The organism is Bacterioplanoides sp. SCSIO 12839, assembly GCF_024397975.1.
Classification (GTDB): Bacteria; Pseudomonadota; Gammaproteobacteria; order Pseudomonadales; family Oceanobacteraceae; genus Bacterioplanoides.
The window spans coordinates 1,639,899-1,697,569 of sequence record NZ_CP073745.1 but is presented as its reverse complement, the minus strand read 5'-3'; the positions used below and the strand labels follow the sequence as shown (position 1 = coordinate 1,697,569).

At 48.6% G+C, this 57,671-nt stretch carries 54 protein-coding genes, 7 tRNA genes, 1 other RNA gene and 1 pseudogene (2 of these 63 cut by a window edge); 13 read left to right on the top strand and 50 right to left on the bottom strand.

What is annotated here, in order from left to right; genetic code table 11:
- From KFF03_RS07930 to leuC, 5 genes are all read right to left on the bottom strand, one after another.
- Positions 1 to 1,684: the beginning of a FimV/HubP family polar landmark protein gene (locus KFF03_RS07930; protein ID WP_255860520.1), read on the bottom strand. The gene continues 1,772 nt to the left of window position 1, outside the view; the window shows 1,684 of its 3,456 coding nt (coding positions 1-1,684); it begins with the start codon at positions 1,682 to 1,684; the stop codon falls past the left edge of the window.
- A gap of 288 nt (positions 1,685 to 1,972) precedes the next feature.
- A complete protein-coding gene (gene asd, locus KFF03_RS07925; RefSeq protein WP_255860519.1) occupies positions 1,973 to 3,112 on the bottom strand; it encodes an aspartate-semialdehyde dehydrogenase in 1,140 nt (379 codons plus the stop codon).
- A 32-nt stretch (positions 3,113 to 3,144) separates the two neighbouring features.
- The gene (gene leuB / locus KFF03_RS07920) at positions 3,145 to 4,236 is read right to left on the bottom strand and encodes a 3-isopropylmalate dehydrogenase (RefSeq protein WP_255860518.1); all 1,092 of its coding nucleotides are present in this window, start codon (positions 4,234 to 4,236) and stop codon (positions 3,145 to 3,147) included.
- 301 nt (positions 4,237 to 4,537) lie between these two features.
- Positions 4,538 to 5,185, bottom strand: coding sequence for a 3-isopropylmalate dehydratase small subunit (gene leuD / locus KFF03_RS07915; protein WP_255860517.1), 648 nt, complete (start codon positions 5,183 to 5,185; stop codon positions 4,538 to 4,540).
- 12 nt (positions 5,186 to 5,197) lie between these two features.
- Positions 5,198 to 6,616: a 3-isopropylmalate dehydratase large subunit gene (leuC, locus tag KFF03_RS07910; RefSeq protein ID WP_255860516.1), complete on the bottom strand. Its 1,419-nt coding sequence runs from the start codon at positions 6,614 to 6,616 to the stop codon at positions 5,198 to 5,200.
- 154 nt (positions 6,617 to 6,770) lie between these two features.
- Here leuC and KFF03_RS07905 point away from each other — a divergent pair, with 154 nt between their 5' ends.
- From KFF03_RS07905 to KFF03_RS07895, 3 genes are all read left to right on the top strand, one after another.
- On the top strand, positions 6,771 to 7,640 hold the full coding sequence (locus tag KFF03_RS07905) for a LysR family transcriptional regulator (protein ID WP_255860515.1): 870 nt from the start codon (positions 6,771 to 6,773) through the stop codon (positions 7,638 to 7,640).
- 131 nt (positions 7,641 to 7,771) lie between these two features.
- Positions 7,772 to 8,707, top strand: coding sequence for a universal stress protein UspE (gene uspE / locus KFF03_RS07900; RefSeq protein WP_255860514.1), 936 nt, complete (start codon positions 7,772 to 7,774; stop codon positions 8,705 to 8,707).
- Positions 8,708 to 8,755: 48 nt separating this feature from the next.
- A complete protein-coding gene (locus tag KFF03_RS07895; RefSeq protein WP_255860513.1) occupies positions 8,756 to 9,217 on the top strand; it encodes a flavodoxin family protein in 462 nt (153 codons plus the stop codon).
- A gap of 151 nt (positions 9,218 to 9,368) precedes the next feature.
- Here KFF03_RS07895 and KFF03_RS07890 read toward each other — a convergent pair whose 3' ends face one another.
- The 6 genes and pseudogenes from KFF03_RS07890 to KFF03_RS07865 all read right to left on the bottom strand — a co-directional run bounded on the left by KFF03_RS07890 (position 9,369) and on the right by KFF03_RS07865 (position 15,091).
- On the bottom strand, positions 9,369 to 11,255 hold the full coding sequence (locus KFF03_RS07890) for a propionyl-CoA synthetase (protein WP_255860512.1): 1,887 nt from the start codon (positions 11,253 to 11,255) through the stop codon (positions 9,369 to 9,371).
- A gap of 156 nt (positions 11,256 to 11,411) precedes the next feature.
- On the bottom strand, positions 11,412 to 12,917 hold the full coding sequence (gltX, locus tag KFF03_RS07885) for a glutamate--tRNA ligase (protein ID WP_255860510.1): 1,506 nt from the start codon (positions 12,915 to 12,917) through the stop codon (positions 11,412 to 11,414).
- Between the two features lie 157 nt (positions 12,918 to 13,074).
- Positions 13,075 to 13,407, bottom strand: coding sequence for a CZB domain-containing protein (locus KFF03_RS07880; protein WP_255860864.1), 333 nt, complete (start codon positions 13,405 to 13,407; stop codon positions 13,075 to 13,077).
- 93 nt (positions 13,408 to 13,500) lie between these two features.
- Positions 13,501 to 13,923 (bottom strand): annotated as a pseudogene (locus KFF03_RS07875) (methyl-accepting chemotaxis protein); the annotation flags it as partial.
- Between the two features lie 433 nt (positions 13,924 to 14,356).
- Positions 14,357 to 14,444, bottom strand: a tRNA-Ser gene (locus tag KFF03_RS07870).
- 80 nt (positions 14,445 to 14,524) lie between these two features.
- A complete protein-coding gene (locus KFF03_RS07865; protein WP_255860509.1) occupies positions 14,525 to 15,091 on the bottom strand; it encodes a nitroreductase in 567 nt (188 codons plus the stop codon).
- Positions 15,092 to 15,273: 182 nt separating this feature from the next.
- Between KFF03_RS07865 and KFF03_RS07860 the strand changes: the two genes are divergently transcribed.
- Positions 15,274 to 16,671, top strand: coding sequence for an adenylate/guanylate cyclase domain-containing protein (locus tag KFF03_RS07860; protein ID WP_255860508.1), 1,398 nt, complete (start codon positions 15,274 to 15,276; stop codon positions 16,669 to 16,671).
- A gap of 80 nt (positions 16,672 to 16,751) precedes the next feature.
- Here the strand turns inward: KFF03_RS07860 and queF are convergent, their stop codons facing one another.
- From queF to KFF03_RS07845, 3 genes are read right to left on the bottom strand one after another with little or no spacing between them, the layout of a single operon-like run.
- A complete protein-coding gene (queF, locus tag KFF03_RS07855; RefSeq protein WP_255860507.1) occupies positions 16,752 to 17,573 on the bottom strand; it encodes an NADPH-dependent 7-cyano-7-deazaguanine reductase QueF in 822 nt (273 codons plus the stop codon).
- A 55-nt stretch (positions 17,574 to 17,628) separates the two neighbouring features.
- Positions 17,629 to 18,405, bottom strand: a complete 777-nt coding sequence (locus KFF03_RS07850) for an ABC transporter permease (protein WP_255860505.1) — start codon at positions 18,403 to 18,405, stop codon at positions 17,629 to 17,631.
- The gene (locus KFF03_RS07845; RefSeq protein ID WP_255860503.1) at positions 18,405 to 19,340 is read right to left on the bottom strand and encodes an ABC transporter ATP-binding protein; all 936 of its coding nucleotides are present in this window, start codon (positions 19,338 to 19,340) and stop codon (positions 18,405 to 18,407) included. The genes KFF03_RS07850 and KFF03_RS07845 overlap by 1 nt, the downstream gene beginning before the upstream one ends.
- A 14-nt stretch (positions 19,341 to 19,354) precedes the next feature.
- Here KFF03_RS07845 and KFF03_RS07840 point away from each other — a divergent pair, with 14 nt between their 5' ends.
- On the top strand, positions 19,355 to 19,795 hold the full coding sequence (locus KFF03_RS07840) for a PA2817 family protein (RefSeq protein WP_255860502.1): 441 nt from the start codon (positions 19,355 to 19,357) through the stop codon (positions 19,793 to 19,795).
- Positions 19,796 to 19,975: 180 nt separating this feature from the next.
- On the opposite strand, the gene KFF03_RS07835 is transcribed toward KFF03_RS07840, so the two are convergent.
- From KFF03_RS07835 to KFF03_RS07810, 6 genes are all read right to left on the bottom strand, one after another.
- Positions 19,976 to 20,051: transfer RNA gene (locus KFF03_RS07835), tRNA-Gly, on the bottom strand.
- Between the two features lie 27 nt (positions 20,052 to 20,078).
- Positions 20,079 to 20,154, bottom strand: a tRNA-Glu gene (locus KFF03_RS07830).
- A gap of 97 nt (positions 20,155 to 20,251) precedes the next feature.
- A tRNA-Gly gene (locus KFF03_RS07825) sits at positions 20,252 to 20,327 on the bottom strand.
- Positions 20,328 to 20,361: 34 nt separating this feature from the next.
- Positions 20,362 to 20,437 (bottom strand) — tRNA-Glu (locus KFF03_RS07820).
- Between the two features lie 62 nt (positions 20,438 to 20,499).
- Positions 20,500 to 20,575 (bottom strand) — tRNA-Gly (locus KFF03_RS07815).
- A 35-nt stretch (positions 20,576 to 20,610) separates the two neighbouring features.
- Positions 20,611 to 20,686: transfer RNA gene (locus KFF03_RS07810), tRNA-Glu, on the bottom strand.
- Between the two features lie 122 nt (positions 20,687 to 20,808).
- Here KFF03_RS07810 and KFF03_RS07805 point away from each other — a divergent pair.
- Positions 20,809 to 21,555: a hypothetical protein gene (locus tag KFF03_RS07805; protein ID WP_255860499.1), complete on the top strand. Its 747-nt coding sequence runs from the start codon at positions 20,809 to 20,811 to the stop codon at positions 21,553 to 21,555.
- Positions 21,556 to 21,586: 31 nt separating this feature from the next.
- Here KFF03_RS07805 and KFF03_RS07800 read toward each other — a convergent pair whose 3' ends face one another.
- The 3 genes from KFF03_RS07800 to msrB all read right to left on the bottom strand — a co-directional run bounded on the left by KFF03_RS07800 (position 21,587) and on the right by msrB (position 23,086).
- Positions 21,587 to 22,048, bottom strand: a complete 462-nt coding sequence (locus tag KFF03_RS07800; protein ID WP_255860498.1) for a MarR family winged helix-turn-helix transcriptional regulator — start codon at positions 22,046 to 22,048, stop codon at positions 21,587 to 21,589.
- 58 nt (positions 22,049 to 22,106) lie between these two features.
- The gene (locus tag KFF03_RS07795; RefSeq protein ID WP_304941528.1) at positions 22,107 to 22,586 is read right to left on the bottom strand and encodes a glutathione peroxidase; all 480 of its coding nucleotides are present in this window, start codon (positions 22,584 to 22,586) and stop codon (positions 22,107 to 22,109) included.
- Between the two features lie 101 nt (positions 22,587 to 22,687).
- Positions 22,688 to 23,086, bottom strand: a complete 399-nt coding sequence (gene msrB, locus KFF03_RS07790) for a peptide-methionine (R)-S-oxide reductase MsrB (protein ID WP_255860494.1) — start codon at positions 23,084 to 23,086, stop codon at positions 22,688 to 22,690.
- A gap of 155 nt (positions 23,087 to 23,241) precedes the next feature.
- On the opposite strand from msrB, the gene KFF03_RS07785 reads away from it, so the two are divergent.
- The 5 genes from KFF03_RS07785 (at position 23,242) to KFF03_RS07765 (ending at position 28,804) form a co-directional block, all read left to right on the top strand.
- Positions 23,242 to 24,459 carry a pyridoxal phosphate-dependent aminotransferase gene (locus KFF03_RS07785; protein ID WP_255860488.1) on the top strand — a complete coding sequence of 406 codons (1,218 nt, stop codon included), beginning with the start codon at positions 23,242 to 23,244 and terminating at the stop codon, positions 24,457 to 24,459.
- 14 nt (positions 24,460 to 24,473) lie between these two features.
- Positions 24,474 to 24,866 (top strand): hypothetical protein, encoded by a 393-nt coding sequence (locus KFF03_RS07780; protein WP_255860486.1) that lies wholly within the window; start codon positions 24,474 to 24,476, stop codon positions 24,864 to 24,866.
- A 136-nt stretch (positions 24,867 to 25,002) separates the two neighbouring features.
- On the top strand, positions 25,003 to 26,010 hold the full coding sequence (locus KFF03_RS07775) for a Fe(3+) ABC transporter substrate-binding protein (protein WP_255860485.1): 1,008 nt from the start codon (positions 25,003 to 25,005) through the stop codon (positions 26,008 to 26,010).
- Positions 26,011 to 26,120: 110 nt separating this feature from the next.
- A complete protein-coding gene (locus KFF03_RS07770; protein ID WP_255860483.1) occupies positions 26,121 to 27,776 on the top strand; it encodes an iron ABC transporter permease in 1,656 nt (551 codons plus the stop codon).
- Between the two features lie 2 nt (positions 27,777 to 27,778).
- The gene (locus KFF03_RS07765; RefSeq protein WP_255860481.1) at positions 27,779 to 28,804 is read left to right on the top strand and encodes an ABC transporter ATP-binding protein; all 1,026 of its coding nucleotides are present in this window, start codon (positions 27,779 to 27,781) and stop codon (positions 28,802 to 28,804) included.
- On the opposite strand, the gene KFF03_RS07760 is transcribed toward KFF03_RS07765, so the two are convergent.
- The 26 genes from KFF03_RS07760 to ybfE form a co-directional block, all read right to left on the bottom strand.
- Entirely contained in the window at positions 28,799 to 29,677 is an 879-nt protein-coding gene (locus tag KFF03_RS07760; RefSeq protein WP_255860479.1) for an AEC family transporter, read from the bottom strand. The two genes, KFF03_RS07765 and KFF03_RS07760, sit on opposite strands and share 6 nt — an antisense overlap.
- A 116-nt stretch (positions 29,678 to 29,793) precedes the next feature.
- Positions 29,794 to 30,750: an AgmX/PglI C-terminal domain-containing protein gene (locus tag KFF03_RS07755; protein WP_255860477.1), complete on the bottom strand. Its 957-nt coding sequence runs from the start codon at positions 30,748 to 30,750 to the stop codon at positions 29,794 to 29,796.
- 1 nt (position 30,751) lies between these two features.
- A complete protein-coding gene (locus KFF03_RS07750; protein WP_255860473.1) occupies positions 30,752 to 31,255 on the bottom strand; it encodes a biopolymer transporter ExbD in 504 nt (167 codons plus the stop codon).
- Positions 31,252 to 31,785 (bottom strand): biopolymer transporter ExbD, encoded by a 534-nt coding sequence (locus KFF03_RS07745; protein WP_255860471.1) that lies wholly within the window; start codon positions 31,783 to 31,785, stop codon positions 31,252 to 31,254. Before KFF03_RS07745 ends, KFF03_RS07750 begins: the two co-directional genes overlap by 4 nt.
- Positions 31,786 to 31,800: 15 nt before the next feature.
- Positions 31,801 to 32,454 (bottom strand): MotA/TolQ/ExbB proton channel family protein, encoded by a 654-nt coding sequence (locus KFF03_RS07740; protein WP_255860469.1) that lies wholly within the window; start codon positions 32,452 to 32,454, stop codon positions 31,801 to 31,803.
- A gap of 158 nt (positions 32,455 to 32,612) precedes the next feature.
- Positions 32,613 to 32,969, bottom strand: a complete 357-nt coding sequence (locus tag KFF03_RS07735) for a hypothetical protein (protein WP_255860467.1) — start codon at positions 32,967 to 32,969, stop codon at positions 32,613 to 32,615.
- Complete coding sequence (locus KFF03_RS07730; RefSeq protein ID WP_255860465.1) at positions 32,969 to 33,598, bottom strand: hypothetical protein; 630 nt, start codon at positions 33,596 to 33,598, stop codon at positions 32,969 to 32,971. The genes KFF03_RS07735 and KFF03_RS07730 overlap by 1 nt, the downstream gene beginning before the upstream one ends.
- A 58-nt stretch (positions 33,599 to 33,656) precedes the next feature.
- A complete protein-coding gene (locus tag KFF03_RS07725) occupies positions 33,657 to 36,575 on the bottom strand; it encodes a tetratricopeptide repeat protein (RefSeq protein ID WP_255860464.1) in 2,919 nt (972 codons plus the stop codon).
- The gene (locus KFF03_RS07720) at positions 36,568 to 38,526 is read right to left on the bottom strand and encodes a hypothetical protein (RefSeq protein WP_255860462.1); all 1,959 of its coding nucleotides are present in this window, start codon (positions 38,524 to 38,526) and stop codon (positions 36,568 to 36,570) included. The genes KFF03_RS07725 and KFF03_RS07720 overlap by 8 nt, the downstream gene beginning before the upstream one ends.
- Positions 38,527 to 38,553: 27 nt before the next feature.
- Positions 38,554 to 39,090: a hypothetical protein gene (locus tag KFF03_RS07715; protein WP_255860461.1), complete on the bottom strand. Its 537-nt coding sequence runs from the start codon at positions 39,088 to 39,090 to the stop codon at positions 38,554 to 38,556.
- A 70-nt stretch (positions 39,091 to 39,160) separates the two neighbouring features.
- A complete protein-coding gene (locus KFF03_RS07710) occupies positions 39,161 to 39,697 on the bottom strand; it encodes a hypothetical protein (RefSeq protein WP_255860460.1) in 537 nt (178 codons plus the stop codon).
- Positions 39,681 to 40,379: a hypothetical protein gene (locus KFF03_RS07705; RefSeq protein ID WP_255860459.1), complete on the bottom strand. Its 699-nt coding sequence runs from the start codon at positions 40,377 to 40,379 to the stop codon at positions 39,681 to 39,683. The genes KFF03_RS07710 and KFF03_RS07705 overlap by 17 nt, the downstream gene beginning before the upstream one ends.
- Positions 40,376 to 41,029, bottom strand: a complete 654-nt coding sequence (locus KFF03_RS07700) for an SH3 domain-containing protein (RefSeq protein WP_255860454.1) — start codon at positions 41,027 to 41,029, stop codon at positions 40,376 to 40,378. Before KFF03_RS07700 ends, KFF03_RS07705 begins: the two co-directional genes overlap by 4 nt.
- A 199-nt stretch (positions 41,030 to 41,228) precedes the next feature.
- Positions 41,229 to 42,410, bottom strand: a complete 1,182-nt coding sequence (locus KFF03_RS07695; RefSeq protein WP_255860452.1) for a VWA domain-containing protein — start codon at positions 42,408 to 42,410, stop codon at positions 41,229 to 41,231.
- 36 nt (positions 42,411 to 42,446) lie between these two features.
- Entirely contained in the window at positions 42,447 to 43,289 is an 843-nt protein-coding gene (locus tag KFF03_RS07690) for a MoxR family ATPase (protein WP_255860450.1), read from the bottom strand.
- 143 nt (positions 43,290 to 43,432) lie between these two features.
- Positions 43,433 to 45,703, bottom strand: coding sequence for a VWA domain-containing protein (locus KFF03_RS07685; RefSeq protein ID WP_255860448.1), 2,271 nt, complete (start codon positions 45,701 to 45,703; stop codon positions 43,433 to 43,435).
- Between the two features lie 51 nt (positions 45,704 to 45,754).
- The gene (locus KFF03_RS07680) at positions 45,755 to 46,423 is read right to left on the bottom strand and encodes a YEATS-associated helix-containing protein (RefSeq protein ID WP_255860447.1); all 669 of its coding nucleotides are present in this window, start codon (positions 46,421 to 46,423) and stop codon (positions 45,755 to 45,757) included.
- Positions 46,424 to 46,805: 382 nt separating this feature from the next.
- Positions 46,806 to 47,165 carry a hypothetical protein gene (locus tag KFF03_RS07675; RefSeq protein ID WP_255860444.1) on the bottom strand — a complete coding sequence of 120 codons (360 nt, stop codon included), beginning with the start codon at positions 47,163 to 47,165 and terminating at the stop codon, positions 46,806 to 46,808.
- A gap of 19 nt (positions 47,166 to 47,184) precedes the next feature.
- Positions 47,185 to 47,625 (bottom strand): YcgN family cysteine cluster protein, encoded by a 441-nt coding sequence (locus tag KFF03_RS07670; RefSeq protein WP_255860442.1) that lies wholly within the window; start codon positions 47,623 to 47,625, stop codon positions 47,185 to 47,187.
- Positions 47,615 to 47,911 (bottom strand): YcgL domain-containing protein, encoded by a 297-nt coding sequence (locus KFF03_RS07665; protein ID WP_255860441.1) that lies wholly within the window; start codon positions 47,909 to 47,911, stop codon positions 47,615 to 47,617. Before KFF03_RS07665 ends, KFF03_RS07670 begins: the two co-directional genes overlap by 11 nt.
- Positions 47,912 to 47,949: 38 nt before the next feature.
- Positions 47,950 to 49,107 carry a ribonuclease D gene (gene rnd / locus KFF03_RS07660; protein WP_255860440.1) on the bottom strand — a complete coding sequence of 386 codons (1,158 nt, stop codon included), beginning with the start codon at positions 49,105 to 49,107 and terminating at the stop codon, positions 47,950 to 47,952.
- The gene (locus tag KFF03_RS07655) at positions 49,098 to 49,703 is read right to left on the bottom strand and encodes a toprim domain-containing protein (protein ID WP_255860439.1); all 606 of its coding nucleotides are present in this window, start codon (positions 49,701 to 49,703) and stop codon (positions 49,098 to 49,100) included. Before KFF03_RS07655 ends, rnd begins: the two co-directional genes overlap by 10 nt.
- A gap of 11 nt (positions 49,704 to 49,714) precedes the next feature.
- Positions 49,715 to 50,041, bottom strand: coding sequence for a YbaB/EbfC family nucleoid-associated protein (locus tag KFF03_RS07650; protein ID WP_255860438.1), 327 nt, complete (start codon positions 50,039 to 50,041; stop codon positions 49,715 to 49,717).
- 27 nt (positions 50,042 to 50,068) lie between these two features.
- Positions 50,069 to 52,036, bottom strand: a complete 1,968-nt coding sequence (gene dnaX, locus KFF03_RS07645) for a DNA polymerase III subunit gamma/tau (protein WP_255860437.1) — start codon at positions 52,034 to 52,036, stop codon at positions 50,069 to 50,071.
- A 107-nt stretch (positions 52,037 to 52,143) separates the two neighbouring features.
- An RNA gene (ffs, locus tag KFF03_RS07640) (signal recognition particle sRNA small type) lies at positions 52,144 to 52,240 on the bottom strand.
- Positions 52,241 to 52,343: 103 nt separating this feature from the next.
- Positions 52,344 to 52,616, bottom strand: coding sequence for a LexA regulated protein (gene ybfE / locus KFF03_RS07635; protein WP_255860435.1), 273 nt, complete (start codon positions 52,614 to 52,616; stop codon positions 52,344 to 52,346).
- 166 nt (positions 52,617 to 52,782) lie between these two features.
- Between ybfE and KFF03_RS07630 the strand changes: the two genes are divergently transcribed.
- Together KFF03_RS07630 and KFF03_RS07625 are read left to right on the top strand one after the other, a co-directional pair.
- Positions 52,783 to 55,221: a Lon protease family protein gene (locus KFF03_RS07630; RefSeq protein ID WP_255860426.1), complete on the top strand. Its 2,439-nt coding sequence runs from the start codon at positions 52,783 to 52,785 to the stop codon at positions 55,219 to 55,221.
- A gap of 210 nt (positions 55,222 to 55,431) precedes the next feature.
- Complete coding sequence (locus KFF03_RS07625) at positions 55,432 to 55,824, top strand: hypothetical protein (protein WP_255860419.1); 393 nt, start codon at positions 55,432 to 55,434, stop codon at positions 55,822 to 55,824.
- 368 nt (positions 55,825 to 56,192) lie between these two features.
- Here KFF03_RS07625 and KFF03_RS07620 read toward each other — a convergent pair whose 3' ends face one another.
- Positions 56,193 to 57,671, bottom strand: partial view of a YgiQ family radical SAM protein gene (locus KFF03_RS07620; protein WP_255860409.1) — the 3' portion only. It continues 843 nt past the right edge of the window; the window shows 1,479 of its 2,322 coding nt (coding positions 844-2,322); the start codon falls outside the window, past its right edge; it ends in the stop codon at positions 56,193 to 56,195.

The window sequence follows — 57,671 nt, the reverse complement described above, 5'->3', positions numbered from 1 at the left end:
GCTCGGTAGCTGCCAGATCAGCATCGAAGTCCAGGTCATCGAGAGAACCGCCATCCACATCACCATCAGCAAAAGCAACAGGTGCATCATCGGCTGCCTGCTCTTCCTCTTTGGAAGCTTTGCGCTTCTGAACGACTTTAAATACACCCAGGATCAAAGCCAGCAAGAAAGCCAGACCACCCAATAAATACTCAGGTGTCTGTAAAATGGTATCAACCAGAGTTGGCTTAGGCTTATTTTGCTCAGCAATCATTGCTGCAATGCGTTGGCGACGAGCTTCCGCTTCTGCTTTTTCTTTTTCAGCATCGGCGGCAGCCTGTGCTTCATTCTCTGCCGCTGGTTCCTGATAATTAAAATCGACGTCATCACTTTCAGTCGAAGCAGAAAGTGTTTCGTCGGCACTTTCAGTAGCGTCTGTTGACACAACATCCGTCGATGCCAAATCAGTAGCATCGGCATTTTCAGCCGCAATGCCATCAGCAGCAATTTCAGTAACGCCCTCGCCACTAGTAACGCCTTCAGCCGCTACCTCTTCACTCTCTGCTGCTTCAGAGGCATTTTGAGCTTGCTCCAGAGCCTCATTGACTTGAACACTGGCAAGTTGATCATCTTTCAGAGTAATCAGACGCTGTAATGTAGCAATCTGCTCTTCAAGAGATTCCAATCGTTGGCGCAGCTCTTGATTTTCAAGGCGGCTTTTATCCAACGTTTCCAATGCAATCGCCAGATCATTTTCAACCGCTTGCTGGCGGCCACTACCCTGCCCACCATCAACGTCACCACTGGCACCAGCAGATTCAGCATTATCTTGAGTCGCAGATAACAGACGAATCTCACCACCTTCTTGAGAAGCAGGCTGAGTTGCAGCCGTAGCGTTACGACCTGTTGCATCAAGCTGAGCCCCACCACTGGTAAGCGCTTGATTCTGGCGCTCCACTTCGGCAATTGCCTGGCCAGTGCGAATTTGCTCAATGTCAGCAGCCGTTGGAATTCTTAATACCTGATGGGTTTTCAGGCGATTGATATTGCCGCCAATGAAGGCGTTGGGGTTTTGTTGCTGAATCGCCAGCATCATTTGCTGAGCGCTGACATTTCGACTTGGTCGGGTTTGTAATGCAATTTCCCACAAAGTGTCATTTTGCTGAACTTTGTATGTACCAGGAGCAGCTGGGGTATCCAACCAGTCATTACCTGAACGTGAACCCGCAGCTGCAGCATTCGAGTCCACCGAAACTTGTGCAGAAGAAGTAACAGCGGTAGCTGCAGGGGCCACAACTAACGGGTTAATGGTTTCCTCTTCAAAGACAGGAGGATCCAATAAAACGGTGTACTCTCGTAGCACACGACCGGATGGCCAGTTCAATTCAACAAGAAAGTTCAGGAAAGGCTCGGTAACAGCCTCACGTGAAGACAGAGTTATCTTGCCATCTTTCACGTCAAATTTAATTTTGGTCAGGAAGAAAACACGGTCAACACCGGCACGCTCAAAATCAGCGACTGATGCTAATGAAGGTTTTATTTCCCACTTGGACAAGTCCTTCACATCCACCAGCTCAATCTCTGCCTGCAATGGCTGATTCAGGGCTGATTTGAGTGTCATTTCACCAAGCCCTAATGCCATAAGATTGGAGGACAAACTCAGTCCACCAGCCAGCATTAAGGATTTCGCAATTAGGCGCTTCATTATTGCTTCCTTGTTGTTAAGGCGACGTCTCGCCTCATCGTGTGTATCGAATCTACTGCCGAAACCGTTTTATTGAGATATTCCAAACCCAGCTTAGTTATCGATTCCATTCATAAGCAGCCTAAGTATCAGTGATAAATATGCAATTCGCAATATTTTGACTACCCAGAAGGACATAAAAGCTTGATTTAAGAATGAGTTAGAGCAACTTCAGAAGAAACAAGATGAGAAATGTGACGCAATAAACAAAAAAGCGGGAGAATTCTCCCGCTCTTTTTATGGACAAAATCAGCCAGCGTTCAAAATAATGCGCAACATTCGTCTAAGTGGCTCTGCAGCACCCCACAACAACTGATCACCCACAGTGAACGCAGAAATATACTCTGGGCCCATGGTCAGTTTGCGGATACGGCCAACCGGAATAGTCAGCGTGCCGGTTATTTTGGCTGGAGTCAGCTCTTCCATGGTCACGTCGCGATCATTTGGAATTACTTTCACCCAATCATTGTGCTCAGCCAGAATCTTTTCGATTTCTTCAACCGGCAGATCCTCCTTCAGCTTCAGCGTAATCGCCTGACTGTGACAACGCATAGCCCCCACACGAACACATAAGCCATCAATCGGCGTTGCAGCATCAGTAGTGCCGAGGATCTTGTTGGCTTCGGCTTCGGCTTTCCATTCTTCACGGCTCTGACCCGACGGCAGCTGTGAATCAATGTATGGAATCAAGCTGCCCGCCAGCGGCACACCAAACTGATCTTTCGGGTAATCTTCACCACGAATAAAATCCGCCACCTGACGGTCAATATCCAGAATCGCAGTCGCCGGATCTTCAACTTTGTCTTTTACATTGGCGTGGATCGCACCCATTTGGCTGATCAGCTCACGCATGTGCTTAGCACCAGAGCCAGAAGCCGCCTGATAGGTCATCGGAGTTGCCCACTCAACCAGATCTTTCTCGAACAGACCACCCAGTGCCAACAGCATCAGAGACACGGTACAGTTGCCACCCACATAGGTTTTAACGCCGTCTTTGATACCGGCATCAATCACGTCACGGTTAACCGGGTCCAGAACAATGATGGCATCATCGTCCATACGCAGCGCAGACGCGGCGTCAATCCAATAACCATCCCAACCCGCTTCACGCAGCTTTGGATAAACTTCTTTGGTGTAGTCACCACCTTGGCAGGTGATAATCACGTCTTGTTGTTTCAGTGCATCAACATCGAACGCATCTTCCAGCACACCACAGTCCTTACCGGCATAAGATGGTGCTGGCAGACCTTTTTGCGAAGTCGTGAAGAAGGTTGGCTGAATCAGATCGAAATCTTTTTCTTCCTGCATACGCTGCATCAGCACAGAACCGACCATTCCGCGCCAGCCAACCAGACCTACTTTTTCTAAACCATTGTTTTGTTCAGACATTTTTAAACCTTAAATTCTAATGTGAAAACCGCTTATGCAGATAGGTTTTCCAGCGCAGCAACAACAGCCGCACCCATTTCTGCCGTGGACACTTTGCTCATACCGTCAGAATAAATATCGGCGGTACGCAGACCTTGATCCAGCACATCACTTACGGCTTTTTCGATCGCATCCGCAGCCGCACTTTCATTCAGAGAATAACGCAACATCATCGCAGCCGACAAAATGGTTGCTAATGGGTTAGCAATGCCTTGGCCTGCGATATCCGGAGCAGAACCATGGCACGGCTCGTACATACCCTTGTTGTTCTTATCCAGAGACGCCGAAGGCAGCATACCAATAGAACCTGTCAGCATGGCTGCTGCATCAGACAAGATATCACCGAACATGTTTCCGGTTACCATGACATCAAACTGTTTCGGTGCACGCACTAATTGCATCGCAGCGTTATCCACGTACATATGAGACAGCTCAACATCCGGGTAGTCTTTTGCTACGTCGTTCATGATTTCGCGCCACAGCACGGTTACTTCTAGAACGTTAGCCTTATCGACGGAGCACAGTTTTTTACCGCGCTTCTGAGCCGATTCAAAGGCTACTTTAGCAATACGGCGAATCTCAGACTCAGAGTAAACGTAGGTGTTGTAACCTTCACGCTCACCATTTTCCAGTTCACGAATACCGCGAGGCTTACCGAAATAAATACCACCGGTTAATTCACGAACAATCAGAATATCTAAGCCGGAAACCACTTCTGGTTTCAGCGAAGATGCATCAGCCAGTTGAGGGTACAGAATTGCCGGACGCAGATTACCGAACAACTCCAAGCCAGAACGCAGACCTAACAGACCTTTTTCCGGGCGCAGTTCGCGATCTTCCAGCTCATCCCACTTAGGGCCGCCTACTGCACCTAACAGAATCGCATCGGCTTTTTCGGCTTTCTGCATGGTCACTTCTGGCAGTGGCGTGCCAAACTCATCGTAAGCAGAGCCGCCAACCAGAGCGTTATCCAGCTCAATGTCCAGATTGAATTTTTGCTTCGCTGTTTCCAGCACTTTAACCGCTTCGGTTACGATTTCCGGACCAATGCCATCACCTGGCAAAATTAAAACATTCTGAGTCATTTTCTTTTCGCTTAATCTTTCTAAAAATTTTCAAACGCATTTTGCAATACGGTGTTTTTTCTTTCGCTGGAGCGAGGCAACATCCCTGTAAAAGCGCTCCAGTGGCAACGTCCTGTTGCCTACTACGAAAAAACACCCTATCGCAAAATGCTTCATTCAATTCCGAACAATACTAAGGCATCAAACGGACTGATGTTGTTTGCTGTAGGGGTCGATCACATGGATGTGATCGTTTAGCCTTCAGGGACGAACTTGTTGCGCCCCGAAAGCAAATTATTCAGTCAGTTTCATGCTGTTGAGATCACTTAACTTGATCAAACAACCACGGATTTGCGGCACGACGCTTCTCTTCATACGCCTTAATATCATCCGCATCCTGCAGCGTCAGACCAATATCATCCAAACCATTTAATAAGCAGTGCTTACGGAATGGATCAACATCAAACGCAATCTCACCACCATCCGGCGTGATAATTTTCTGCTGTTCTAAATCAACGGTTAATTCATAACCTTCATTGGCTTCAACCGCTTTAAATAAATCATCAACGATTTGTTCATCAAGGATGATCGGCAACAAACCATTTTTAAAGCTGTTATTAAAGAAGATGTCAGCATAGCTCGGCGCAATAATCGCGCGGAAACCAAAATCTTCTAATGCCCATGGTGCGTGTTCACGACTGGAGCCACAACCAAAGTTTTCACGGGCCAATAAAACCGAAGCACCCTGATAACGAGACTGGTTTAAAACAAAGTCCGGATTTAACGGACGACCCGAGTTATCGGCATCCGGCTGACCTTCATCCAGGTAACGTAATTCGTCAAACAGGTTCGGACCAAAACCACTACGCTTAATGGATTTCAGAAACTGCTTGGGAATGATCATATCGGTATCGATATTCGGGCGATCCATCGGAGCCACGACACCACTGTGTACAACAAAAGGTTTCATCGCATTTGCTCCTTAAAGATCACGCATATCAATAAAATGACCAGCAACCGCGGCGGCAGCTGCCATCGCCGGGCTCACTAAGTGAGTACGACCGCCGTAACCCTGACGACCTTCGAAGTTACGGTTGGACGTCGAGGCACAGTGCTCACCGTTGCCCAGTTTGTCGGCATTCATCGCCAAACACATAGAGCAACCCGGCTCGCGCCATTCAAAACCGGCTTCAACAAAGATCTTATCCAGACCTTCCGCTTCCGCCTGCTCTTTTACCAGGCCAGAACCCGGAACAACTAACGCCTGAATCACGCTATCAGCCACTTTACGGCCTTTCGCGATTTCCGCCGCCTGACGTAAATCTTCAATACGGCTGTTGGTGCAAGAACCAATAAAGACACGGTCCAGTTTGATATCAGTAATCTTCTGACCACCCGTCAAACCCATGTATTCGTGAGCGCGCTTGATCGCTGATTGTTGAACGTCGTCTTTACCATCTTCAATTCGCGGCACAGTACCATCAACGGTGGTTACCATTTCCGGAGAGGTACCCCAGGTTACCTGCGGCTTAATGTCTTCGGCTTTAATTTCAACGATCTGATCGAATTCCGCGTCGTCATCGGAAACCAGGTTTTTCCAGGCATCAACCGCCAGATCCCAATGTTCACCTTTTGGTGCATATGGGCGACCTTTCACGTATTCCGCGGTGATATCGTCGAATGCCACCATGCCTACACGGGCACCCGCTTCGATGGCCATGTTACACATGGTCATACGGCCTTCCATGCTCATGCTACGGATAGCGCTGCCGCCGAATTCCATCGCACAACCATTACCACCAGCGGTACCGATCACACCAATCACGTGTAATACCACGTCTTTACCGGTGATACCGGTTGCCAGCTCACCATCGACACGGATCAGCAGGTTTTTCATTTTGCGCTGGATCAGGCACTGAGTCGCCAGTACGTGTTCAACTTCAGAAGTACCAATACCGTGCGCTAATGCAGCAAACGCACCGTGAGTGGCCGTGTGGGAATCACCACAAACAACGGTCATACCCGGCAGAGTGGCACCCTGCTCCGGGCCAACGACGTGAACAATACCCTGACGCTTGTCCTGCATCTTAAATTCAACGATGCCGAAATCGTCACAGTTTTCATCCAGGGTTTTCACCTGAATTTTAGAAACCGGGTCCTGAATACCATCAATGCCTGACTCGCGCTCGGTCGTGGTGGTAGGCACGTTGTGATCCGGAGTTGCCAGGTTGGCGTCCAGACGCCATGGCTTACGACCCGCAATACGCAGACCTTCAAATGCCTGTGGTGACGTGACTTCATGCAATAACTGACGATCGATATAAATTAACGCCGTACCATCATCACGTTCTTTCACCAAATGCTGTTGCCACAGCTTGTCGTAAAGGGTTTGTCCAGCCATCAGGGACTCCTTCTCAGATATTTTCTCTCATCATCAGCGACTGATCATCGCTTTAGCTATTGCAACAATATACGTCAAATGCTAAACAACATAAATTCATATTTTTCCAACAATGCATTCCTATTAGGAATACATAAAATTTTCAGGCAAGCTTATGGATACTCAATCATTAAAAGCGTTTTTATCCGTTGCCGATCAGGGGTCTTTCTCGCTGGCAGCAGAACAGCTTTACCTGACCCAATCTGCGGTCAGCAAGCGTATTCAGCAGTTGGAAAGCCAGCTGGATACACCCCTGTTCGAGAGACATAACCGCACCATCAGCCTGACCGAAGCCGGACGTTCTTTATTACCTAAAGCACAGCAAATTCTCGACCTGGTGGCCGACACCGAATTACAGCTGAACAACCTGTCTGGAGAAGTCAGCGGCATGTTATCCATGGCCACCAGCCACCACATCGGCTTACACCGGCTGCCGCCAATCTTAAAAGAGTTTGTTCGCCGTTATCCGGCAGCACAGCTGAATCTGGAGTTTATGGGATCTGAGAGAGCGTACCAGGCAATTGCCTCGCGCCAGGTAGAACTGGCGCTCACCACATTGGAGCAGCAGCCTCCCGCTAGCATCCAGTCAACTCTTCTGTGGAAAGATGAAATGATCTGCGTCTGCGCCAGCGATCATGCACTCGCTCAACAGAATAAGCTTACATTAAAGCAACTTGCACAAACCCCGGCTATTTTGCCGGAACCTGACACCATCACCTTTCAGCTGGTAGAAGCAGCTTTTGCCAAGCAAGGGCTCAAGCTACAAGCGCCCATGCCCACCAACTATCTTGAAACCATCAAAATGATGGTATCGATTGGGCTCGGCTGGAGCATGTTACCGGCTTCGATGCTGCAGCATAATGATGGCCAATTAACCCAACTGCCCTGGTCTGGCCCAACCATCGAACGCCAGCTTGGCCTGATCCACCTGAAAGAACGTACTTTGAGCAATGCCGCCCAAGCCCTGATCAAATTACTGAGTTAGACCGTTGAAATTGACCCAAAACAAGGAGCACACTGGTATCTGGCGCTAGGCTTAATCAGAAGGTGAGCGACAACCCAAATACCTGCCTGTCAGGCGTAAACCTGTCAAAAAACTGTGAAAAGGAAACAGCCATGTTAGATATTAATCATATTCTTGTTGTGCTTGATAGCGAGCACCCGGAGCAACCGGCACTGGATCGGGCGTTATGGCTGGCCAAATCATTGCAGGCAGACCTCACTCTGATGACCAATACATTTGAGGCCTACTGCGAAGAAGGTTCACCTCTGACCGCCATCGACAGCGATACTCAACAACGTATTAAACAGGCATTGCTCGATAAAGCCGGAAACTGGATCAACAGCTTTATCGCAGAAGCCGAAGCCAATGGTATCGAGGTAGATACTGAGGTGCACTGGCAAAAACATTTACACGATGCCGTGATTGAGTCCATGCGCAACAAAAACTTTGATCTTGTGATTAAAGGCACTCAACCACACTCTCTGGTCGACCGGATTTTCACTCACACCGATTGGAATATGTTACGTCATTGCCCGGCGCCGGTATTATTAGTGAAAAATGCCACGCCCTGGAAACATAACCGGATTCTGGCAGCGATTGATGCCACGGCGCCGGATCAAAGCCACGATTTAATTAACGACAATATTTTATCGTTCGCCGAACATCTGGCTGATCATTTTGAAACCGACCTGCATCTGGGTAATGCCTACCCTCTGGTCAGTGTGGCCTTTGCAATGGTGCCAGAAGTCACGGCACCGGATGATATTCAGCATTATGTCACCGAACAACATGAAGACGCCTGCCAGCAATGGGCGAAAAAATTTAACGTAAATAATGATCACCTCCATATTGGTGAAGGCGACACCGATGATGTCATTGCTGATTTTGCCAAGCAGATTGAATCGGACCTTGTTGTTGTTGGCACTGTTGGCCGCGAAGGGTTAGCCGGTGTTTTAATTGGCAATACTGCAGAATCACTGGTTGATAAAGTTGCCTGCGATGTATTAGTGGTTAAACCACTGGATGGCGTTAAACCAGATGCGGATTAGTTCTGACAATATCTGATAACAGCTCCTGATAATGACACTTGGCAAACTATGAAAAAATTATTGGTAGTAGCCCATACACCCTCTGAAAATCTGCAGAAAATAACCAAAGCCATTCATGCAGGGGTTCAGTCAGCGGAATCGAGCCAGGTGTCACTCACGATTCAGTCACCTTTTGACACTCAACCTGAAGATGTTATCGAAGCAGGTGCAATTGTATTGCTGACGCCAGAAAATCTGGGCTATATCTCCGGCGCCCTGAAAGACTTTTTTGATCGCTGTTATTATCCATGCCTCGAAGAAACTCAGGGAACACCCTGCGCGGCGATTATTCGCGCTGGCCACGATGGCACCGGCAGCGTTCGGGCACTGCAGACCATAACCACCGGTTTACGCTGGCGTTGGGTTCAAGAGCCGTTAGTGTTGCGCGGAGCATGGCAAGAGAGTTTTTTACCACAAACAGAGGAGTTAAGCTGCGCGCTCAGCATGGCGTTAGACCAGGGAATTATTTAACAAGAAAAGCCGAACTGAGTTTGCACAACAATCAGTCCGGCTTTCTGGAGAGAGACATCGCAACCATCCATATTCATGAATTTATTACGACATCTTGTTGGAACCTGTGAATCACAGAAAGTTCATGAATCACAGGGAATCTACTCAATAATTAACGCAGACCTTTATCTGATAAGGTTCCTTCAATCTCAGTCAGACAAGCCGGATCGTCAATCGTAGAAGGCGCTACGTATTCTTCATTATTGGCAATATTGCGCAGCACTTTACGCAGAATTTTACCCGAGCGGGTTTTTGGTAAACGCTGTACCACTACTGCATTTTTAAAGCTGGCAACCGCACCAATATTATCACGAACACGCTGAACCAGTTCTTTCTTCAGCTGCTCCTCGTCAATATCAATACCGTCTTTTAGCAGAACCAACCCCAGAGGCTCCTCACCTTTAAGGTCACTGCTCTGACCAATGACAGCACACTCCGCCACCGCTTCGTGACCAGCCACAACCTCTTCCATTTCACCGGTAGACAAACGATGCCCAGCGACATTAATGATGTCGTCGGTACGACCCAGAACAAACAAATAACCGTCTTCATCCAGCATGCCACCATCACCGGAGACATAATATCCTGGGTAAGTATTCAGATAACCCGCTTCAAAGCGCTCATGGTTATGCCAGATTGTCGGTAAACAACCCGGAGGCAAAGGCAATTTAATGGCAATACTGCCTTGCTCACCCGCTTCAACCGGGTTACCTCGAGAGTCGAGAATCTGAACATTATAGCCTGGCGAAGGACGGGTAACCGAACCCGCTTTGGGTGCCGTAGGCTCCAGACCCATGTGGTTACCGGCAATCGCCCAACCGGTTTCCGTTTGCCACCAGTGATCCACAATCGGGCGCTGAATATGCTGATCAACCCAATCGTACGTTGGCGGATCAAGGCGCTCCCCTGCCATAAAGACGGTTTTTAAGGCCGACAAATCGTATTGTTTGGCCAATTCACACTCAGGGTCTTCTTTACGAATGGCACGGAAAGCCGTTGGCGCGGCAAAAATGCCTTTCACCTTATACTCTTCGCACACTCGCCAGAATGCTCCAGCATCCGGGGTACGCACCGGCTTGCCTTCATAAAAGACCGTCGTACAGCCACGAATCAGCGGGCCGTAAACAATGTAAGAGTGGCCAACAACCCAACCAACATCCGACGCTGCCCAGAAAACATCTCCCGGGTGCATGTCGTAAACAACCTCCATGGAATAATTCATCGCAACCGCATGACCACCGTTATCCCGAACCACCCCTTTTGGTTTACCCGTCGTACCTGAGGTGTATAACACGTACAGTGGATCGGTGGATCTCACGGAAACACAGTCTGCAGGCTTGGCATCGGCAACCGCCTGCTGCCAATCCAAATCACGACCTGCGGTTAACTCACACGTTTTTTCAGGACGCTGCAGAATAACGCAACGGGAAGGTTTTGATTCCGCCAGCTCAATGGCTTCATCAAGAATTGGCTTGTATTCAATAATGCGGTCGACCTCAATGCCACACGAGGCTGAAACCACCACCTTAGGCTCAGCATCATCGATACGTACCGCTAACTCATGGGGGGCAAATCCACCAAAAACAACCGAATGAATCGCACCAATACGCGCACAAGCCAACATCGCAATAGCGGCTTCCGGTATCATCGGCATATACACAATGACACGATCACCCTTCTCTACTCCTTGCGCAGCCAGCACTCCAGCAAAGTGTGCGACAGCTTCGGTCAATTCGCTGTATGTGTATTGTGCTTTGTTACCAGTGACTGGAGAATCATAAATCAGGGCCGTTTGATCACCCCGTCCATTCAAGACATGATGGTCCAGGGCCAGATAAGCGGTATTCAGCTCGCCATTGGCATACCAGCGATCCACGCCATTTTCATCTTTCGATAAGATATTACTTGGTTGCTTAAACCAATGAATTTTCTGAGCTTGCTCCTGCCAGAACACATCCGGTTGTTCAACGGAAGCTTGATATTGTTTTTGATAGCTCATGGGACACCCCTCAACAAAGAATAACCCAACAATAGGCGAGGAGATTAACAGCGACTATAAGACCAAGGCGGGGGCCACAACTAAAGTCGAAAGTCATATCAAACAGAAACAAAAAGGCCCGACAAGGTAGCCGGGCCTGAGGTGTCATGCAGAGTTTTATTCTGCCAGCTTAGCCTCAATGGCCGCAGCAATCTGGCGATACTCTTTTTCCATCTTCTTCATTTTTTTCTTGCCCACACCACCCAGCGTATTCAGCGCATGGCGTACACGAGCACGGCTCATATCCGGGCCCAACAGCACCATGCTGTCGAGCACAGAAATGGTCGCTGAGGTACCAGCAATGGCAATAAAGAACGGATATAAGAAGTCACGAACCTTCAATTCCAGCTGTTGCGCCAGAGTAAATAAGCGAGTTTCGATTTCTTCTTTTTCCCAATGACGAATCGCTTCTAACTGCCACAAACCATATTGAATGGTCGCCAGCATTTTATCTTCATCGTAGGCTTTGTGCTCAAACTGCTCAGCGGTCAGGGTTGTTAACCCGCCCAGGAAGTGACCGGCAAGCGGCACCACATCGGAGAACACTTCAACCCTCGGCTGAATATGCGGAACAATCGGCTTTACTTTGTCAGCCTGTAAGCCCCAGGCAGCAAACTTCTCAGCAAAGGCATCAACATCCAAGTCACGCAGCCACAAGCTGTTTAACCAGCGCAGTTTTTCGACGTCAAACACCGGGCCACCCAGTGATACCCGCTGAATATCAAAGTTACTGAACATATCGTCGCGGCTGAATTGTTCACGCTCATCCGGCATCGACCAACCCATACGACCCAGATAGTTCAGCAGCGCCTCTGGCATAAAGCCCATGCGCTCGTAGAACATAATCGAGGTTGGGTTTTTACGCTTACTCAGCTTGGATTTGTCCGGGTTGCGCAGCAATGGCATGTGACACAACTTCGGCATATCCCAGCCAAAGTATTGGTACAGCAGCTTGTGTTTTGGTGCAGAGCTGATCCATTCCTCACCACGAATCACATGGGTGATCTGCATCAGATGATCATCAACCACGTTGGCCAGGTGATAAGTCGGCATGCCATCTGATTTCAGCAGAATCTGAGCATCCACCTGAGACCAATCCAACTCGATCACACCACGCAGCATGTCTTCAACTTCACACACGCCTTCTTCCGGCACCATCATACGAATCACGTAAGGGGCACCATCGGCTTCACGCTTAGCCACTTCGTCGTCGGATAATTTCAGATCCGACGGCTTCAGCGCCATGCTGTTACCAGACTCCTGACGCTGAGCGCGCAATGTGTCTAACTCTTCGGTGGTGCGGTAACACTTAAACGCATGGCCTGACTCCAGCAGCTGATTCACGTGCTGTAGATAAATGTCTTTACGCTCGCTCTGACGATATGGGCCAAATTCACCACCACAGTCCGGGCCTTCATCCCAATCCAGACCCAGCCAGCTCATGCTGTCCATGATTGCCTGTTCCGACTCCGGCGTACTGCGTGTCTGGTCGGTATCTTCAATACGCAGAATAAACTGACCACCGTGCTGGCGGGCAAACGCCAGATTAAACAAAGCGATGTAGGCAGTACCTACGTGAGGATCACCAGTTGGAGAAGGAGCAACACGGGTGCGAACCGTCATAATAGAAATCTCAGTCAATCAAGGAAAACAGCGGCGGATTATAAAGAAATACGAATATCTGTGCATCACACAAGGATGATTAAAACAAAGGCGGGTTAAAAATACGGACAAAAAAAGAGCAGCACCCAGGCTGCTCTTAGTCTCAAAGAATGGCGCTCTACACGCGAATCTCAGCTTCCATGCCACTGAGGATTTCAATCACACTGGAACTGGCTGATTCCATACGCTGCAGATACTGAATGGCAGCCTGTTGTTTGCCCTGACGGAATGCCTCCAGTGCCTGGAAGCCGCTATCGTGCACGTCTTTATGAGGCACGGCCAATCTGGAATAAGAAGCCAGGTCCCGGTACTTTTCATACCCTTCTCCCTCAGCGTACCACTTCCCTAAACGGCATTGCGTATGATCGGCCAGCCCCCCTTCCACATCAAAATCCTGATTCCAGATGTGCCGATAAACCTGCGCCTTCCAAACGACATGATCCAACTTCACGGTTTCCAGAAAACTCTCTGCCGCAGTATAAGCAAAGCTATCGGACACTCGGCGCGAGACTCCGCCAACGGCCTCAATATTCGCCGTTACTTTCTGTACCTCATCCGCAAGGAAAGACCCCTGATCTCCCACTGAGGTAATGCCACTACTGACCCGGTCCACTTCGCCACCCACCGTTGCGATCAGTGCGCCAATCTCAGCGGTTGCTTCAGCAGTCCGTTGCGCCAGAGTCCGAACTTCATCAGCAACCACCGCAAAACCACGCCCTTGTTCACCAGCGCGCGCCGCCTCAATGGCTGCATTCAGAGCCAACAAATTGGTTTGTTCGGAAATCCCCTGAATCAACCCCACAAAACTCTCAATGCCATTGGCGACACTTTTCAAACCACTCACGGCTTCCGAGGCTTCCGACGATTTGTCCTGAATGCCTGCCAGCTGCTCTTTCAGGCTCAGTAATGTTGAGCTGATATCCCCAACATCTGAAATCGACGCCTCAATTTCGCGGTTTTCCTGCATCAGATTAGTAGCCGAACTGGCCAAGGTATTACGAATTTTGTCGATGGTTTCGTTAGACGAAAACCAGAGGTTTCTCAGGTTTTCCATATGAGTAAATTGATCAAGACTGTACTGACTGCGCAGATCCGCGACATCTTTGATTTTCTTATACAGCTCGTTTTCTTTTTCCAGAGCTTCAATACGACGCTCAAGAACAGCAACCTGAGCAGATGAATCGTTTGTTTTTTTATTCGAGAAAAACACGGTGCCTCCAGCTTGGCATATACGCTCGACTGGATATAACTATAGAAAAGAACTGTTATTTTGCGCACAAACAAGGGGCATCAATAATATCTTTGGCGCATTTTGTCTTACAAACAACAGAGCCTAAATAAAGACCGGGCCCAAAACGAAAAAGCCCCGAGATTTTTCAATCTCAGGGCTTTTGAATTAGTGGCGGTGAGGGAGGGATTCGAACCCTCGATACCTTTCGGTATACACACTTTCCAGGCGTGCTCCTTCGGCCACTCGGACACCTCACCACATCTGACCTGCGTCAGAGGTCGCGTACTATACTCAGGCTCTTCTGACGGGTCAATAGCTGAAAGCTAATTCTTTGTTTTTACTGGTTTTTTGCCTGCCAGCTGGTTAAAAAATCTTCTGTTTTTAATTCCGGCGGCTGTTTTAGACGGCAATTAACATGGCCCACATAAACAAAACCAACAATTTCTTCCTCTTCAGACAAACCCAGCCCTTCTTTAACCTGATGATTGTAAGCCAGGTCACCGGTTCGCCAAATCGCTCCCAGCTCCATTGCCCAAGCAGCATTCAGGATATTTTGCACCCCTGCCCCAGTCGAGAGCAGCAGTTCTTCGCGTGGTACCTTGGGATGTTCCTGAATGCGGCATACTGCCACCAACAGCAGAGGCGCCCTCATCGGCATGTTGCGGATTTTAGCCTGTCGCTCCGGCGTCAGTTCCTGATAATTATCTGTGGCCTGCAGAAAGAGCTCACCCAGCTGTTGGCGCTCATCACCACGCACGGCAATATAACGCGAAGGCCGAAGCCAGGCATGATCTGGCGCACGCAACGCCGCTTGTATCATTACTTCCAATTGTTCATTGGTAATATCAGGCCCGGTGAGCTGAGGTGCCGAGACTCTTTCGAGCAAAGCGGTCAAAAAATCCATAAAAAGTACCAGATCAATATAATTGCAACGTAATTATTGTATCCTTATGGGCCTTGTTATTCAGCCTGACTTATCGGGCATCGACTTGCTGCTTCGGACATTTCTGGGTATATAGATGTACAGTTTCGCCGCCAACACAACAACAGCGCCGACCAATAACAACAACAAATCAGGTTCTGATAATGTTTGAGACACAAGACACGGCCTCCTTCTCAGAGACCAGCCTGCCTGAACAAGATTATCTGGCCAGAATCCTCGGTTACAGCGTAGCCGTTATCACCGTGCTGATTGGCATTATCATTGATTATTATCCCAATGAAGCCCTGGTGGTCGTGATCATTGCATTGGCATACCCCCACGTCATTCATGCGACCAGTAAGTCATTCCGAAAAAGACACGCCTATACAACGCGGCAGTTCCTGATTCATGTAGATGCCATTCTTTGTGGCCTGATGCTTGCCTACCTCCATCTCCCAATCGAGCTGGTTGTCTTGTTTCTGATCATGATCAATACCAGCTTTATTATTGTCGGCAGTATCACAGCCTGGGCGTTTTGCGTCATCTCGCTGATTTCCGGTGGGGCTGCTGGCGTCATGATTTTTGGCTACCACAAAGCTGCTCCGGTTCCAGACCCGGTTTTTATCAGTGCAGCCCTAGGTGTAGGTATGCATCTGGGCATATCCGCATTTAACAGTAATCGCCAGTCACGAGACTTGATGCGCCTGAAACTGAAGTTTCAGGGCCAGGTTGAGCGTTTTCAAACACTATCCCAACAGGTCGCGCGCTATGTTGCACCACAAATATGGGAGTCCATTTTTTCAGGAAAACGCCAGGCCAAGCTTGAGACTCAGCGCAAAAAACTGGTGATTTTCTTTTCGGATATTGTTGGCTTCTCAGCCCTTTCAGAGCAAATGGAAGCGGAAGCCTTCACGGACTTACTGAACCAATACCTGACTGATATGTCGAGCATCGCCATGCGCTACGGCGGCACCATCGACAAGTTTATTGGTGACGGCATGATGATCTTTTTTGGCGACCCAACCAGTAAAGGTACCAAAGGCGACGCCATTGCCTGCGTCTCCATGGCCATTGAAATGCGTCGCCACATGCTCAAATTACGCAAGCAATGGGCTGAAATGGGCATGACAGCCCCACTGCAGATTCGCATGGGAATCAATACCGGCTACTGCACCGTGGGTAACTTCGGTACCGAGGAACGCATGGATTACACCATTATTGGTAAAGAAGTGAATCTGGCCAGTCGCTTTGAGTCTAAGGCGGAGCCTGGTGAGATCCTGGTTTCTCATGAAACCTGGGCTTTAATTAAAGACAAAATCATCTGCCGTGAACGTGGCGAAGCCCGTGTAAAAGGGTTTCGAGATCCACTGCCTATGTATCAGGTTGTTGATTACCGTCGGGATCTGGGCGCCAATCCGAGCTTTATGAACCACGACACAGAAGGGTTTTCGCTTCACATGGAAGCAGAAAAAATTCGCGAAGGCGAACGTGAAGCCATTGCTCAGGCACTGGAGAAAGCCGCGAACAAAGTACGTCGTAAAGTCACCAAAGCGTCGGCTTAGACAGCTCGTTATTTGCTGCCTTATTTATTACGCAAAAGCCCCGCTACAGCGGGGCTTTTTTGTATTTAGTCGGCATAAAATCACTGACGCGCTAAGCGGAAGTTTTCTGCCTGGGCCGATTCCACCGAGCTGCGGAACGGATTAATATCCAATCCACCACGGCGTACATATCGGGCATACACAGTTAATTCTTCCGGCTGACAGGCCAGCGTTAAATCACGGAAAGTTCGCTCAACACACTGCTCATGAAAGTCCTGATGTTGACGCAACGAAACGATGTACCCCAACAGCCCGGCCTCATCAATTCTTTGGCCACGATAACGAATGTATAACGTGCCCCAGTCCGGCTGCCCGGTTACCGGACAATTCGATTTCAACAGATGACTACAAATCCAACCATCAAACACTCCTTCGCCGGTTTTTAACAAGGACGCATCCAGCTCATAGGAGGTGACATCAATATCCGCATCATCAATACAGTGTGCTTCCGGAGGTTGAGGAAAAGCCGCATCAACCGGATGGAAAATCACCTGAACCTCAGCTCCCGCCGCAGCAGACAAATCACGCTGCATACGCAAGCGTACTTCTTCAGCAGAAGCCATTTTGGTTTGATTAAACGAGTTCAGATACAGTTTGAATGATTTAGACTCAATTAAAAATTCAGACGTTGCCGGAATACGGAATTCCGCGATACACACCTGCGGCTTACCTTTGGCATTCAGCCAGGAAATTTCATAACCATTCCAGATATCAACACCATAAAAAGGCACTTGATGTCGATCCAGACCTTGTTTTTTCCAGCTCTCTTCACGAGAAATCGGAAATAACAAAGACGGGTCATACACATCTTTGTATTCGGATGTTTGACCAAGTGGATTATGTTCGCTGTTTACAGAACCCATGCATTAACCTTTTCTGATAAATAACTGTTGTTTGTCTAAAAACCGGGTTTGCATTTTATTGCCGCATTCCGGTGCCACGTCGCATCAACCAGATACTGTACGCCGACAACACCACAATAAATGCAATCAACATGCTGTATGCCGTTAACAGATCTACGTCTGAAACCCCTAAAATACCGTAACGAAAGGTGTTCACCATATACAGTATTGGATTCAGCAAGGACACTCCCTGCCAAAACTCAGGCAATAAAGTAATGGAATAGAATACTCCGCCCAGGTAAGTCAGTGGCGTGATGACAAACGTCGGGATGATCGAAATGTCGTCAAATTTCGAAGCAAAAATTGCATTAATAAAGCCCCCCAACGAAAACAAAATCGCAGACAATAAAATAACACTGATCACCACAGCCAGATTATGAATCTGCAGTTGCGTGAAATACAACGACAACAAGGTCACGATCATGCCGACCAACACACCGCGCACCACGCCACCCATGACAAACCCCAACAAAATTGTGCCAGGATGCACAGGAGCCACCATCATTTCTTCGACACTGCGCTGAAATTTATTACTGAAAAAGGAAGACGCAACATTGCCATAAGCGTTGGTAATCACGCTCATCATAATCAGACCCGGCACAATAAACGCCATATAGTCCACACCGCCCATTTCACCAATGCGCGAGCCGATCAGGTTGCCAAAAATAATAAAATATAACGTCATAGTGATCGCTGGCGGCAATAAGGTTTGTTGCCAAATGCGCATAAAACGGCGAACTTCTTTGGTCAGAATGGTTTTAAATGCTACCCACTGAATCTGTAACACTGACATCAGTTTTGCCCTCCAGCCGCATTCTGATTCCGCACCAGATCGACAAATAATTCTTCTAAACGATTAGACTTGGTACGCATACTACGTACCTCAATGCCCTGCTCACTTAATTGCTGGAAAATACGATTCAGGCTCTGGCCCTTCTCAACGGTAATTTCTAAACAATCCGGTGATGCCCGGGACACATCAAAGCCATCAATCGCCACATCCGCCGAAAATGACTCCGCCAGATCCAATACAAAGGTCTCGGTATGCAGTTGCGCCAACAGCTCACGTACACTGGTTGCCTGAACAATTTCACCATGATTAATAATGGCGATATTGCGACAGAGCTGCTCGGCTTCTTCCAGATAGTGAGTCGTCAGAATGATGGTTGTCCCCTGCTCATTCAGGCGCTGCATAAACTCCCACATGGAGCGGCGTAACTCGATGTCCACCCCTGCGGTTGGTTCGTCCAGAATCAGAACTTTGGGCTTGTGCACCAGAGCACGAGCAATCATCAAGCGGCGCTTCATACCACCGGATAACATACGTGCTTGAGTATCACGCTTATCCCATAAATCGAGCTGCTGTAATAAATAGTCGGTATTTTCAGCCGCTTGTTTTTTAGTTAAACCAAAAAATCCCGCCTGCGTAATCACAATATCGCGGACTTTTTCGAACTGGTTAAAATTAAACTCCTGCGGCACCACACCCAGATACTGCTTAGCAGAAAAGGCTTCACGATTAACATCAAAGCCCATAATCTCAGCGCTACCTGAGCTTTTTTGCACCAGTCCCGATAAGATCCCCAACGTGGTAGACTTACCCGCACCATTAGGCCCGAGCAACGCAAAAAAATCGCCTTGCTCAACCTGTAAATCAATGCTTTTGAGGGCCTGAAAGCCATTGGCATACACTTTTGTAAGCCCTTTTACCTGTAACGCCGGAATCATCTAAGTACCTATTTATGAATCAACCTTTAACTGAACGACTGAGTTATCACATTGAACTGCTGAAAGGCGTTGAGAAGCGCCTTAAGCGTGCCGCTGCCAATACCGAAACCAACGGTAATGATAGCCAGATAATCCCGGAAGAGATTTTACAACAGATTCAAACCCTGATTGAGCAGCTGACGCAACGCACTGATTCAGCCTATCAGGATGGTCAGGACTGGCTGATCAATATCCTGACGCATCACCCTCAATTAACGCCTGCCATTAACCGTGACTTATTATGGTTCTTTGGCGGCGAATGCCTGCACTTTATGGCGGATGATGAAATCGAGCTGTTCCAGCAACTGGATGAACAAGAAGCCGAGCATGAGAGCAACAGCGCTACAAAAGAGCCGTTTGATCGTGTGGCCGTGAAAACTCTGCTGCAACAGAATGCTAAACAATTCGATGCCTGATACTAAAACCGCTGCCTGATACTAAAATCAGAGTAAAACAAAGGTCCGGGTTAACCACCCGGCTCCTTAAGCATCAACAACGCGCATAAATAACAGGCATAAAAAAAGCCGCATCAAGTGCAGCTTTTCTTTATTTTAATTCAAACGTTTTAGTTTGAACCATGCTTTTCCAATAAATATTGGAGCGGGAAACGAGATTCGAACTCGCGACCCCGACCTTGGCAAGGTCGTGCTCTACCAACTGAGCTATTCCCGCATAATGCTGACTTTCTTAAAAAGAAAGTGGCATCCCCAAGGGGATTCGAACCCCTGTTACCGCCGTGAAAGGGCGGTGTCCTAGGCCTCTAGACGATGGGGACGCATCGTTTAGCTGCTGCGTATAATACAGCTAAATTATTGATTTTCAAGACTTTTCTTAAAAATCAGTTTTTGGTGCATTCTGCATTGCATGTATTTTGGAGCGGGAAACGAGATTCGAACTCGCGACCCCGACCTTGGCAAGGTCGTGCTCTACCAACTGAGCTATTCCCGCACATGTAGCAACTTCTATCACTTCAGATAAAAGTTGGCATCCCCAAGGGGATTCGAACCCCTGTTACCGCCGTGAAAGGGCGGTGTCCTAGGCCTCTAGACGATGGGGACGCACCGTATTGCAGCGCCTAGTGCTGCGATTCCTGATATTGACGTCGATTCCAATAAATAATTGGAGCGGGAAACGAGATTCGAACTCGCGACCCCGACCTTGGCAAGGTCGTGCTCTACCAACTGAGCTATTCCCGCACTTAATGCATCTTACTTTCTTAAGAGAAAGAAGATGGCATCCCCAAGGGGATTCGAACCCCTGTTACCGCCGTGAAAGGGCGGTGTCCTAGGCCTCTAGACGATGGGGACGTCTCAATCAAGGAGCGCGAATTCTATTGAGGGTTTTTATTTGAGTCAACCCCTGCGAATAAAAAAAATCCAACTACACTAAGGACATAGCGAATAAACAGGCTTGGCCAACAACGTTTCTTATGTCCACCAGCTTATTGATTTTTCTAGCCATATTCACCGCTGTCAGTGCAGTTGCTGCACTGGCCTTTTTGCGCTGGCGAGAACAAAAACGACTGGCGCGTGCCCGATTGACGATTGAGTTATCCGATCAGATTATCCAACAGCTGGATGCGGTGACGACCCTACTCCCTTGGTTATCCGTTAATTGTGTGCAGTATTTCTCAGAACTGATCATTAACAACCAGCGTCGCATGCATACCCTGAAATTGGCTGGCAGCAGTAAAGTCAGAAAAGCAGGCATGCAAGCCAGCGAATGGATTGAGAATCCACCAACTCAACATTCATCCTCCCTGCCACAGGATGAGCGACAAGCTAAAAATATTCGCAAAGCCCTGCAACAAGGCATTGAACAAATCAAACGCGGCTACCAGCAGCATCAGATTGACACCAAAAAAGCGGAGCTGGCATTACATGAGCTGCGGCTATTAAATGTTCGGCTGGTTGTCACCGTTTTAATGTCAAAGGCCAGCGCAGCCATCACCATGAACAATATTTCACTGGCGGAAAGCCAGTTAAACAAAATTGTTAAAACCATTTCATCGATTCAATCGCCGACCAACGAGCTGAGCGCCTTTCAGCAAAAAGCAACACTGATGTTGGCTGAGCTTGAACAGCCCAAGCCCACCAGCGATGAACCGAACCGTCTATCGGAGGCCGCAGACTTAATGGCCGAAGAAGATCAGGCCTGGAAGAAAAAACACTTTTGAGCCTAGTATTCACAAGCGAGCAACAAGAACACTAGCGCCAGCTATTCAACCAGCTCCTGATCTTATCTCGCAAACCCAGCGCCTCATGAACATCAAAACCAGAACGGCAAGCCATCTGTACCGGAATATCAGCTGCTTTTTCACGCAACTGTTTGCCTGATTCTGTCAGCGATACCAACACAACGCGCTCATCTTCCTGGCTTCTGGAGCGAGTCAGCAAGCCATTGTGCTCCATACGTTTCAACAGAGGCGTAACCGTTCCGGTATCCAACATCAGCTTCTGACACAACTGCGTGACTGAAACAGGCGACCAAGCAGACGACTCGGCCTCCTCTTCCAGTGTCTGCCAAAGTACCAGCATCACTAAATACTGGGGGTAAGTCAGCCCCAGAGGTTTCAGCAATGGCTGATAAGCCTGAGTAATACGTCGCTGCAAACTATAAACAGCGAAACAAACCTGATTATCCAGGTGGAGTTGCGGGTACTTTTTCAAAACAATTCAGCATTCAAGTCAGATTGATTCAGGTTAGGGTTATTCAGGTCAAAGCTATTTACGCCAGTGCCGCTTCGATATCAGCTTTGATATCTTCAGGTTTAGTAGTCGGCGCATAACGTTTAACCACCTGGCCCTGCTTATTGACCAGGAATTTGGTGAAGTTCCATTTAATGCCTTTGGTGCCCATCACCCCTGGCGCGGCTTGTTTCAGCTGTTGATACAAAGGTGCCGCATTGTCACCGTTCACTTCAATTTTGGAAAACATCGGGAACGACACACCGTAGTTTTTCTGGCAAAAGGCACCAATCTCAGAAGCATCACCCTGCTCCTGCTTGCCGAACTGATTACAAGGAAAGCCCAGAATCATCAGCCCTTTTTCTTTGTATTCCTGATAAATGCTTTCCAAACCTTCATATTGAGGGGTAAAGCCACATTTACTGGCAGTATTCACAATCAACACCACCTGACCTTCGTAATCAGCCAGGTTTTGCATTTCACCGCTTAACAACGGCATTTCATGATTCAGAACAGACATAACATCCTCGCTCATCAATATTTTGCAAAACTATATTGTGCACAATACTTTATTTTAAAACAGATACAACCCCCACCCTTCAAATTAGTTGGGGGCGGCTGTTATTCAGAATCCGACTTAAGCGTTAATGAAGCTGAGTTAATACAGTAACGCAGGCCAGTTGGTGCCGGGCCATCGGTAAAAACATGGCCTAAATGTGAATCACACTTATGGCAACGCACTTCCGTTCGCACCATAAAGTGTGAGGTATCGGTTAACTCTTCAATAACGTCATCACTGGCAGGCTGGAAAAAGCTGGGCCAGCCACAGCCCGAATCGTATTTGGCATCGGAGAAAAACAGCACTTCACCACAACACACACAGCTATAGGTGCCCTTTTCCTTACAATCAAAATACTTCCCGGTAAAAGCCCGTTCGGTACCGGCTTCACGGGTGATATGGTAGGTCTCCGGATCCAGCTGTTCGCGCCACTGAGCTTCGGTTTTAATGACTTTTTTCATGAGTTACCTTACCTGCTTATTGTTGTATGCCAGCGCCGTCAGTTGCCGCGGGCCGCTTCGACAAAATTCGTTACTGACTGGTTTCGCCATAGCAACGGACAGAGTATCATGCGTGGTTTCATCTTTCAGAGCATAAACGAGGCGAAACAGTTCCCATGCAGGAAATTAAGAAGTCGAACAAACTGGCTAACGTGTTTTACGACATTCGTGGACCCGTCCTGCATGCCGCCAAAAAACTCGAAGAAGATGGCCATCGCATTCTGAAACTGAACATTGGTAATCCAAAGCCATTTGGCCTGGATGCGCCGGAAGAAATCATTCAGGACGTGATTTATAACCTGCCGGATTCCGAAGGCTACAGTGACTCCAAAGGCCTGTTCTCGGCCCGTAAAGCCATCATGCAATACACCCAGCAGAAGAACATTGCCAACGTGAACATCGAAGACATCATTATTGGTAATGGCGTCAGCGAACTGATTGTGATGTGTATGCAAGGCCTGCTGAATAACGGTGATGAGGTACTGGTACCTTCTCCGGATTACCCGCTCTGGACTGGGGCAGTCAGCCTCGGCGGTGGTAAAGCGGTGCATTACACCTGTGATGAAGGTTCTGGCTGGTACCCGGATCTGGACGATATGCGCGCCAAGATCACGGATAAAACCAAGGCACTGGTGCTGATCAATCCAAACAACCCAACTGGTGCGGTTTATTCTGACGAGATGCTCAAGCAAATGTTAGAAATTGCCCGCCAGAATAATTTGATCGTTTTCTCCGATGAGATTTACGACAAAATTTTATTTGACGGCACCACCCATACTTCCACTGCATCACTGGCGGATGACTTACTGATCATCACCTTTAATGGCTTATCGAAGAATTACCGCCTGGCGGGTTTCCGGGCTGGCTGGATGATTATCAGTGGTGCCAAGCATCTGGCAAAAGACTACATCGAAGGGCTGGAGATGCTGGCCTCAATGCGCCTGTGTTCCAATGTTCCGGCCATGCATGCTATCCAAACGGCGCTGGGTGGCTACCAAAGCATCAACGACTTAGTTGCTCCCGATGGCCGTATTTGCCAGCAGCGTGACATTGCCTGGGAAGCGTTAAATAATATTGATGGTATCAGCTGCGTAAAACCCAAAGGTGCACTGTATTGCTTCCCGAAAATGGACGTTAAAAAATTTAATATCCATAACGACGAACGCATGGTGCTGGATTTATTAGAGCAGCAGAAAATCCTGATCGTTCATGGCACCGCCTTTAACTGGGCGTACCCGGATCATTTCCGCGTGGTGTTCCTGCCTCGTCCGGAAGATCTGACGGCTGCCATGGAACGTATGGAAACCTTCTTTAACAGCTATCGTCAGCTGTAAACAGAGACAACCTTGTGCTTGATGTCCATATCGACGATTTTTATAAAGACTGCGCCGTGGTGTTATTGCTGGGATTCCGGCAATTCCCACGCGCTCAGACATTGTTTATCGAAGATATTTCCGGCCCGGACGACATCGACGAATACGGTTTACACTCCCCCCGCCATCAGGCCGCCTTTGGTGCTGTGGTCTGGCTCAAAGACGAGGGCTTTATCCGCTTCAGTGAAATGGATGGGCAAAAATCCGTCGATGACTTTGTGCTCACCAGCAAAGCGTTTTCTCGCTTATTAAAGCCCAACCCCAAAGACGACAGTGGCAGCATTCTGGAAGTCATTGAATACGCCCGCCTTCAGGGTGACTCAATATTGCTTGGTCATTTATTGCGCGACCACTTCCTGTTTCTCTGAACAACCATACACATCACAGCTTATTCATTACCGCTAAAACGCTTTTTTACGTTAAAAAGCTGGTTCTCGATTGATTGTGTGCAATAATGGGAATTCTTCTCATTTAACTTATTTATTGTTAATCCCCGGAGTATTCATGCGTTTTATCCGAATGGCAGCCCTTTTAAGCACCATCACTGCAGCACCCGCCATGGCTGACCAGGTGAATATTTATTCATTCCGCCAACCGTTTTTGATTGAACCAATTTTGGCAGAGTTCACCAAAGAAACCGGCATTAAAACCAAAGTGGTGTTTTCTAAAAAGGGCCTGATTCAGCGTTTACAACGGGAAGGTGAACTCTCGCCGGCTGATTTAGTACTGACCTCCAACTTCTCCAAACTGCTGGAATTAAAAGACAAGCAATTAACTCAACCATACGCCCTGACCGATACCCTAGAAGCCAATGTTCCGGCTAAATTCCGTGATAATGAAAACCAGTGGATTGCGTTGACCCAGCGCGTGCGTAATGTTTATTCATCGAAAGAACGTGCTGGTGATCAAAGCAATATTCGCTATGAAGATCTGGCCGACGAAAAATTCAAAGGCAAAGTGTGTACCCGCAGTGGCAAACACCCTTACAACCTGGGCCTGATTGCCTCCATGATTGCTCATCATGGTGAAGCGGAAACCGAACAATGGTTGCGTGGGGTGAAAGCTAACCTGGCGCGTAAACCACAAGGCAACGACCGCGCTCAGGTAAAAGCCATCAAAGAAGGCTTGTGTGACGTCTCTCTGGGTAACAGTTATTACCTGGGCAAAATGCTGAAAGATGAAAACCAGATCGCCTGGGCCAATGCCGTAAACCTGAATTTCCCGAACCAACAAGATCGCGGCTCCCACGTGAATGTCTCCGGCGCAGTATTAACCCGCCACGCTCCCAATAAAGATGCTGCGGAAAAACTCCTGGCCTTCCTGACCAGTGACAAAGCACAACAAATGTATGCCGAAGTGAACTTCGAATATCCAGTGAAGCCTGGTGCTCAGGCATCCGAGCTGGTGCAAAGCTGGGGGGAGTTTAAAGCAGACGCACTTCCTCTGACGGAAATTGCAAACAACCGCAAAGCCGCATTGAAGTTGGTGGATAAGGTCGGTTTCGATTTATAATCGCGGCTTGTTGAATATCAACCAGCTACTGAGCGTTTATGAATCCAGGCACCGTCGCCAAAAACAGGCAAAGCAATACATTCGATAGCCCGCAACATGCGGGCTATTTCGTGCCTGTAGCCAAACAGTTTGCCAATAAAGCGTTTACCGCGATAGCTCTGTTAGTAGCCTGCCTGATGATTGCTCCTGTGGTTGCACTGCTGCTGGAGTCCCTCAGTAGTTTTTTTATCACAGACACAAGCGATACAACGTTTCAGGATCTGGCCGACACCGTTCTTCTCAGTTATACCCTGAATAGTTTAGTGGTGGTTGGCGGCGCAGTGTTGTTTGCCTGTGCTCTGGCGATATTGCCCGCCTGGTGGTGTTCTCATTATGAGTTTCCGGGTCGGCGTTATCTGCAGTGGGCCATGGTTTTCCCACTGGCAATTCCGGCCTACATTTCCGCCTATATTTATACCGAATTACTGGATTACGCTGGCCCGGTGCAGATTGCCTTGCGCAGCTGGTTCGGCTGGCAATCCCCTGCGGATTATTGGTTTCCGGATATCCGCAGCCGCTGGGGAGCAAGCCTGATGCTGGCCCTGGCACTGTATCCGTACATTTATTTATTATTACGCCACGCCTTTGCGCAACGCTCTGAGCACTTTTCTCAGGCAGCCAAAACGCTGGGCGCCAGTCCGCGACGTATTTTCACCAGCATTGAGCTGCCGTTGGTTCGCCCTGCTCTGGTGATAGGCTGTACTTTGGTGGCAATGGAATCGTTGGCCGACTATGGCACAGTACACCTGTTTGCCGTCAGCACACTTACCACTGCGATTTACGATAGCTGGCTGGTGTATGGCAGCATCAGTACCGCAGCCAAAATTTCCTGTTTGATGTTGTTATTTGTGGTGGTATTGGTCAGCGCAGAAAAGTACCAGCGCAAACAACAAAAACATTTTGATAACCGTAATTCCGGCAAACCGGCGCAAAAACAGACGGCAACAGTAAGCCGGATATGCATTATCTGGCTGGTTTGCTCAGTGATATTTATTGCCGGATTTGCTTATCCGGTCATCACGCTGCTGCATTACACCCTGACTTACCTTAACGAAAACACCAGCCCTGAGTTATGGCAGCACGCCCAGACAACCTTTTCACTCGCCGCAACCGCGGCATTCATTGCAACCTTATTGGCGTTGATACTGAATGCCCAACAACGCTTTGTACCATCGCTAATGAATCGCTCGAAACTGGCGTTTTCGTCGCTGGGTTATGCCCTGCCCGGAACAGTATTGGCTATCGGTATTTTAATTCCGTTAACACAGGCGGACATTTTATTAAACAAACTCCTCACAGAACTCGACATGACACGTGTGGGCTTGTTTTTTACCGGCACCGGCTTTGCACTGGTTGTGGCCTTTGTTATTCGCTTTTCAGCAATTTCTAATGGCAGCTTACAGGCAGGCTACCAGAAAATTCCGGATAACCTGGATGATGCTTCTCTCACATTGGGAGAAAGCCAGGCGACAACATTCAGGCGCATTCATTGGCCACTGTTGAAGCCTGCCCTGGCCTCATCGTTATTATTGGTGTTTATTGAGTGCGTAAAAGAATTACCGGCCTCGTTATTATTGCGCCCGTTTGACTTCGAGACCCTGGCCACTTATGTGTTTCAATTTGCGTCGGATGAACACCTGGAACATGCGGCCTCAGGTGCTCTGCTGATTATTGTTGTCAGCTTATTCCCCATCAGTATTTTATCGCGCACCCAGAAAATGGATTAATCATGTCAATTGCCCAACACGCACCTTGCGCGCTCAGCGTTAGTCATCTCAGCGTCGCTTTTCAGCAACACGCGGTTCTGCATGAATTTTCACTGCAGGTTGATCAGGGTGATATTGTTTGCTTATTAGGCCCAAGTGGTTGCGGCAAAACCACGGCCCTGAAAGCCATTGCCGGATTACAAGTCACACAAAGCGGTAGCATTGATATTCTTGGGAAAACCGTTGCCGATGGTCGTTTTAATTTACCAACACAACAACGCAACATTGGTTTTATTTTTCAGGACTATGCGTTATTTCCACACCTGTCAGTAGCCGACAATATTGGTTATGGACTGAGAACTCTGGGCAAGGCTGAGCAACAACAACGTATTCAGGATATGTTATCGCTGGTTGAGCTGGATGAGTATGCCAAACGTTATCCGCATGAATTATCCGGTGGCCAACAACAGCGTATTGCGTTAGCCCGGGCACTGGCACCGCAACCTGAATTATTATTGATGGACGAACCCTTTTCGAATATCGATAGCCAGGTAAAACGGCGCATGATGAGCGAACTGCGCCACTTAATTAAACGCAGCGGCGTTACTGCCATTTTTGTTACCCATGCAAAGGATGAAGCCTTTGTATTTGCCGATAAAACCGCGGTGATGATGAACGGTCAGATTCAGCAGTATGGCACCCCTGCCGACGTCTTTAACACCCCTTCCAATTGCGATGTTGCACGTTTTATGGAAGCGGGCAACCTATGCCAACATCATGATCTCGAATGGTTGTTTGACCAGCCGTCAACACAAGACCAAGGCGACAAATACGCCTTGTTCAAACGCCATCAACTCGTTATTGAACCCTCTACTGACGGCCCGGCAATGGTTTCTGACATTCAATTTAATGGTCGAGGTTATTTAATTGATCTCAGCTTTACCGGCAAAGCCATCAACAACTGGCAGGTTGAAACAGACCAGACTCCCAACTGCCGCCAGGGCGAGCGGGTTAAGCTGAGTTATACAGATGAACCGGTTTCGCTATAACAAACCCAGAATCAGCGGCACGGTAGCAAACGAGATCAGAGTCGACATCACTACCATGCCCGCAACGGCCTGGGGCTCACGCTGAAAGCGCTCGGCAAACAAATAGTTAAATACAGCAACCGGCATAGCCGCCTGAACGATGACCACACCACGCTCCACCCCTTCCAGGCCTAGCAACCAAACAACCAGTAATCCAACCAACAAGCCGCCACCAATTCGCATCACACTGTAAAACAAAGCCTGTTGCCACTGGCCAACATGTAAACGCTGCAAGGATACTCCCAACGTAATCAACATTAACGGAATCGTCATACCACCAATTAACTCCACCGAGTTTTTAATGGGTTGCGGCAGATTGATATTAAACATCACCAGACAAGCGCCAATCACAATGGCATATAAAATCGGCATTTTTAGCAGGCCTTTAAAGCCACCGGCATCGCGCCCTCCTGCCAATAAAATACCTGCCGGAAAGTGTGCAATCGATAACACCATAAAAAAGACCAGTGCCAACGCCAGACCTTGCTCACCAAAAGCCAACATACAGACTGGCAACCCCATATTGCCAACATTAGGAAACAAAAAGGAGGGCAAAAATGCGCGCACATCATCACCACGCACACGTGGTATCACGACACCTAACACCGCCATCAAGGCAGCAATCAAGACACAGGCGAATGCCGTTCGTTTAAACGCCGCTAAATCAACCTCAACGGAGCTGAGTACCGATAACATTAAACACGGTGCACCGACATTCAGAACCAATCGTGAAATAAATTCAGGATCAAAATCATAGCCGGATTTTGCCCAATAAAAGCCAATCGCAGCACACGCCAGAACCGGTGCCATCACAGCAAAAATTTCATACAACATTCAGAGGCCTTGGCAATGACGGGTGAGAAACAGGAGTTCTGCAGATTAAAGCAAAGAAAAAGCCCCACTTCTATCGAAGCAGGGCTTTGGTCTTATACGACAGAGGTCAGTCGTATTCAGTTAAAGGCAATTGGATACTCAGCCACGGTACGATCAATGCCCGGCTTATTACTGTATTTCATACGACGACAAGCCGATTCCATACGACGATGGATCTTGGTGTCATTGAGTTCACTTTTGGTGATCTTACAACTGGAAACCGTACCATCCGGCTCAATCTCAAGGCGGAATGTGACAGAGCCTTTCAGATTCGGATTCTTACGCAAGGCAGCCTGATAGATGCGATCGTATTTTACTTTGTTCGCCTCCAGCACCAGTCGTAATTCTTCCGGCGTCCGCGTTTTCGCCTGTTCAACCTCAGCAACCTGCTCTTCAGTCAGCTCAACAGCGGTCGTTTCACGATCACCCAGTTGCTCACCAACCGTTGTCGTTGTTAAGGCCGCTACATCAACACCGCCCGACCCCCGGGTAGCTGCATCACGATCAACAATATTACCAACACTGGTAGCCTGAGAACCGGCATTATTTAACCCGCGACTGCTCGTACTTAATGCCGCAATAGGCACCTGACTGCTGATATTGCTCAACGTTGCCAAAGTATTTTCACCAACAGAGTCACGGGCCTTTTGTTTTGCCGCGTCACGTTTTTCTTTTGGTGCTTCTACCTTCGGCTTTTTCTTTGGCTTCGGCTTGGGCTTAGGCTTCGGCTTTTTTTCTTCCGGCTTTGGCTCAGGCTTAGGTTCTGGCTTAGGCTCCGGCTTTTTTTCTTCCTTTTTCTTTACCGGTACCGGCTTAGGTTTTGGTTTTTCCTTTTTCTTCCGCTCCAGGACTTTCGCCAGCTGCGGCGGCAACTGTTCCAGTTCTTTACGGTCTTTGGCGGGAAGCTCAATCATAGGAATGGCAATACCAACCACGGCAACCAACAATAGCAGGCCGGCTAAAATCCCGAAAAAACGCTGCTGCTGACCGCCATCATTCCACGGCAACTCAGGCGCACGATAATATACCGTCATATCAGGCGCCTCCTGCAGGTTGTTTCTGCTCTACTGCCAGAGAGATATTATTAAAACCGGATTTGGCGCTGGTGTTCATCACTTTTTTCAGCAATGCGTAAGGAATCCCCTTATCACCCATAATGGTGATGGGTCTTCCCTGCTGCTGTTGTTCCGGTGATAACGGGAAACGACCCGCTAAATATTCCAGCTCTTTTTTGAGTTGTGGCAGCTCCTCAGCTTTTACCAGTTTTGCATCAGCCGTTGATACTACAGCACGACCCTGAACCAGAATGTCGGCATGACTGACCATAATGGTCACCTGCTCATTCGGCTTGTTTTCAGAAATCGATACCGGCAATGTAATATCGTCGTTATTTTGCACATCCACTTCTGACTGATTCACCATCAGGAAGAAAACCAGAATGGTAAAAATATCCATCAGAGCGGTCAGGTTCAGCGTGCCGCCATTTTTATTACGCTTGTGATTGCGTTGCATGCGTTTTGCACGGCGGGACATTTTCATGGTGTCACCTCCGCAGCAGTAGCAGCCGATGCGTCTTCAGCATCCCCTAATGAAATTTCAGGAAACAATTCCGCATCCACCAGAGAAGCCGCAACAACAGCCGGATAACGGCGCACCGTATCCATCACCGTTACCAGGGTCTGGTAATCAACATTGGCTTCAGATAACAGATTAATGTCTTTTTTATCTTTGAAAACCGGATTCTTTTTAATGTCCTGCAAGGTGCGCGACAGCCCCTCGTAGTCATATTCGTCAGCTTTTTTAGGCAGCGTTGCCAGCGCTTCGGTTTGTTCCTGATAAGTGCGTGAAATCACAAACTCATCGGCCCGAATAGTCACGTCAAGCGTTACATCCTCAGGATTCACGTTAACCGGCCCAGGCTGGTTTCCGTTGGGTAATTTGAGATCCAGCACCGCCACTTGTGAGAACACCATGTTCATCAACAATACCGGTACCAGTACGATCATCAAATTCATGAAGGATGTTACGTTGAGCTCCGCCTCTTCTTGTGGTCTTTTATGGCGTCTCATGTAACTGCTCAACTATCAGGCTGCGTTATTTTTGTCGTTCTGACCCGGCTTACGTTCGGTGATGATATTGAGGAATTTCACACCGGCCATTTCAATACTATCAACAATCTCATTGGTTTTGGTTTGCAGAAAGCTGTGCAGTAATAACAGAGGAATAGCGGCCATCAACCCAAATGCCGTTGTGTTCATCGCCACCGAAATAGACTGGGATAATAACGTTGCTTTCTCCGCCGGCGCCGCGTTAGCCACCGCGGTAAACGCAGCAATCAAACCCATAATGGTACCCAGCAGGCCCATTAAGGTAGCGATGTTCGCCAGTGTCGAAACATATTGAGTGCGCTTTTCCAGTTGTGGAATCGCTTCCATCAGACCTTCTTCCAGCGCGTATTCAATTTCTTCTCGACGCTGGCTGTTTGGAATACGGGCGATAGCACCGGAAAAAATATTACCAATTTTACTGTCGGAGGCATTGGCATAATTCAGCGCCGCACGCAGATCTTTTTTCTGCAGCATTGGCAACATGTCATCAAATGCCTGACGATTGCTGGATTTTTCTTTCAGCAAGAAGAATAAACGCTCAAATGCAATGGCCAAACCAACCGCCATAATGATGGCAATCGGATACATAAATGTGCCACCTTCCTGAAAAAAACGTACAACCGTTTCCATTGATACTTCCCCTTAGCTTTGTTCCAGCTTTTCTTCTTTATTAAAATTATTGGTTACGATATTTCGGATAGCCGAGTGTCGCAGCCCTGATTTAACCATTAAACGCCCAATGAAAAAACATCCGGGGCTGTGATTATTCCGTTGTTATTTGGGTTTCGTTACTTTTGTTTCGTTACTTTCGCTTCGTTGTTCGCGTTTAGCTGTTGCAGGCGTTCAACATTCACTTGCTTCGGTAAATATCGCTCCCCATAGCGCAGCTCCCGCCCTAAGCTCTGGCGATCAAGCGGTTGAAACCAATGATCACGATAACTGTAGATGGGTTGGTATAAACGCCCTGTTCCTGGTGGTGGCCGCCAGGGTGTAATGTACACCACGTTAGGCTCTTCACTCTTTCCCTGAATGGAAATGCCTTGAAGACGAACCACGTTGTCATCTGCGGCAAAAGAGAGTGTCGCCATCAAACTGAAGCTCAAAAACACCCAACTCAACATCACCAACGCCGATCGCAACATCATTATTCTCCTGCCACCTGAGGCTCAGCGGATTCAGCGCCCTCATCAGCCTTGTCTGCACCGGTACGACGCTGCAGGTCAGGAATCCAGACGGCCAGCGTTTCATCCGGTTCACTCAGCATGGCCTGAGCTTTCTGGTACTGCACTAATGCCTTATCCAGATCACCCAGATAGAGGTCATATAAAATACCCAGGTTGTAAGGAATGTTGGCATCCTGAGGCGCACAATTTGCCGCCGCCAGATAACTCGACTCCGCGTCATTAAATTGCCCTAATTCACGCTGCACCATGCCTTTTAATTTAAAGGCCGGACAAAATTCGGCATTAATCTGCTGCGCTTTATTCAGGCTGGCCAGACTCTCTTCATAAGACTTCAGCTGATATTGATTTAATGCCAGATTGGTCCAGATACCCGGATATTGCGGGTACTCGCTGCTCAGATCCTGCCAATACTGTAATACTTTCTGCTGCTGTTGCAGGCGCTCCTGTTCGTCGCCAACTTCTTCCAGTTGTTGCAACATGGCCAGGCCTTCCGAATACGACTCCAGCAATGGCGGCGGCAAAGGTTGCTCAACCGGCCCGGTATCCACAACCTCAGGCGCTGACTGAAACACACTACAGGCGCTCAACATCAGTGCAGCCAGTAATAAAGCCGTTGTTTGAGCAAGACGACTTATTGTAGAAAGACAATTAGCGAACCTGTTCAACATAACCAATCGCCCTCTCTTGTTTGTTGTATTGCCCTGGCATCAGTTCAGCCATCGAGCCAAAGCTCTGCTTCACCCAATTATCGTATAACCCGTCGTAGGTTCGGCCAATATTGGTTTGATGAATTTCAATGGCTGCCTCTTCCAACGGAAAGGCCTGATCTTCCAGCAGGAACTGATACTCTTCCAGTTCCAGTTCATCCATGCCCGCCGGACGTTCTGAACTCATCAGCCCCTGCGCCAGCTGCTTGTACAGCTCACCAATACGGTATGTCGATGATGTTGTGTATTCCAACACCTGAAGCTGAACGGCCTGGGTGTAACGTTTTAACGCACGTTGCATATAGTGATTTTTTTGCGTGACACTTTTATCCAGCGGCAACGTTAATGCCACTTTTTCAAAAGCCTGACGCTCAAACTCACCCAATTCATAAGCCGCTTTAGCCGCCAGGTATTTAGAACGGTCGGTTTGCTGGTCTTTGGCTTTTTCATTCAGGCTGATAATTTTTCCGAGCCAGAAGCGTCGCTTTTCTTCATCACCGCGGCTGGCGTAAATCTGATCAAGCTTAAAGTGTGCTTCAATCGCCGCATCAAAAGGACGCTTGTAAGAATGCGCATAACGCTTATACATCACGATGGCATTTTCCTGATCGTCAGCTTTCTCAAAATATTCAGCGGACTGGAAACAGGCAATGCGTTGTTCATCTGGCTTTTTACTGGTTTTCCAGATGGTTTGTAATTCAAATGCTGCTTTACGCCAGTCGCCTTTTTCTTCATAAGCCACAATCAGCTTACTGGGAATATCCGCCGTCAGCTTATGTTGCGGATAATCGCTGCGGAATTTCAACAGAACTTCAATTGCCTGATCATAGTCCTTGGTTTCCATCAACAACGTAGCCGCATCGTATTCAGCATTAATACGTGTATTACTTTCAGGAATCACGACCGCCAGACGACGCCAATGGCCTACGGCTGCGGGATAATCGGCGTTTTGTTTTGCCTGCTCACCTTGTTTATAAATAGAAGCCGCCACTTTTTCACGTAAATCACGACGTTTTTTACGACTCAGTTTGGAATATTGGCTGGCTTGCATCAGTGCCAGTTCTGCTTCCGGGTATTGCTCGAGTTCAAAGGCCGAATGGCCACGCACCAATGCCGCACCGTACTGATAGCGCTCGGGTAAATTCCCTTTCGCTTCCCATGCCAAACGCGAAGTCGTCAGCGCCTGCTCAAAATATTTATCTTTTAACAACATTTCGCTGGTGTTAACCAGCACGGTACCGCGGCGTTCATCTTGCGGAAATTCCTGCACAAACCGCATCGCACTAGCAACCGTTAACTGGCGCCACACGGCTTTTTCAGCCGCCACGGGTTTGTGTTTATTAAAGGCCAGAATCGCTGCATAACCCGCTTCCGGTGCTTTTTCATAATCCGGATATTGATAAGCAACAATCTCATAATGATCTTTGGCTTTGACGTAATCCTTCAACTCGGTGGATACTTCAGCGAGTAAAAAATGTGCTTCAACAACATCATCGGCCAGCGGGAAACTGCGGACATATTCCTGATACCAGCGCGATGCAATTTCAAGGCGTTGCTGTTTATCGCTGCGCTTTTTAGCCGATTGCCCCCAGGCATGATGAAAACTGGCTAAATCCCATAAATACATCGCCAACGGCTCACGAATCACATCACGCACTGCCTCATTGTGGCTATTCCAGTAATCACTGCCCACACCAAAGCGCTGAATATAAATACCCTGATGTTTACGCAGCAGAGTGGAATAACGGGCTTCTTTATACCCTTCGATTAATCGGGCGTAATATTGTGGTGCCAGAACATCATCCGGGTAACGCAAAACGAACGCACGTAAGGTGGATGCCCCGGACTTATAATATTTTTTATCGTAATACTGTTCAGCCAGTCGATCGTAAATCAGGTATTCGTAATGACGCTGACCGTGTTGATCATAAAAAACTGCAATTTGTTGCCAGTCGCCCATGTAATCAAAAATAATGGCCATAATCCGCAGGATATCGTTCAGCATATCCAGCTCACTGCCAGTTGCCGATGACAAGGCGGCAACGTCCGGATACTCCTCATCCATCACACGAGTAAAGGCTAATAACGACGCTTCATTCTGCTCAAGCTTGAACAATGACCAAGCTTTAAGATAGCCGGCGCTGACATAATATTTGTTGTCTTCCCGCCCCCGATCAATCAAGCGCTGATAGGCTTCAGCCGCTGCTTCATAATCCCCGGCGGCGTATAATAATTGACCAAGACGAAATTCAGACTCAAGGTAATAAACAGAGCGAGGGTATTTAAGCACCAGCTCCTCAAGGACTGAGATGGTCTGATACGGCTGGCCAGTGATGTGATACGCCTTGGCTAATTGATACAACACGGCATCGTTATCCAAACGATCCGGGTATTGTTCTAACAGCGCTTCGTAATCTTTGATGGATGCCAGCGCCATACCACGCTCAGCGCCGGAGACTTGCTGCTCTCGCGCTAATTCCTGGGCCAGCTTTTCCGCCTGGTTGCGAATCTCAATGTCATCATTCGTTTGCTGCGCCGCAGCCAATGCATCTTCTGCGGCCTCTAAACGCTCCTGAGACACTTCTTCGGATTGTAATTTAAGGCTGGCGATACGGTGTGCAACACGGATGCGCATTTCAGGCTCAGTGGCAACCGCCAGATATTGCTGATAACGCTCAATCACTTCCTGATGCGTCACTTCCGGCGTTTCGTTACTCATCAGACGAACTTTAAGCTGAGGAATATTTTCTAAACGGGTTTGTTGTTCAGCCGGGTCCTGAAAAACAGCACACGATGATAACAACCCGCTGAATGCAATCAGCAACAGTACGTGCCAATGGTGATTCAGAATATTACTCATCTGAACCCCCTTGCTTAGCACTGCCCGCTTCGGAACTGTGTATCACATGGTTTTGTAATGCATCGTCGTACAGTCGTGCGATGGATAAACGACTTTGCGCTAAATAGTCACTGAGACGAATATCCAGATCATTTAAGTGTTGTTGTACCCGCGCAACCAATTGCTCACGCTGTTGCAAATAAATCACGTCCACACGTTGTTGTTGAGCCGCAGCACGTTGCAACGCTTGGCTGACCCGCTGAGGGAAACCCTGCCAGCTGCTGTTCGCCCAGGATAACGCAATACGACTGTTACTGAGTTGTTCGGCTAACTGTTCACTGTTTTTACGCAATTGCCAGAAGCTCTGTTGTGCCTGCCAACGACGCTCGGGTTTATCCTGATAAATATTCCATAACTGCACACCACGCACACGACGCCAGCGTTCTTTATAAGCACTCAGGTCACGAGTCGGGTCATTAATAACCTGCAGATATTCAACCGCCGGAACAACCGCAGCCAGGTTATTAATATTGTTTTTGTCCGCTGCGGAAGCATAGGCAAATACTTTGGCATCTTCTTCATCAACAGCCCGCTGCATTGTCATCACCTGTGACAATAATTGCTGATGACGCTGCTCTAACGCGTTTAAACGCTGAGCACCACCCAACTGTTGCAAACGTTGCTGACGCTCCCGAACCACTTCCTGCCATAGCAGTAAGTCCGTTTCCTGTTGCTTCAACTGGCGCTGCAATTGCTGTAAATCACGTAACTGAATGACCAGCTGGTTAAATTCATTATCATCCAATACCGACTGTAATGTCCGGGTAAGGTCATGATCCGGCATATCAGCCAACGAATTATTCAACCATCCCCAGGCCGCATTAGCATCAGAACCCGAGTGAAAGCTTGGTTGCTCAAGCCAGCTGTCCATCCAGCCATTAATAACTTCTGAATTATTGACGGCACGAACCTGTGCCAACATTTTTTGCAAGCGCCCTTCAACCACTTCATACGTTTTGAGCGATTGCGTGGTGGCATTTAATAATTCCAGTGCATGAGGAACCCCCAGAACGGATTCGATTACCGCCGGATGAAAGTCATTAAACTGTTGCTGTAAAACCCGCCATGGCTGCATGGCTTGCTGATATTTCCATTGTTCTACCAGTGCCCAGCCATAATGCAACAAGGCCGGTGCCGTAAAAACAGTATTCTGACTGACTTCCCGGAAATACGCCTCGGCACGACGTTGTTTGCCCGAATCAAGCGCATAGATTCCTGCAATTAATAAAATACGATCGCGCAACGCCTGAGATTCGTAGTCGTCTTCCGGTAAATAAAAAACCGCTTCTTCAACCCACTTTTCCAGATCACGGCTGTTTGCGTTTAATCGCATCGCCGCCAAAATACGATTGTAACGTGCCAGCCCCGCCCAAATGCTTTCGTTAATCATCTGCGGAGACAACACAGACTGCGCAACCTTATCCTGATGAGAGCGACTGCTGCTTTGAATAAATAACGCTTGCTGCTGATATTGTGGATTTAATGTTGGGCTCAGCTCCAGAGCACGACCAATACTTTTTTCAGCCTCAGACCAACGCGACAATTCCATCCAGCGCCGCGCTAAATGGAACCAGGCATCACCACTGGCACTCAGCCCAGATTGTTCGACCTGCTGATAAATAGCGTGCGCCTCGCCTTCCATACCGAGTGCAAGATAAATAGCGGCTTCCATAATCAGGCTTTCAGCATCCGGAGGCGCAGAAACAGAAGCATCAGAACGATACTCGCGCCAGATTTTCAGGCGATGCAACGCGCCGCTGTAATCACCCTCCAAATAACGAAAATAAAAAGCGCCGCGTAATAAACGCTGTGGGTCGTTATCATCATAAAGCGTTGGGGAAGCAGTCGATAGCCCGCTGAGCACTAACAGCGACAGCGTTATCAAAAAGGCTTTTATAAAACGGTAACGCATATTATTCACCGGCCATTTGCCCTTGCGTTACCACTGACGAAGTTGAGCTGTCGCATTACTTTTTTCTTCCTGATCCCGGATCAGGATTTCCATCAATAACGGCTGACTGGTTTTTTCAACTTCCTGATGAATCATTAATTCACGCGCCTGACCTAACTGATCAACACCACGAACCAACACATGAAATTCGTGTTTACCCGGGCCAAGGTTAAATTCAGTCAGTGGCTGTACTGCACCGCGGCGTAAGGCAGTTACCTGACGCTCAGTATAAATATGCTGAATCGGGTCAATATCCTGGGCCTTAATTTCAATCGACAAGGGTTCAAAAAACTCCCCGTAGGACAGCGACACATAAAACGCAGCCCGAGTCGTTGCCGGACTTAACAGGTTTTGTTCCAGTTCATACAGGTCTTTATTTAATTCCAGTACCGCTTTTTTAACCGACTGAATATCCTGCTGTAACACAGGCTGGTTATCATTTTCTGCAGCGTGTCCACTAACACTGGTAAGAAGCAGACAGAAAACGGAAACAATACAAACTGAAACGCGGGTGATGAAGTTCATTTTTTCTCCGGGGCAACACAAAAAACCGCCCACTTTTTGTCATTATTAAAGGCTTTCTTAAAGACTTTGTTTAACGCAGCCGTTTTGTTGTTTTTAACCATTGTGGCAACTGTTTTTCCAGCCTGGAGAAATTATCCTCCAGATCGCCCAATATCAATTGATCCAACACACCATCGGCATCAATCAGCATAATTGCCGGGCGTGTAGCAAACTGCCAGCCGCTGCGCCATTTCTGGTCAGCAACCAATACAGGCAAGCGCATCTGTGGCGGCTGATCATCGCCATCGGGCGTCCATATAAACCAGGTGTGCAAACCATCTTGCAACAAACCCTCGGCCAACAATTGGTAAGGTGCTAATAATTCTTCACAGCGATCGCAGTCATCCAGCCAAATCAGCATCACTGCTTCGCCTTTTCTTTCCGCCAGGCGTTGCCCCCAGCCGTTACTGGCCGGTAACGAAAAGTCAGGCACTGACATACCCGGTGCTAACGTGTCTGCGGTCATTTTTTCTGGAGCCGCCTGAACAGCAAGTGGATACAGCAGCATCAACACATACAACAGTGGCAACATCATCGAGGATAACGGCTGATTAATAATAGGAACCAAAGGTTATCCCCCACTGAATTCCATTATCGATTTCGGCTTGTTTCAGGTTGTCATCAGCAATCGTGAAATTTTTCAGGTCCAGCGAAACCCAGAAGTCATTGATTTGCAGCTGCCAGGAAGATCCCACACCATAATATAAGCCGCTGCTTTCACCGTTAAATTGTTCCCCCAGATAACCTTCCAGAGCAAATTGCCATGGATAACTCCGGTTGCCACTGAAGCTCGCATTGCCCTGCATTAACTGATAACCCAGCCCTGTATTAACCAACACAGAGGTCACATCTTTCTTGACCAGTGTTTCACCCTGATCATCACGAATAACCCGATCGCTGAGGTTGGCCAGCTGAATATTTGCCAAAACATACCAGCGCTCTCCGGCAAAATAGCGGGCCGAAGCATTTAACCCCAGAGTGGACGGTAAATTTTCCTGTGCAATTTGGGCAATTCCCACACCCCAGCTGCCATGACGCTGCTCGATATCGGCATCTGACGCAACACCCGCTTCCAGAACTCTGGGCTGGTATATATCGGTCAACTGCTCTGCATTGACCAACCCACCCGCAAACGAACTCGCGACTATTAACAGCAAAGTTCGTGACAACAGCCCAGGTAACGACAGCCTTGATAAAAACAGCTTTAGTAAAAACAGTGATTTTAATAACAACAATCGTCCAGGCTTCATAACTTCAGATTCCAAATCAGGGCCAGGCTGGTGTCATTAGCACGATTACCCGCTAGCGCCTGTTCATTTTTAATACGAAACAGCAGAGTTAATGGGCGGCTGAATGGCATTTTCCAGTCGAAATTCAGTGCCGCAAGCGCGGTTGTTTGCGTTTCACCATCGTCATTCCAACGTTCCGCACCGGCCTCTGAAGAACCACTACCGAAGGCAAAACCAGCCGCTAACCAGGAACGACCTACGCGCCAGAGATCTTTTTCCAGTGCCAATTGCAACGAATACCAGTTTTCACTGTGATCAAAGCCCCGCTCTGCACGAAACGCGACATCATAGCTGTGTAAGGGATAGAGAAAACCCAGCTGATAGGCTTTTTCAGTATTTGCACCTAATTGCAGCTGCCATTGTGATAACGGAGTCGATTCACGGATCAGCCACAGCTGCGCATCGTCAATCTCTGGGGCTGGATTCAGATCAGCCTGATGCACCCAACCCTGGCGTTGTCCATCAGACAGTTGGATCCACTCCCCCTGGCGCAAAACGGCTTTAAGAGAATGATCAGGAGATAACTCAGAAACAACAGGAAACGCACTGCCCGGACCTTTGCGTAACAAAATGGCAGAGTTTTGAGCCAGCGCGGATGCAGTGGCAAACATGATGATGAGAACCCACAGCACTCGCTGGTGCCAAGGCTGGTACAATTTCCCCGGGACCGTCATAGGTCGGATAGCCCTTGTTTTTCTAGTTATAGGGGCACTTTTCAGTGCCGGTATCGAGCTTCCGTGCTAAGGCGCATTGTCCTATAAAGCCGGTCATTCCACAATTAGAACAACCGTACTTTTTACTTACCTGCTTTTATTTGCTTAAGAAACGCATGGCATCTTCAAGGCCAGATAAGGTTAATGGATACATTTTATCCTTAACAATCTGCTTGATCGCCCCCAGCGATCCACCCTGCCCCCAATGCGCTTCTGGTGCCGGATTTAACCACACCATCTTGTCGTACTGATCCGCCATACGCTGCAACCAAACCGCCCCCGGCTCTTCGTTCCAGTGTTCAACGCTGCCACCCACATGGGTCACTTCGTACGGTGCCATCATGGCATCACCAACAAAAATCACCTTGTAATCCGGGCCGTATTTACGCAATACATCCCAGGTTTCAGTGCGCTCATTCAGACGGCGGATATTGTTTTTCCAGACAGACTCGTACAAACAGTTATGGAAATAAAAGGTTTCCATATGTTTAAACTCGGTACGAGCGGCCGAGAATAACTCTTCACACACCCGTACATACGGGTCCATGGTGCCGCCAATATCAAAAAACAGCAGCACTTTTACCGCATTGTGCCGCTCCGGCACCATTTTGATATCGAGAAAGCCTGCATTGCGAGCCGTTGAAGCGATGGTATCGCCCATATCCAACTCTTCAGCGGCACCCTGACGGGCAAATTTACGCAAACGACGCAGCGCTACTTTGACATTACGAATACCCAGATCAATGCTGTCATCCAGGTCTTTGTAGTTGCGCTGTTCCCAAACCTTAACGGCTTTTTTGTGGCGCGAACGACCTTGTTCGATGCGAATGCCTTCCGGGTTATAACCGTTGGAACCAAACGGCGACGTGCCACCGGTACCAATCATTTTATTGCCACCCTGATGACGCTTTTCCTGCTCTTCCAGACGCTTCTGAAATTCGTCCATCAGTTTGTCGATACCACCCATGGCTTCGATTTGAGCCATTTGCTCTTCACTGAGCATGCGTTCGAATTCTTTGCGCATCCAGTCTTTCGGAATGCTGGCTTCATCACTGAACAACTCAACGATGTCCAGCCCTTCAAAATAATGACCAAAGGCTTTGTCGAATTTATCGTAATGCTTTTCATCTTTGACCAGCACCAGCTTAGCCAGTGCATAAAAGTCATCGAGATTGGCAAACGCAACATGCGCCTGAACCGCCGCCACCAGATCCAGATACTCACGAATAGAGCATGGCACCTTGGCTTTGCGTACGGTCTGAAAAAAATCAATCAGCATAAGCCGACCCCTGCTGTTCGTGTTGCACCACCAGAATTAGCCTTTGCGACGACTCATAAAGGCCAGTCGTTCAAGCAGCTGAACGTCTTGTTCGTTTTTCACCAGCGCACCATACATTGGCGGAATGGCTTTGGTGGTATCACGATTACGCAACACTTCGACACCAATCTCATCGGCCATCAACAGTTTCAGCCAGTCAATCAGTTCGGAGGTGGATGGTTTTTTCTTCAGACCCGGCACTTTACGCACGTCGAAGAAAACATCCATGGCTTCAGCCACCAGCTCGTTCTGGATACCTGGGTAATGCACCTCCACGATGTCTTTCATGGTGCTGGCATCCGGGAAATCGATGTAGTGGAAGAAACAACGGCGCAGGAAAGCATCCGGCAATTCTTTTTCGTTGTTACTGGTAATCAGGATAATCGGGCGGTGTTTAGCAACAATTCGTTCCTGAGTTTCGTAGCAGTAGAACTCCATTTTATCGAGTTCCAACAGCAGATCGTTCGGGAATTCAATATCCGCCTTGTCGATTTCATCAATCAGCAAAACCACCGGTTTGTCAGCGGTGAACGCTTCCCACAACTTACCTTTAACGATGTAGTTTTTGATGTCGTGGACTTTATCATTGCCCAGCTGGGAATCGCGCAGACGAGAAACGGCGTCGTACTCATACAGGCCCTGATGCGCTTTGGTGGTACTTTTGATGTGCCACTGAATCAATTCAGTGTCCAGAGATTTGGCCAGCTGTTCCGCCAGCATGGTTTTACCGGTACCCGGCTCACCTTTCAGTAACAGTGGACGTTGTAGCGTGATGGCCGCATTGACTGCCATGCGCAGTTCGGGCGTTGCTACGTATTCTTCAGTTCCCTGAAACTTCATAAAAGACCTCTGGCTTAGTGACAATTTATTCAACGAAATACGCCAGAAGTATAAGGAGGCTGGTATGGATCAGCAAGGCTCTTTAACAGAGCCCCGCATTTACTCTCCCTGAAAGACTGACCAGCAAGGTCAGCCAAGAGTCTTTAGCTATCACTTTGTTTTTTTTCATCATCCTCAAATGGATCGTCAAATTCGCCCCAGCTTTCATCCGCCGCGCCGTCACCGTCATCCGGATCAATGGCAAAATCATCATCCAGACCTAAACCTTCATCACCACCCGGCCCTGCGGTCGCACCTGGTGATGGTGAAGCAATTTCTTCTTCAGAATCATCACTGAAGGCATCAAAGTCCCCATCCAGTTCAGACTCATCAAACTCCGGCGTTTCCAGGTCCGGCGGCAAACGCGCTTCATCCGCACCTTTGGCTACGTCATTATCAGCACTATTGGCCTTACGCTTGATAAACCACCAATACCCCACACCACCAAACACAGCCAGATTGCCCAGTGCTAACAGCAGATAAACCCACCAGGCAATACCTTCCTCTTCGACCGGGGCTTCATCGTCGGTACTTTCCTGCTGCTCCTCAAACTTCGCGGCCAGGTCAGGGGCTACTGCAGGCTCAGGCTCTGACTGAGGCTCGGATTCTGGTTCTGGTTGCACTGCGGGTTCAGCAACTGGCTCAGGCTCAGCTGCTGGCTCAACCGACGGTTCCGCAACCGCCTCAGGATTCGTTTCTGACTCAGTTGCTGGCTTCGCATCAGCGGATGGTTCCATTTCACCCGACGCGGAAGACTCTCCCGCTTTCAGAGCTGGCTCCGGCTCAATTGCCATGCCCGGTTTCACCAACGGAAAAGTTGCTGCAATATTTTCAGGTTTGCTTTTAAACGTACTGCCGTTATCGGTTACCCCACGAATATTCAGCAATACACCATAATCACCTGGCCCTTTGTCAGCCGACAGCGATAACAACCATTGATTATTCTCGGTACTGTATTCCATCGACTGAATCACTGAACTTTCATCCGGACTGGTAATACGGGCAATAATCCGCGACAAGGTTGTATCAATATTCTCAACCTCTGGCGTAACAGCAATACTAAGTACCTGCTGATCGTAATCTGGCGTCACACTGACGGACAGCGGCTCTGACAACATCGCCGTCAGCGTTTGTTTGCGCTTAAAAGTACGCCCCTCAGCCAACACCTCAATCTGATACTCACCTCGTTGCGACAAACGCGTCAGGGATTCTCTAAAAATACCGTCATCCGGCAACACCTCAGGATCTGATAACAACTTGCTGCCGGTACGACCATCCGGTGCCGTTACCTTAATACTCAGATCGGTTAACGCCAGAATGGTTTTTTCATTTAACACCGAATCCTTTTCGGTCAGCGCCATTTCAAGATTGATTGGATAACCAGCAAAAATATTGTTCGGTAACCCGGTTACTCTGAGTTTCAGATCCGTCAGGATCTGCACCCGGTTATCCGGATCAATATCAGCCTCGGCGGCCCACTGCCCTGCTTGTGGCTGTTTGACCGTAATCAGATCGAAATTCAGATCTTTATGCCAACGAACCAAATCATTTTTGCGGCTGCTGTTTTCATCAATGCGCGCGCCATCCGGGCTAATCAGCGTGGTTGGCTGGGAATCTGATTTTCGGAAAATCAGTGCGGTAAACTCCTGCACACTGTCATCAATATCAAACTGGTTATTGGTCATCGGAACCTGCTCAACAGGAACCGCACGATCAAAGGCTTTCAAAAACAGTTTTAATAAATCATCAGCCGAATTGGCCTTTAAGAATAAACCACCCGTTTCCAGAGAAATCTGCTGCAGCATTTTTTCATCCGCTGCATCTGACAGTGCCAGGGTATGAACTTTAGCGCCGGCAGCGATATATCCCGGTAACACCTGAGTTAATAAACGTTGTTTTTCACGTCGATTAATATCCGCTGGCGCACCTTGCTCAGTCATGTCGAGCTTGCCATCGGTCAACAGGATCACACTATGATCAAAGCCACTGTCGGCACCCATTTGCCATTGTGCTTTTTCCAGCGCTTCCGTGAGGTTGGTTTGCAAACCCACAGAATTAATGGTTTGTGCTTTATTTTTTGCCTGATCACGCCAGCCCTGATCCACCGCAGACAAGGGCACCAACATATTGACATAACGACCAAAGGTCCAGACACCGGCTTGTGAGCCATCCGGTAATAATTCGACCAACAAATTGAGTGCCGGAACCCGCAGGTTTTGCGGATCGGTTTGTTTCATACTGCCGGAGATATCAATGATAATCCGGACATCGGAAGGTTTAGACTCTTCAGCCAGAGCCTGAAAAGGAAGGAAAACAGAAAAAAACAGCAGGAGTGAAAAAAATTTCACCCCCGACAGCCAACGACAGTTAACCATAAATGCTCCCGGGGGTATCAACTATCTTGAATAACAGCACTAACCGATTAATTACAGGTTAGCTTCCAGCACACGACGACCTTTTTCGGTAATATGCCAGCGCACACCATTTTTACCACTGACTTTGCCAGCCAGACTACGGGTGGTCAGAACATGCAGTGTTTTAAGAATGGTAGATTCTTCTTCATTCGCTTCACGACAGACACCAGCCAGGGAGCGGAAAATAAAACGACCACTGGACAGAATTTTTAACACTTGAGCGGAGGTCACATCCAGGTCATTACTGGCTTCTTCAACCTGTGGATCTGCAGAAGACATATCCTGCTCGGTTTCGGTATCAATCAGAGGTAATAATTCGTTCTGAATGACCCGCAGATTCTGCTGCACTTCTTCTGAGCGTGACTTAGCGACCTGCGCTTCCGTCAGAATACGATCCGACAGATTATCGATAAAGAAGCGGCTTAATAGTGCTGAGATCAAACAAAAACCGGTGAAAATTAACAACCGGGATGGATCACCCTGGCTTTCAAGCACCAGCTCACTGTTCACCATGTCCAAAACAACCGGTACCAGGAAGGATGCGCCCACACCTACCACTAAAAATCGCGGCAGACTTGCTGCATCCGGATCTTTATCACCGTACAGGTAATAGTTCACCAGTCCCCCAAAAATACCTGCAAGCAGCATAACCGTTGCCAGAATAAAGATATGATTTGCCATATTTCCAATCCTCATCCATCAGAAACTGCGGAACAGTTTTGATGCCCGACTATCCCGTTTTTGTTGCCTGAAATCAGAAACAACATTCAAACAGGAATCATCCTCCCCAAGTTAAATTTCGTGCCGCAGTTTCGCCAGAATCGACGAAGTGCAGTACGTTCCTGCATTAAAATTAGCAAAGAATTCAGGGTTAGCCAGAAAAGTACGGAAAAAAATGATTGACCCGTTATTTGCAGCAACCCCCCCCTCGACAAGAAATTTAAAAAATGATCAAAAAGCAGACAGGCTTTTAACTGAAAAACAATGAGACAAAACAAAAAAGGCCATAAATTGATCAATTTATGGCCTTTTTATTTAACGGCTGGTCACTTTATTAAAGTGATTATTGCTCCGCAGCGGTAGCACTGCGCTTTTGCACAAAACGGACGGACTGCACGATAGCCAGAACCACAGCACCAACGATCAAACCACCTAAAAACCAGTTAGCGGCATACATGGCATTATCCAGGGACGACGTCAGTAAGGTGAATGGAAAGACGACCATGGCTGGCGCAAAATACACAGATCCGGCGCTGATTGGCGCCGGCGTAAAGACCAGAACGGCGCCCAGCATATGAAAAAAACGCCTCAGGTCACTATCCGGCTTCAACCAGAAAAACAGACACCGCCAACACCAGAAGCCAATACAGGCAAACACCAGATATAGCAGCCAGAAGCCAGAAAATTCAACAATTCCTTCCATTAACTTGTTACCTTATTCATCAGGCTTTCCAGATAATCCGATCCTGCCATTGCTCTTCAGGAATACGGTCATCGGCAATGCCTTTATTCTTAATCGAGATCCCGGCGTTATGAACCGACTCAGGATCACCACTGATTAATGGGTGCCACTCAGGCAAGGGTTTTTTCTCTGCCAACAGCCGATAAGCGCAGGTTTCCGGCAACCAGAAAAAGCTTTCTGCCTGCTCCGGTGTCAGCCACACACAATGAGGGACTTTTTTATTACGCTCCAGATAGACCGTACAGCTGCAGTTACTGGTATCCATATAACGGCAATGAACATCGGTGTAATACACCTCTCCGGTATCTTCGTCTTCCAGCTTATGCAAACAACACAACGCACAACCGTCGCACAATGACTCCCACTCGGGGCGTGTCATTTCAGCTAACGTCTTGGTTTGCCAAAACGGTTCAGCACTCATGGTCGCTTTTATCTTTCTTGCAGAACAGATCCAACATATAGGTTTCGCGCGGCGGCGGCATTTGCAGGTAGAAACCTTTTTCTTCGATTTCCGCCATCACTTTGGTCGCTTCGGCACGCGCCAGCTTTTTTTCTTCCGTGAGAATCAGCGTCAGTGTTTTTTCAGCAGGGCCAAAAATTTCCAGTAATTCTTCTGGCAATTCTTTCAGGCCTTTCTTCTGCTCAACGTACAAGTACGCTTCGTCTTTTTTGAGTGAGCGATACACATCACACAGGATTTTATTCATCAGGTTTTCGCACTATTAACGGTTTTCACACGAGTAAATCAGTCAGCCGCAGCCAGCTGCTGTAGTTTTTGTAACAGGCGCTCGCCTATTATTTCTTGTCGCCAGCCACACAATAACTCTGGCAGCTCGCCATTGCCGTGTGGGAAAGCGGAGCGCAATAACGCTTCCAGTGGTTTTTTGCGCACCAGAATTTCAGCCGGAAGCTCCAGGGTTTCCGCCTGCCCATTAATCACGACTTTCAGCTCTTTTAGCCATTGTCCGGCCTCAGGGCCTAACGGTCGATCAAGCTGCTTGGGCCAGTGGCTTTTATCCAGTTCCAGCGCCTGAGATACCAGCTTAAGAATATCGCCACCATCGGCTTTCACACTGGCGGGCTTCATGCCCGAACGAATCAGCTGATCGCGATTTTTTACTTTAAAGCGAGCGATGTTCCACATCGACGCATCATCAATCACTTTATTACGTGGCACATCGCGCTCACGCGCTTGCTGCTCACGCCAGGCTGCCAGTTGCTGCAATACAAACAACTCCTGAGAACGCAGCTTCCAGGCCAGTTTTACCCGACGAAAATAGCCAGACAAGCTCTCTGGTGTGTTCGCCTGATCTACCATCCGCTGACAATCTTCCGCCAGCCAGGACTCACGCCCAAGTGTTTTTAACTGCTGCACCAACTTCGGGTAAATGCGATACAGGTAATGCACATCCGCCACGGCATATTGTATCTGCTCAGGACGCAATGGTCGCTCCAGCCAGTTGGAACGTGTCTCGCCCTTCGGCAGATCAATATTCAGCACATCGGCCACCAGGCGCTGAAAGCCCATCGATGCCCCTTTTCCCACTAACGCCGCCGCGTGCTGTGAATCCGCCAAAGGCTCAGGCACACAGCCTACCAGGCGCTGGCAGACTTCCAGATCTTCTGCACAGGCATGAAAGACCTTCACCACCAGCGGATGCAGAAAAACATCCTTAAGCGGCTGCCAATCGCTGATCGCCAGCGGATCAATCAGGAAATCACCCTGACTACTGGTTACCTGAATCAAACCCGCTTTCGGATAAAAGGTGGTGGTACGCACAAACTCAGTATCCACCGCCAGATACGGCTCACTCAGCCACTGCTGGCAGACATCAGCCAGGGCGGAATTGCTATCAATCCATTGTGATTCAAAAGCCTCTGGCTTAAAGGAAGCTATCGGCATCCGGTTTCCCCAATTGCATCATTAATCGCCTGAGTGATGGCGTTATCGTTCATTAAACTCACGTCCTTATCCGGCAGCATCTGACGGATAAACAATTCGGTTGCCCGGGCTTCGACAGAGGGCTCAGCTCCAGCGCCCTTAGCCGTATCTGATTGCAACGCTAACCACAGAGTCTGACTTTGCAACGCGGCAATACGCTGCTTGAGTTGCGCCAACCCAAGCTGAGTTGGGCCAACACCCGCAACCGGCGATAACACTCCGTGTAATACAAACACCGGGCCTGTATAGCCCTGCTCGCGCCAGTGCAATGCCTCATCGGCTTGTTCAACCACGAGTAACACACCAGGAAACAAAGCATCCGAAGTTTCAGCCGCACTGCAATCAGCACACAGAGTTTCCGTGGTAAACATACGGCACTGGGCGCAATGATTCAGGCTGCTTCTGGCCTGAACAATACTCTCGCCCAACGCTCGTGAGCCCGAATGGCTGAGCACATAACGCCCCATACGCCGGGCCGCTTGTGGGCCAACACCGGGAATCGCATCAAAGGCATCCACCAGCTGGCGGAATTGTTCAGCAAAGTCAGGTGCAGACATTCAAACAGCAATCAGAATGGGAATTTCATACCCGGCGGCATACCCATGCCAGCCGTCATTTTTGACATCTGCTCCTGGCTGTTGGACTCAATTTTACGAACCGCATCATTAACCGCAGCTGCCAGCAGGTCTTCCAGCATTTCTTTGTCTTCTTCCATCACGGAATCGTCCAGCTCAACGCGCTTAACGTCGTGGCGACCATTCATGGTGACTTTAACCAGGCCAGCGCCGGACTCGCCGGTGACTTCCGCTTCAGCCAGTTTTTCCTGCGCCTGTTGCAATTGTTCCTGCATTTTCTGGGCTTGCTTCATCAAGTTGCCCATACCACCTTTCATCATAAGACAGTCCTGTATGTGTTGAGTGAATTAACTCAGCGGCCGGATGGTTTCTTCCACCACATAACCGCCCATTTCAGTAAGGATATGATTGACCACCGGGTCGGAGTCAATCGATTGTTTCGCCGCATAAAAGGCTTCGGCCTTTTCACGCTGGCGTCGCTGTTCCGGGGTTTCACCACGCGGCGGTTGCAGCACCATAGTCAGGCTGCTGCCGGGAATCAGTTGTTGCAACGCCGCTTCAATTCGTTTTGCCTGCGTATCATTAAACAGTGCTCCCTGAGCGGGGTCGACGTCAAAGGTGTAATGCTCACCTGTCACATCAATCAAAGCACTGTTGCGGGCAATCGCCTGGGGTAAACCGGCTAACGCCAAACGATCGGCCCATTGCCACCAGTTATGTGGCTGTAAAGGTTCAAGCGGTTGATCAGGTTCTATCGGAGCGACGTCTTTGACGCTAGGCGCAGGTAGGGATTCCACCGCAGCCGGTGCGTCATACTGAGCCTGCTGTAAGCGCTCTTCTATCGACAACGCTGCTGGCTTAGGAGCCTCAACCACTGGGTTCTGCGCTGCTACCGCTGACTGTTCAGAGGTTGAAAGTTCAGCAGCTGATTGCTCAATAGCTGGCTCTGGCCTGGATATTGGTTTTGGTTCAGACTCAGAAACAGCAGTTTCAGAAACAGCAACTTCAGAAACAGGCGTGATATCTGGCTCAGGAGCCGGTAAAGGCTCGGGTTCAGTATCAGGCCTAGAGTCAAGCGTAGCCTCAAACGTAGACTCAGCCGTCAGTGGCTTTTTTTTTTCGGCCTCTAGCTCGGCATTGATAGCAGGCTCGACACTGCTGACAGACTCGGCATTGATGGCAGGCGCAGCGCTGAGTGCACTTTCTAAATCCAGGTCTACCGGTGCCTGAGGTGCGGGGCGGAATGCCAGCATACGCAGCAGAATCATTTCAAAACCCTGACGCGGATCGGGCGCCAGATTCAGATCGCCCCGCCCCTGCAACGCAATCTGATAATACAGTTGCAGATCTTCGGGCTGCATATTAACCGACAGTTTCAAAATTGCGTCGCGGTCACCCTGAGTATTATCAATCGCATCCGGCACCACCTGCGCTAATGAGGCGCGATGCCAGATCGCCAGCAAACCCTGCAATACTTCGTCATAATCCGGGCCGTGTTCCGCCATCGCCGCGACTTCGGTTAACACCTCAGCCGCATTCGCCCGCGCCATCACTTCAGCCAGCTTAAATAATCGCCCACGATCCATGGTGCCCAGCATGGCATTAACCTGCTCTTCGCCAACCTGGCCTTCGCCATAGGCAATCGCCTGATCAGTCAGAGACAGGGCATCACGCATACTGCCCTGAGCGGCACGCCCCAGCTGCCATAAAGCGGGCTCTTCATAGCTCAGCTTTTCGGCATCCAGTACCTGAGCCAGATACGACACAATTTTCTCCGGTGTCATATTTTTCAGGCTGAACTGCAAACAGCGCGACAGGATAGTCACTGGCAGTTTTTGCGGATCGGTGGTCGCCAGCAGGAATTTAACGTGTGCTGGCGGTTCTTCTAAGGTTTTTAACAGCGCGTTAAAACTATGGGTCGACAACATGTGCACTTCGTCGATCAGGTAGACCTTAAACCGGCCCCGGGTCGGCGCGTATTGCACGTTGTCTAATAATTCGCGGGTGTCTTCTACCTTGGTGCGCGATGCCGCATCGACCTCAATCAGATCAACAAAGCGGCCATCGGCAATTTCCTGACAGGAGCTACAAGTGCCGCACGGGCGGGCACTGACACCTTCCTCACAGTTCAGACACTTGGCCAGAATCCGGGCAATGGTGGTTTTGCCGACCCCACGGGTTCCGGTAAAGAGGTAAGCATGATGCAGTCGCTCTTCGTTTAAGGCGTTGATCAAAGCACGTAATACGTGTTCCTGCCCGACCATTTCATCAAAGAAACGGGGCCTCCATTTACGGGCAAGTACTTGATAACTCATTAATTTTCCAAATCAGGAAGGTGACACAATGGTGCGCATAATACCCTGTCAGGCATGGAAGATGAAGGATAAGCGATACAAGAAAGATATTTCAGATTGGAGATGACCTCCACCAGCCACACCCCGGCACACGAGTCAGCTACTACCGTTGCTCCCTTCCGGGCCTGGCGGGGTTCGCAGCCTATCATTGCGAGGGGACCAGCAGAGGCCACCATAACGACTGAAAGCACTTCAGAGCTGAAGTAATCAGTGGCGCGTACTGTACCAAAACTTATTTTTAAATCAAGCAGTTATCGGATAAAAGGCGCTACCCCATGTGCAGCCACTGCTTTAGCGCTCTTTCGATGATTTCCGCCCGTGTCATGTTCAGATCATCACAGGCATCGTCAAGCGCCTGGACCACCTCACCTTCAATGCGCACCTCAAGACGATGCATGCCTTTGGCTTTATCACGCAAACGCTGGCTGCGCTTGTTTTGACGGCACTGCAGCGCACGATCATAGGGGTTGCTGCGTGGCCGCCCTGGTCCACGACTGGCAAACATATCAATGGTAGTACGATCTTCGGGCTGAACTGACATAAGGACCTCGGTTGAAGGAGCGGCAATTATGCGTATCGGCCGCACAAAATCAATACGCTTGGCTGCCCTCTACCCCCCGATACCACCCTCTACTCCTTGATAACAGCTGACGTTGCCCCTACTGTAACCCTTTGTATTTTTATGGTTTCAGCATCAGCGACGATTTATGAGCACAAACATTCCCACAGACACACCGGATACCTCAGCACCGGGCACTTCAGCTTCTGCAGCAACACAACTGCCAGCCAATAAACTGTATCGCCATATCAGCAACGACCAACTGCCATTTGCCAATACCTCTGAGATTGAGGCTTTTCAGGGGGTGCTGGGTCAGGATCGCGCCGTTAACGCCATTCAGTTCGGCGTGGCGATGGAGCGCCCGGGCTACAATATCTTTGTGATGGGCGAGGCAGGCACCGGCCGCTCTTCGTATGTTCAGGGCTATTTAAAAAGTGAAGCCAAACGCCAGAGCACGCCCGACGTTTGGTGTTATGTGAACAATTTTAAAAACCCACGCGAGCCAAAATCGTTAGCATTGGCACCGCAACAGGCGTCTGAATTTAAAGATCATATCAGCACGTTAATTGATCAATTACTGGCCACCTTCCCCGCGGCGCTGGAGCACCCGGCGTATCAGCAGAAGAAATCTGCCATTGATTACATTTTTAATCGTAAGTACGACAAATCCATCGAAACCGTTGAGCGTGAAGCACACAAACGTGGCGTTGCGCTTTACCGTGACGCCTCCACCATCAGTTTTACCCCAATGCGTGATGGTAAAGCACTGGATGAAACTGAATTTGCTCAGCTCACGGAAGAAGAGCGCGATACCTTTCATGACGATATTGGTGATCTGGAACAAATGCTCAGTGAGCAGCTGTCGGAATTACCCCAATGGAAGCGTGAAAGCAGCGATGCCCTTCGCCTGTTAAATCAGGAAACCATTAAAGAAGCGATTGCACCGTTATTAACGCCCATTCGTGAGAGTTTTGCTGAGCAACCGGATCTGATCCATTACCTGGATGAAATGGAAGAGCACCTGCCACGATTGGTGCTGGAAGAATTGGTAGACGACAAACTGCTGGAACTGCGCGAAGAATACGTTAAGCGCTCCAGCATGGAAGAATCGCTGATGCCGAACTTTGCCACCCGTCACGCTGCCGATAGCGGTGCACCGGTGGTTTACGAGCCTCACCCCAGCTATGGCAATTTATTTGGCCGCATCGAATACGCCAGCGACCAGGGCGCATTAGTCACCAACTTCCAGCGCATTTGCCCGGGAGCGTTACACAAAGCCAATGGCGGTTATTTAATTCTCGATGCCGAAAAAGTGTTATCCGAGCCCTGGGTATGGGATGCGTTAAAACGCTCATTACAGTCCGGGCAATTAAAACTCGATTCGCCCTACTCTGAAATGGGCCTGATTAATACCACCAGCCTGCTGCCGGAGCGTATTCCGCTACAGGTTAAACTGGTGTTAATTGGCTCACGCCAGATTTATTATTTATTGCAGGAATACGACGAAGACTTTAAGCGCTTATTCCGTGCCGTGGTCGACTTCGACTCCGACCTGCCGTTAAACGACGATAATTTATTAGGCTTTTCACGCTTAATTAAAAGCCGTCTTGATGAACAGGGTCATGCGGATTTAACCCGTGACGCCGTGATTCGCATGATTCAGTTCAGCGCTCGCCTGGCCGAACAACAGGACGTATTAAGTGCTCGCATCGGTGAGCAGTTTGATTTACTGGCCGAGGCTGATTTTATTCGCCAGTTAGCGGGCGATACTTTTATTGAACGCCTGCATCTGGATCGTGCTATCGCCGCCAAGCAAGAACGCACCGGACGAGTGTACGATAAATTATTTGAACAAATGATGGACGGCACCGTACTGCTGGAAACCAGCGGTAAAGCCATCGGCAAAATTAACGGCTTAACCGTGATGGCGCTGGGTGACACCAGCTTTGGCTCACCCGCACGTATTACCACCACGGTGTATCCGGGTTCCAAAGGCGTCGTCGATATTGAACGCGAAGTGTCACTGGGTCAGGCCATCCACTCTAAAGGTGTGATGATTTTAAGCGGCTTTTTAGGTAACCGTTACGCCCAGAAATTCCCGCTGGCTATTTCTGCGCACATCGCCATGGAGCAATCTTATGGCTATATCGATGGCGACAGTGCGTCATTAGGTGAACTGGTGTGTTTAATTTCGGCCTTAATTCATGAGCCGGTTGATCAGAGCTTTGCGATTACTGGTTCGGTGAACCAGTATGGCGAAGTTCAGGCAATTGGCGGCGTAAATGAAAAGATCGAAGGTTTCTTCCGCTTATGCAAAGCCCGTGGTTTAACCGGCAAACAAGGTGTGATTATTCCGGCCTCCAACGCCAATAATTTATTGCTGAAGCAAGAGGTGATCGACGCAGTGAACGACGGTGAATTTGCCATTCATGCCGTGTCACATGTTGATCAGGCGATTGAATTATTACTGAACCGCGAAGCAGGCCAGGCCAATCCGGATGGCGACTTCCCGGAAGGCAGCGTTAATGGCGATATTATTAAGCGCCTGGAAGAAATTTCTAAAATGGGCGAGAAGAAATCAGATTAAGGCGCGAGCGCCCTACAACAACAGACTAATCCCCCTTTCAGTTCAAGCTGAAAGGGGGACACAAAGAATGTCACCAATGCTCGTTTACATGGATGAGAAAATCAGACTTATGGAAATTTCCACTAAAATTCAATTAGTTATAAAAATATTTGAAGATCGAACGTTCCGTGCAAACGCGCATGCGCACAATTAAAATGTTAGGTTTCTGAAATGGAATACCAGCAAAGCCGAAGAAGATTAAACAATTGCATTAGGCGGTCGGAAGGCAGAATCGCTCTAGGGTTGGCCAAGAGTCGTTGGCATAAAAAGTCTCTAGAAAACGACCTGGAGTGGTTGGTTACTTGGGCAATCAAAAAAGCAAATACTCAAGAACCCATGTGGTGTGGCAGTACGAAAATACTGGATTTAAAGCGGCTACAAAAGAAACGATTCAGCATATCCGCTATTGTCGATATCGGCTTCGAATCAGATCCAAACAATAGTTTAAGTCCGGCCCAATTGAGCGGAATTATCGCTCTAAATGGCCACGAAAATAAGCTAAAAACTTATTATCTAATCGTTGCCGAAAATGGGGCTGAATATGAACTCAGAAAACAAACCTAACAAGGCCAGCAATGCCCGCCATGATCTTTTCCCGATAAAACGGACACTGAAACCTAATTAAGATTGAGGTGTCCACGGAATTACGCCTTCTAAGTATCCGGCTTAGATTAACCAGCACACTTCCCGCCAATCAAAATCATTAGTAGCAAAACAAGCCATTACCGAAACGGCATCATCAATAACGCCGAAAAACGGTAATCCTCCCTTTTTTAGCTGGCGCTAAAAGCAGAGGTTACTCAACCAGCGTTGGGGTTTATGAGCCTGCTGGCGATAAGGGAGAGCTAACTCCCCTATCACCATTAACACAAATACACTGCTGAAACAGCCAAGCCGGAATAATGCTTCGTGTTCAAGCAGCCAGTGCATGGTTATTTCAGCTTGCGAACTTTTTTCGGTTTACCCGACTTATTCGCTGCCGGTTTAGCTGACGTCGATTTAGCAGGCTTTTGCTTAGCAGGTGAGTTCGAAGCAAACTTAGCCGCTACCGATTTTTGCCCGGGCTTCTTACACGATGATTTGCCTTTTAACGGCTTTTTAAAGCTGTCTTTGGTAGCCGTTTTTTGAGCACCACCCTTCTTAAATCCTGCTTTTTTAAATCCGGGCCGTTGAACACGCTTATTGCCCACATCATCTTCAGCCGGAATTAACGCATTTGCGCCAGAGCCAATTAAATCCTGACGCCCCATGGCTTTTAGTTCTTCACGCAGCATCGGCCAGTTTTTGGCGTCGTGATAACGTAAAAACGCTTTATGCATACGGCGCTGATGAATATCACGCGGGATATTCATCTTCGGCTGCTTATAGCTCATACGCTTCAGCGGGTTACGCTCCGAGTGGTACATGGCCGTTGCTAATGCCATCGGTGACGGATAGAAGGTTTGCACCTGATCAACCCGGAATTTATTGCGCTTTAACCACAACGCCAGATTCATCATGTCTTTATTTTCAGTGCCCGGGTGTGCGGCAATAAAATACGGAATTAAATATTGCTCTTTACCGGCTTCTTTCGAGAACTTATCAAACATCCGCTTGAAGTTATCGTAAGTACCCATACCCGGCTTCATCATTTTAGTGAGCACATTCTGCTCGGTATGTTCCGGTGCAATTTTTAAATAGCCACCCACATGATGGGTCACAAGCTCACGGACGTATTCCGGATCTTCTACCGCCAGGTCGTAACGCAAACCGGAAGCAATGGCAATCCGTTTAATGCCCGGTAACGCACGGGCGGCACGGTACAATTCGGTGGTGGGTTTATGGCTGGTTTCGAGGTTTTTACAAATCCCCGGATACACGCAAGATAAACGACGACAATTTTTCAGAATTTCCTGACTCTTACATTTCAGGAAATACATATTGGCGGTTGGCCCACCCAGATCCGAAATGGTGCCGGTAAAGCCCGGAACTTTATCGCGAATCTCTTCAATTTCGTTAATGATGGATTCTTGTGAACGGCTCTGAATAATGCGGCCTTCGTGTTCGGTAATGGAACAGAAGGTACAGCCACCAAAGCAGCCGCGCATAATATTCACCGAAAAACGGATCATCTCATACGCAGGAATACGGGCATCACCATAACTCGGGTGTGGCACACGCTGATACGCGAAGCCAAACACCGAATCCATTTCATCGGTTTCCAATGGGATCGGCGGCGGGTTTACCCAGATTTCTTTACTGCCGTGCTTCTGAATCAGCGGCCGGGCGTTATACGGGTTAGATTCCTGATGCAGCACCCGGGACGCGTGTGCATACAAGGCGCTGTCGTTTTTCACCTTCTCAAAGGAAGGTAAGCGAACTGCTGTAGTATCCAGATCGTGCTCAATTTTGCGCTGCAGCGGCATCGGAAT

Coding starts and splice junctions, on each gene's coding strand:
- KFF03_RS07725 (WP_255860464.1), bottom strand. CDS start 36,575: ATGAGTAATATTCTGAATCACCATTGGCACGTACTGTTGCTGATTGCA.
- KFF03_RS07720 (WP_255860462.1), bottom strand. CDS start 38,526: ATGCGTTACCGTTTTATAAAAGCCTTTTTGATAACGCTGTCGCTGTTA.
- gltX (WP_255860510.1), bottom strand. CDS start 12,917: ATGACGGTTCGCACCCGTGTTGCTCCTTCTCCAACTGGTGATCCTCAC.
- KFF03_RS07745 (WP_255860471.1), bottom strand. CDS start 31,785: ATGAGACGCCATAAAAGACCACAAGAAGAGGCGGAGCTCAACGTAACA.
- msrB (WP_255860494.1), bottom strand. CDS start 23,086: ATGAAAAAAGTCATTAAAACCGAAGCTCAGTGGCGCGAACAGCTGGAT.
- KFF03_RS07865 (WP_255860509.1), bottom strand. CDS start 15,091: ATGGATTTTTTGACCGCTTTGCTCGAAAGAGTCTCGGCACCTCAGCTC.
- asd (WP_255860519.1), bottom strand. CDS start 3,112: ATGTCTGAACAAAACAATGGTTTAGAAAAAGTAGGTCTGGTTGGCTGG.
- ybfE (WP_255860435.1), bottom strand. CDS start 52,616: ATGTCAGTTCAGCCCGAAGATCGTACTACCATTGATATGTTTGCCAGT.
- uspE (WP_255860514.1), top strand. CDS start 7,772: ATGTTAGATATTAATCATATTCTTGTTGTGCTTGATAGCGAGCACCCG.
- KFF03_RS07630 (WP_255860426.1), top strand. CDS start 52,783: ATGAGCACAAACATTCCCACAGACACACCGGATACCTCAGCACCGGGC.
- KFF03_RS07625 (WP_255860419.1), top strand. CDS start 55,432: ATGGAATACCAGCAAAGCCGAAGAAGATTAAACAATTGCATTAGGCGG.
- KFF03_RS07675 (WP_255860444.1), bottom strand. CDS start 47,165: ATGGAAGGAATTGTTGAATTTTCTGGCTTCTGGCTGCTATATCTGGTG.
- KFF03_RS07895 (WP_255860513.1), top strand. CDS start 8,756: ATGAAAAAATTATTGGTAGTAGCCCATACACCCTCTGAAAATCTGCAG.
- KFF03_RS07760 (WP_255860479.1), bottom strand. CDS start 29,677: ATGTTGTATGAAATTTTTGCTGTGATGGCACCGGTTCTGGCGTGTGCT.
- rnd (WP_255860440.1), bottom strand. CDS start 49,107: ATGCCGATAGCTTCCTTTAAGCCAGAGGCTTTTGAATCACAATGGATT.
- KFF03_RS07840 (WP_255860502.1), top strand. CDS start 19,355: ATGAATCAACCTTTAACTGAACGACTGAGTTATCACATTGAACTGCTG.
- KFF03_RS07700 (WP_255860454.1), bottom strand. CDS start 41,029: ATGTTTGCCACTGCATCCGCGCTGGCTCAAAACTCTGCCATTTTGTTA.
- KFF03_RS07730 (WP_255860465.1), bottom strand. CDS start 33,598: ATGTTGAGCGCCTGTAGTGTGTTTCAGTCAGCGCCTGAGGTTGTGGAT.
- KFF03_RS07735 (WP_255860467.1), bottom strand. CDS start 32,969: ATGATGTTGCGATCGGCGTTGGTGATGTTGAGTTGGGTGTTTTTGAGC.
- KFF03_RS07905 (WP_255860515.1), top strand. CDS start 6,771: ATGGATACTCAATCATTAAAAGCGTTTTTATCCGTTGCCGATCAGGGG.
- KFF03_RS07740 (WP_255860469.1), bottom strand. CDS start 32,454: ATGGAAACGGTTGTACGTTTTTTTCAGGAAGGTGGCACATTTATGTAT.
- KFF03_RS07750 (WP_255860473.1), bottom strand. CDS start 31,255: ATGAAAATGTCCCGCCGTGCAAAACGCATGCAACGCAATCACAAGCGT.
- KFF03_RS07860 (WP_255860508.1), top strand. CDS start 15,274: ATGTTTGAGACACAAGACACGGCCTCCTTCTCAGAGACCAGCCTGCCT.
- KFF03_RS07890 (WP_255860512.1), bottom strand. CDS start 11,255: ATGAGCTATCAAAAACAATATCAAGCTTCCGTTGAACAACCGGATGTG.
- KFF03_RS07785 (WP_255860488.1), top strand. CDS start 23,242: ATGCAGGAAATTAAGAAGTCGAACAAACTGGCTAACGTGTTTTACGAC.
- KFF03_RS07665 (WP_255860441.1), bottom strand. CDS start 47,911: ATGAATAAAATCCTGTGTGATGTGTATCGCTCACTCAAAAAAGACGAA.
- KFF03_RS07655 (WP_255860439.1), bottom strand. CDS start 49,703: ATGTCTGCACCTGACTTTGCTGAACAATTCCGCCAGCTGGTGGATGCC.
- KFF03_RS07685 (WP_255860448.1), bottom strand. CDS start 45,703: ATGGTTAACTGTCGTTGGCTGTCGGGGGTGAAATTTTTTTCACTCCTG.
- KFF03_RS07805 (WP_255860499.1), top strand. CDS start 20,809: ATGTCCACCAGCTTATTGATTTTTCTAGCCATATTCACCGCTGTCAGT.
- KFF03_RS07795 (WP_304941528.1), bottom strand. CDS start 22,586: ATGTCTGTTCTGAATCATGAAATGCCGTTGTTAAGCGGTGAAATGCAA.
- leuD (WP_255860517.1), bottom strand. CDS start 5,185: ATGAAACCTTTTGTTGTACACAGTGGTGTCGTGGCTCCGATGGATCGC.
- KFF03_RS07715 (WP_255860461.1), bottom strand. CDS start 39,090: ATGAACTTCATCACCCGCGTTTCAGTTTGTATTGTTTCCGTTTTCTGT.
- KFF03_RS07650 (WP_255860438.1), bottom strand. CDS start 50,041: ATGATGAAAGGTGGTATGGGCAACTTGATGAAGCAAGCCCAGAAAATG.
- dnaX (WP_255860437.1), bottom strand. CDS start 52,036: ATGAGTTATCAAGTACTTGCCCGTAAATGGAGGCCCCGTTTCTTTGAT.
- KFF03_RS07705 (WP_255860459.1), bottom strand. CDS start 40,379: ATGAAGCCTGGACGATTGTTGTTATTAAAATCACTGTTTTTACTAAAG.
- queF (WP_255860507.1), bottom strand. CDS start 17,573: ATGGGTTCTGTAAACAGCGAACATAATCCACTTGGTCAAACATCCGAA.
- KFF03_RS07765 (WP_255860481.1), top strand. CDS start 27,779: ATGTCAATTGCCCAACACGCACCTTGCGCGCTCAGCGTTAGTCATCTC.
- KFF03_RS07775 (WP_255860485.1), top strand. CDS start 25,003: ATGCGTTTTATCCGAATGGCAGCCCTTTTAAGCACCATCACTGCAGCA.
- KFF03_RS07695 (WP_255860452.1), bottom strand. CDS start 42,410: ATGCTGATTGATTTTTTTCAGACCGTACGCAAAGCCAAGGTGCCATGC.
- leuB (WP_255860518.1), bottom strand. CDS start 4,236: ATGACTCAGAATGTTTTAATTTTGCCAGGTGATGGCATTGGTCCGGAA.
- KFF03_RS07850 (WP_255860505.1), bottom strand. CDS start 18,405: ATGTCAGTGTTACAGATTCAGTGGGTAGCATTTAAAACCATTCTGACC.
- KFF03_RS07680 (WP_255860447.1), bottom strand. CDS start 46,423: ATGGCAAATCATATCTTTATTCTGGCAACGGTTATGCTGCTTGCAGGT.
- KFF03_RS07690 (WP_255860450.1), bottom strand. CDS start 43,289: ATGAAGTTTCAGGGAACTGAAGAATACGTAGCAACGCCCGAACTGCGC.
- KFF03_RS07670 (WP_255860442.1), bottom strand. CDS start 47,625: ATGAGTGCTGAACCGTTTTGGCAAACCAAGACGTTAGCTGAAATGACA.
- leuC (WP_255860516.1), bottom strand. CDS start 6,616: ATGGCTGGACAAACCCTTTACGACAAGCTGTGGCAACAGCATTTGGTG.
- KFF03_RS07845 (WP_255860503.1), bottom strand. CDS start 19,340: ATGATTCCGGCGTTACAGGTAAAAGGGCTTACAAAAGTGTATGCCAAT.
- KFF03_RS07755 (WP_255860477.1), bottom strand. CDS start 30,750: ATGACGGTATATTATCGTGCGCCTGAGTTGCCGTGGAATGATGGCGGT.